The organism is Vibrio sp. OPT18, assembly GCF_015163615.1.
Lineage (GTDB): Bacteria > Pseudomonadota > Gammaproteobacteria > Enterobacterales > Vibrionaceae > Vibrio > Vibrio coralliirubri.
In genome coordinates this window covers 1-43,516 of sequence record NZ_JADDYK010000075.1, presented here as the reverse complement: position 1 = coordinate 43,516, position 43,516 = coordinate 1, and the positions used below count along the sequence as shown (strand labels likewise).

Genomic DNA, 43,516 nt, shown 5'->3' with positions numbered 1-43,516 from the left:
CCGCCGTTGGTAAATCACGTACGTGACCTACACTCGACTTAACGACAAAGTCTTTGCCAAGATATTTATTGATAGTTTTAGCCTTGGCTGGCGACTCCACTATAACGAGCGATTTACCCATATTGACTCTAACGTCCTTAATCACGATGCTTCAGCACCAACAATTTAGCTTGTGGGCTTTTACGCATGATATTCTAAATTCATTGCTTCTTTTTTTACTATTGTGCGAGATTACTAGAAGATCAACCGCTTTTTTCAAAATTGGATCTGATCGCTCGACAATTCGACGACTCATAGATAAAAGGGTCACAATATAAAGAAGCTATAAAGTACTCACTAAGAATACTTGCAAGAGCCTATTCATCAGGCATTACGTCTAAACGGGCTCATACTAAGCTTGTCCGCGAATCTAACGCGAGCCCCATTCAATTATTTTTGCCGTAAATCACAAAATAAATTGTGGATGTTTGAAAAGACTCTCTTAATCGGTTGTGAAATCATTGAATTTCTAGTTCGACACCATAAACTCAACGTTATATTCAGTTATCAGAGATAAACTCATGACAAAGAAAGTAATAGCAGAATTTGATTTACTGCTTATCGCAAACCAAATTATCCAATCACATGATGACTACATTGAAGGCATGCGCGCAAACAGCGTAGTAGAAAAAGACGATGTACTCGTCTTCAAAGGTGAATACTTCTTAGACAGCAATGGAATGCCGACCGAGAATACAACCGCGGTATTTAACATGTTTAAATACTTAGCGCACCACCTTTCGAAAGAATTTACAATTCAGCAATAATTAAAAAGCTTGCCACTTAGGCAAGCTTTTTTGTTCCTAAACCTTTACATACTAAGCATTTTTATAGACTTAGCATTTTCAGCTTGTCGAAATAATCAGGGAATGTCTTTGACGTACAACCTGGATCATTAATCGTCACAGGCGTATCGCTCAAGGCAACCAGCGAGAAACACATCGCCATACGGTGATCATCGTAAGTATCAATCGCCGCGTGAGTTAGTTCAGCCACAGGGTTAACAATGATGTAATCTTCACCCTCTTCCACTTCAGCGCCGACTTTACGTAGCTCTGTTGCCATTGCAGCCAAGCGGTCTGTCTCTTTCACACGCCAGTTGTAGACATTACGGATTGCCGTTGTGCCTTTCGCAAACAATGCGGTTGTCGCGATAGTCATCGCAGCATCTGGGATATGGTTATAGTCCATATCAATGCCTTTAAGCTCACCACAACGAGAGATAACGTAGTCGTCACCCCATTCGATTTCCGCACCCATTTTCTCAAGCGCATCAGCGAATTGGATATCACCTTGGATACTGTTTTTACCAATACCAGTGACCTTAATCTCACCACCTTTGATAGCAGCGGCTGCAAGGAAATATGACGCAGATGATGCATCACCTTCAACCAAGAAATCACCCGGTGCCGAGTAAGATTGCCCGGTAGGAATCACAAACTCTTGGTAATCGTTATTGATCACGTCCACACCAAATTGCTTCATGATGTGCAGCGTAATATCGATGTAAGGTTTAGAAACCAATTCACCATCAATTTTAATGGTCACTTCACCTTCAGCTAAAGGCGCAGCCATCAAAAATGCCGTCAAGAATTGACTAGAGATCGAACCGTCGATAGAAACCGTACCGCTCTTCAGACCGGTACCTGTGATCTTCAATGGTGGGTAGTTTTCGTTCTCTAAGTATTCAACGTCGGCACCGGCTTCTCGCAGTGCCGTTACTAAGTGACCAATTGGGCGCTCTTTCATGCGCGGCTCACCAGTAAGAACGTATTCACCGCGACCTAAACATAGTGCAGCCGCCAGCGGACGCATCGCCGTACCCGCGTTACCTAAGAAAAGCTCTAGGGCTTTGTCACTTGAGAATGCACCACCAACACCTGTCACTTCACAAACGGTTTTGTCTGCAGACAACTGATAATCAACACCTAACTGCGTCAATGCATTCAACATATGACGAATATCATCACTGTCTAGCAAGTTTGTTAGGCGAGTGGTTCCCGTAGAAAGTGCAGCCAAAAGAAGTGCACGGTTGGAAACGCTTTTTGAACCAGGTAGGTTAACTTCCCCGTTCACTTTTTGAATTGGTTGTAACGTAAGGCTTTCCATTAAATCTTATAGTCCTTGTACCACCCGAAGTCACTGGCGCGTATTTATTTTCGGGTGATGAATAATTCTTCGTACTTGCAGACTAACGAACTTTTCCAACGAACTCCAGAGCTAATCCCGCCCAAACCGGTGATTAATTAGCCAATCAATCGCATTGATATACTAGTACACGAGATCAACTCGAACACCATCTGAAAAATAGAGAATTCGTACATCATCGCCTCGGTTGAACAGCATCGAGTTATCGACATCTTGGATAATGTTGACCAACTTGTCGTCTTTGGTTTTGACCAATAACTCGACCAATTTGTACTCTACTTTATATTGTGTGTTACCTCGGTTACGAGCAATACCCGCACCCGCTACTGCACCGACGGCCGTCGCCACTTCTTTACCGGTACCGCCGCCAAACTGGTTACCAACCAAGCCACCAATCGCCGCACCTAACAAGGTTTCCCAACCATTCGCTTTCGACTCAACGATCTCTTGCTGAGTGATGTATCTGACCGTATCAATCTCACCATAAACCACCTCGTTTACTGGTCGAGCTTGGTTTCTGTTGTAAGCTGCATTTGCCAACATGGGCAAAACAAGTAAAATCCAAAGCAACTTCTTCATGGTAAAACTCCTAAAGACCTCTTGGTCAGTGATTAATCTGTAATACGGTACTTATGACTATATACCTAACCGAACTTGATACTACCAGTATAGAGTTTCCTTCGCCTTTCGACGCGCTTGATGAACCCAACGGTCTGCTCGCCTTCGGTGGTGATTTATCACCAATGCGAATTTTAAACGCTTATAGCCAAGGTATATTTCCATGGTATGGCCCAGGTGAGCCTATACTTTGGTGGAGCCCTGCACCGCGAGCGGTATTTAATCCTAAGACATTCGAACCGTCAAAAAGTCTTAAAAAGTTTCAAAGAAAGCACAATTACCGAGTCAGCATCAACCAAGCGACGGACAGAGTAATTGGTTATTGCTCTTCACTAAGACCCGAAGAAGAAACCTGGCTAAACAGCGACATGCAGTCAGCCTACCGCAAACTCGCCTCATTAGGTTTCTGCCACTCGGTTGAGGTTTGGCAAGATGATGAACTGATCGGCGGACTTTACGGCTTACAAAGAGGCCAAGTCTTTTGCGGTGAATCGATGTTCAGCCTGAAGACCAATGCCTCTAAAATCGCGCTGTGGTACTTTTGTGAACACTTTACACAATTCGGCGGACAACTGATTGATTGCCAAGTCATGAACCCTCACTTGGAATCCTTAGGCGCTATCGAGGTTGATAGGGATGAATTCCTAGGCTCTCTGCAATTACTCAAAGAGTTCTCCGTTAACGATGCATGCTTTAAAACCCAATGGCTAAAGGAAATGCCTTAATGAATCCAGATTTACAACAAATCAGAATTGGATTAACAGACAATCACGCTTGCAGCTACTTACCTCACCTCGAAGAGAGAGTGGCGGTCACGCTTGATGAACACATGCACACCTCAGATAACTATGAAGTACTGCTTGCGAATGGATTTCGCCGCAGTGGAGCGACCATTTATAAACCACATTGTGATAATTGCTCAGCATGCCAAGCAATTCGTCTTTCAATTCCTGAGGTAAAGCTTTCCAAAAGCCAACGACGGATCCTGAACAAAGGGAAATCACTGCGCTGGGAACTGAAAGATGAGATGGATGACAACTGGTTTGACTTATACAGTCGCTATATCACCGCTCGTCACCGTTCGGGAACCATGTACCCACCTAAGAAAGAAGAGTTTCTACAATTCTCTAAAAATGAGTGGCTTACTACAAAGTTCATGCACATCTATGATGAGAACAAGTTGGTTGGTATCGCCGTAACCGACATCATGGCTCACTGTACGAGTGCGTTTTATACCTTCTTCGATCCTGATATAGACATTTCGATGGGAACACTTGGCGTTCTATTTCAGATCCAACATGCCCAGAAAGAACAAAAACAATGGTTATATTTGGGTTATCAAATCGATCAATGCCCTGCGATGAACTATAAAGTACGATTTCAACGTCATCAAAGGCTAGTAAATCAGCGGTGGCAAGGGTAGAATACGCGACAACTTTACATATTTTGATTTTAACGGCACAATCAAGCCGTTGAAAACCGCCAAATTTCGAAAGAGGATTAGATGGCTAAAGAAGACGTAATCGAGATGCAAGGCACTGTCCTTGATACTCTACCAAACACAATGTTCCGTGTTGAGCTTGAAAACGGTCACGTAGTGACAGCACACATCTCTGGTAAAATGCGTAAGAACTACATCCGTATTCTTACTGGTGATAAAGTAACTGTTGAGATGACTCCATACGACCTTTCTAAAGGCCGCATCGTCTTCCGTGCTCGTTAATTTTTAATTAGCGAATACAATAAGAAGCGGAGCTTAAGGCTCCGTTTTTTATTGCCTGAGCTTTTTACTACACAAGCACATCAATCTCGCATCTCGCATCTCGCATCTCGCATCTCGCATCTCGCATCTCGCATCTCGCAAGCATAAAAAAACGCACAACCGAAGTCATGCGTATTAAATTTAAGCCCTTGAGTTATCAATCACTTCGTTAGTGCATAACCTCTTCTTTAGCACCAACATAGATGAAATCCAATTCGTCTTTTTTCAGGGATACTTTAACCGTACCGCCATCAACCAAGCTACCAAACAGTAACTCGTTAGCAAGTGGCTTCTTAAGCTTCTCTTGAATCACGCGCCCCATTGGACGTGCACCCATGGTCTTGTCATAGCCTTTATCAGCTAACCAATGACGAGCATCCTCAGAAACCTCTAAAGACACACCACGAGCGTCCAGTTGAACCTGAAGCTCGACAATGAACTTATCAACCACTTGGCTAATCACACTTGGATCAAGGCTGTTGAACCAAATGATATTATCGAGACGGTTACGGAACTCAGGAGTAAATACCTTCTTGATTTCACCCATCGCATCTGGCGCATGATCTTGTTGGATCAGGCCGATCGATTTCTTCTCGGTTTCAGCCACACCTGCGTTGGTCGTCATCACTAGAATCACATTACGGAAATCCGCTTTGCGACCATTGTTGTCAGTTAGCGTGCCGTTATCCATTACCTGCAGTAGCAGGTTAAAGATATCTGGGTGAGCTTTCTCGATTTCATCCAGTAACACAACCGAGTGCGGGTTCTTGATTACAGCATCAGTAAGCAGACCACCTTGATCGTAACCAACATAACCAGGAGGAGCACCGATCAAGCGGCTCACAGAGTGACGCTCACCGTACTCAGACATATCAAAGCGCAGAAGCTCAATACCCATCAACTTAGACAGTTGAACCGTCACCTCTGTTTTACCGACACCAGTAGGACCAGCAAACAAGAATGAACCAACAGGTTTATTGTCTGCACCCAATCCAGCACGGGTCAGCTTAATCGCTTCACTCAATACATCGATTGCAGGGTCTTGTCCGAATACCAACATTTTCATGCGGTCATCCAGTTTCTGCAGCGTATCTTTGTCTGAAGACGATACTGACTTCTCAGGAATACGCGCCATTTTCGCAACCATTGACTCAATATCAGCCACGCTTACCGTTTTCTTACGACGGCTTGCAGGTGCCAAACGGCTGCGAGCGCCCGCTTCATCGATTACGTCAATGGCCTTATCTGGAAGGTGACGTTCATTAATGTATTTAGCAGACAGTTCTACAGCGGCACGCAACGCTTTGTTGGTATAGCGCACTTCGTGGTGAGCTTCGTATTTTGGCTTCAAGCCAATCAGAATCTTGGTTGTATCGTCTAGCGATGGCTCGATAATATCGATTTTCTGGAAGCGACGAGCTAAAGCACGCTCCTTCTCAAAAATACTGCTGTACTCTTGGTACGTTGTTGAACCGATGCAACGTAATTTACCACTGCTTAGTAGTGGTTTAATTAAGTTTGCCGCATCAACCTGACCACCCGATGCAGCCCCGGCACCGATAATGGTGTGGATCTCATCGATGAACAGAATCGCGTCTTCTTCTTTCTCCAGTTGCTTAAGAATCGCTTTAAAACGTTTCTCAAAGTCACCACGATATTTCGTCCCTGCTAACAGTGAACCAATATCTAAAGAATAAATTACGCTGCTCTGAATGATTTCAGGCACTTGTCCTTCAACGATGCGCCATGCAAGACCTTCCGCGATGGCAGTTTTACCTACACCCGCTTCACCCACTAACAGAGGGTTGTTCTTACGACGACGACATAGAACTTGGATAGTACGTTCTAGCTCTTTGTCGCGACCGATTAATGGGTCAATATTGCCCTGTTTTGCGACTTCGTTAAGGTTAGTAGCAAAGTTTTCTAAACGATCTTCTGAATTAGCTTCTTCAGCATTTTCTGCACCACCAAATGAATCAGATGATGAAGGGCTGTCGCCTTCGTTGCTGGCTTTGGTAATGCCGTGTGAGATGAAGTTAACAATATCTAAGCGACTAATGTCGTTTTTCTTAAGAAGATATGCCGCGTGAGATTCTTGCTCACTAAAAATAGCCACAAGTACGTTAGCACCCGTTACTTCGCTGCGACCTGAAGATTGAACATGAAAAACAGCGCGTTGAAGTACTCGTTGAAAGCTCAACGTAGGCTGAGTTTCGCGAGTTTCGTCGCTTTCAGGGATAAGTGGGGTCGTTTGATCGATAAAAATATCGAGCTCATTGCGAAGAGCATCGAGATCAGCCTGACAAGCTTGGAGCGCTTCCTTGGCCGCATCATTTTCTAATAATGCTAGTAGGAGGTGTTCGACAGTCATGAATTCATGTCGCTTGTCTCGCGCACGAGCAAATGCGCCATTTAAACTCGTCTCTAATTCTTTATTTAGCATAAGTACCTCCTAAGGGAACAACAGTGTTGTTCGAGCAATTTATACTTGCTCCATTGTACATAGTAGCGGATGCTCATTTTCCTTTGAGTACATCGTGACCTGCGCTACTTTTGTTTCCGCTATTTCAGCACTGTATGTGCCGCATATAGCTTTACCTTCATAATGAACCTTGAGCATCACTTCCGTTGCTTTTTCGATATCTAGTGAGAAGAATCGCTCTAGGATCTCGATTACAAAGTCCATGGGCGTGTAGTCATCGTTATTCAACACAACGTTATACATCGCCGGTGGCTTTACTTTTGTTGCTTCTTTCTCCAGTAAATCTGAGCCTGGAGATGCCCATTCAAAGTTTCTGCTCATATCGCTTTGCTAAGGGTTATTTTTCGGAAGTCGTGAGTGTTTACCTAACTCAAATTTACCACATTCACGCTTTACGGTGTACTAAGAAACTGCACCGAGAAACAGTACCAAAAAATATTCCTCTATACTGAGCCTAATCCACCATTTCCATCGCTGCAAATAAAAGATCTCGATTAACAGGATTAACATATGTGATTGATTAAAAAGACGCCATAACTATTGATACTAACGATAAGATTACCGCTAAGTTACTATTTAGTTAATAGTTTGCAGTTAATCTCGAATGTGATTTGTTATTAAAATTGATCACTTTTATACCAATTTACTATTGACTGTGCTCAATCATTAGCTACATTGGAGCTAAAAGGTTTTTTAATACATTTTTGCAACATGATTTAAAATCAGTAACACGCTTCAAAAATTAACAATAAGGAATAATTACGCAGGGTAGCGTTAATTTCCGTAAGCAATGTACGAGATTCAAGCTATTAGCTGAAATTCTTTAGCTGGTAGGAATGATATCAATCGCACTTACAACAATTGATATAACAACGTTAGTAACAAAATGCATGAGGGATGTATAGCATGGCTACAGGTACAGTAAAATGGTTTAACAATGCCAAAGGGTTTGGCTTTATTTGTCCAGAAGGTGAAGACGGCGATATTTTCGCGCACTACTCCACAATACAAATGGAAGGTTATCGAACCTTAAAGGCTGGTCAGCAGGTCGACTATGAAGTAGAAAGTGGACCTAAAGGCTCGCATGCTAGCTCCGTTGTTCCTGTAGAAGGCAGCGCCGCAAAATAGGCGAATGCCAACTCATGTTAACCTCCGTCAGTCGTCATTAACGGCTGACAGGTAAACAGAATATTGAAACCGCTCATTTAATACCTGTAACACAGGCTTACGTGAGCGGTTTTTTCGTTTAGGGGCTATAAGGTTGCTCACTAGACCATTAGTTCGCGGATGTATTCTTATTAAGCTAGGTCTTGGGGATATTACAAAAGAACAAAAAAAGACGCTTTAACGTTATCGTTAAAGCGTCTTTCGTTTTGACTTTATCTATGACTTAGCTGTCAGACTAAGCAACTCGTTAGCAAATCACCTTCATGACTGATTAACGATGAGTCCAATCACTATGCATCAATAAACGCGTTTAGCGTTGAGCTTGGTCGCATTAGTGTTGAAACCAATGCATCGTCAAGTAGGTAGTAACCACCTAAGTCGCCAGCCACACCTTGAGCGTTGTTCAGCTCTGCAACAATCGCTTCTTCACTTTCAGCCAGTTGACTTGCCACACCTGCAAACTCAGCAGCAAGATCAGCGTCAACCGTTTGCTCAGCAAGCGCCTTAGCCCAGTATGCCGCTAGGTAGTAGTGGCTACCACGGTTATCAAGCTCACCCACTCGACGTGAAGGAGACTTGTTGTTATCAAGGAACTCACCCGTTGCTTTATCAAGCGCATCAGCAAGAACTTGTGCTTTAGCGTTACCTGTTACTACGCTCAGGTGCTCTAGAGATGCGGCCAATGCCAAGAATTCACCTAGGGAATCCCAACGCAGGTGGTTTTCTTTCTCTACTTGTTGAACATGCTTAGGAGCAGAACCGCCAGCACCTGTTTCAAACAGACCACCACCGTTCATTAGTGGAACAATCGATAACATCTTAGCTGATGTACCAAGCTCTAGAATCGGGAACAAGTCTGTTAGGTAATCACGTAATACGTTACCTGTAACCGAAATAGTATCTAGGCCTTCTTTAATACGAACCAGTGAGTATTGAGTCGCTTCAAGTGGAGCAAGGATCTTAATTTCAAGACCATCGGTATCGTACTCAGGAAGGTACGCTTCAACTTTCTTAATAAGCTGAGCATCATGCGCGCGTGACGCATCTAGCCAAAATACCGCTGGAACACCCGATGCACGAGCACGAGTTACCGCAAGCTTGACCCAGTCTTGGATTGGTGCATCTTTAACCTGACACATACGGAAGATATCGCCTTCCTCTACGTCTTGCTCTAGAAGCACTGCGCCTGAAGCGTCAACAACTTGAACCTGACCAGCAGCTTCAAGGATGAAAGTCTTATCGTGCGAACCGTACTCTTCCGCTTTTTGAGCCATCAAGCCAACGTTTGGTACGCTACCCATCGTTGTTGGATCGAACGCGCCGTTCTCTTTACAGAAATCAATAACCGCTTGGTAAATACTCGCGTAACTACGATCTGGGATCATTGCTTTGGTATCTTTTTGCTTACCTTCTGGATCCCACATTTGACCAGAAGAACGTAGCATTGCAGGCATAGATGCATCCACAATGATATCGCTTGGTACGTGTAGGTTAGTAATGCCACGGTCCGAATCAACCATCGCTAGTGGTGGCTGAGTCTCGTATACCGCTTGCAGGTCAGCTTCGATTGCTTCTTTTTGATCTTGAGGAAGCGCTGCTATCTTCGCGTAGACATCACCGATGCCGTTGTTAACATCAACACCTAGCTCTTCAAACAGCTGACCGTGTTTAGCGAATACGTCTTTGTAGTAAACCTTAACCGCGTGACCAAAAATTACTGGATCAGATACTTTCATCATCGTCGCTTTCATGTGAAGAGAAAGCAATACACCTTGCTCTTTAGCCGATGCGATTTCTTTTTCGAAGAACGCAACCAAAGCGGCTTTATTCATCACTGACGCATCAATGATCTCTTTATCTTGCAGTGCAAAAGCTGGCTTCAATGTTTTCTTCGCGCCATCTTTACCAACGAATTCAATGCTAACTTCTGTAGCACCTTCAATGGTTACTGACTTTTCGCTACCGAAGAAGTCTTTGTCGTCCATACTTGAAACGTGCGACTTAGAATCTGCAGACCAAGCACCCATTGAGTGTGGGTTCTTCTTCGCGTAGTTTTTAACAGAAAGTGGAGCGCGGCGATCCGAGTTACCTTCACGCAATACTGGGTTTACTGCACTACCCTTGATTTTGTCGTAAGTCGCTTTTACTGCTTTCTCTTCGTCAGTGTTTGCTTCTTCTGGGTAATTAGGAAGTGCGTAACCTTTGGACTGTAGCTCTTTGATCGTTGCTTGAAGCTGAGGTACAGATGCAGAGATGTTTGGAAGCTTGATAATGTTTGCTTCTGGTGTCTTAGCCAATTCACCTAGTTCTGCTAATGCATCACCAATACGTTGCTCTTCGTTCAAGTAGTCAGGGAAGTTGGCAATAATGCGCCCTGCAAGTGAAATGTCGCGAGTATCAACGTTAATACCAGAAGAAGCTGTAAAAGATTGAATGATTGGCAGCAGAGAGTAAGTTGCTAGCGCCGGAGCTTCGTCTGTAATGGTATAGATGATCGTTGGTTTTTCAGTAGGCATGAAATTTCCCTATAGTTCTTACAAGCTCATTTAAAGTAGTGAGCATGTTATAAATTGACCAGTAAGCCACTCTAAGAGTGAAAACTGCTTACTCGATAGTCGTACTCTATCTTATTTTTCATGCAATCTTGATGACAGCATGAACCAAATCCGTGAGTGCGTTGTTATAATAAAACACGAAGGTATAATTAAACAAATCAGGCTTAAGAGTCCATCAACTTGTTCTATTTTGTGTCTTTTAGGCGCGCAAATGATAGCTCAATTCCGTTTCAGTGAAAACTTTTCAGCACACTTCGTTTACATTTTTGCAAGGTAGTTAACATGTCTACTCGCTCACGCAGCACATCTCGTTCAGACAAACCGGCTCGTTCTGGTGCAACATTAAAACAAAGCGGTAATAGACAAAGCCGAAGCAGTGATAAGAATAACACTGGCAATTCGCACAAGAAATCTCACTCCAGTAAGCACCGATATAAAGGCAAACCTACCAATGCAAAACCTAAGGTAGCGCTCGAAGATCGCAAAGTAATTCTGTTCAACAAGCCTTTCGATACTCTTAGCCAATTTACTGATGGCGAAGGTAGAAAAACGCTAGCGGACTTTATTCCAGTGAAAGACGTTTATGCTGCAGGTCGCCTTGACCGCGACAGCGAAGGGTTATTGGTCTTGACCAACGATGGGATATTTCAAGCTAAACTAACTCAACCAGACTCAAAATCTCCAAAGACTTACTGGGTACAGGTTGAAGGCGCACCTTCTGAGGAAGATTTAGATAAATTGAGAAAAGGTGTCGAACTAAAAGACGGCATGACACTACCTGCAAAAGTAGAAGTGATGCAAGAACCTGAAGTGTGGGATAGAAATCCTCCAGTCCGCTTCAGAGCCGCGATACCGACAACATGGTTGGCTATTACAATCATTGAAGGACGTAACCGTCAGGTAAGGCGAATGACAGCTAATATCGGCTTCCCTACCCTGCGTCTTATTCGCTATTCAATGGGCAACATGAATGTAGGGCAACTTCAGCCTGGTGAGTGGAAAGAAATCTAGTCAACATAGTAGAAATGAAAAAGCGAGGTACCTGTCATATACAAGAACACCTCGCTTTAAAAAATTTTAGGTCTTACTTCTGGTCAATTAACCATTTTTGGAATGCTTTACGCTCTTCTTCATTTGCTCTTGAATACCATAGCTTAAGTTGAAGGGTATTTTCAGACTCTTGAACCGTGCTATCAGTAACAACAGTCGCACCAACCACAGCACCAGTTTGAACCGCGGCTAGTTCTTCTTTCAACGAACGAATCTTTCCTGAATCAAAAACTAAGCCTCTCTCTTGATTGTAGTCTTTTACCAACTGAGGGATATCGCTATAAGGCAGTGCGCCTTGAGCTGGAGGCAAGACTTCTTGCTCAACTTCTACATCATCACCATTTACAGCAACTTTAAAAATGGGTTGTTCTTTATCGACATTTTTTTCAACGTTACCAAACTTTCTACTCTTAAGGTCAATATCTACATCAGCCCCTTCAGGAGCATCGATAACCATGATATAAGGGACTGTGCTGATGAATTCTCTCTTACCTTTATCACTCAGATAACCGGTATAGTCCACCACAAGCTGATTTTCACCTGATGTTAACACTGCATCTTTTATGCTTTTTATCTGCTCACCATTGAGAGTGTTCAACGTAATTCCAGAACCCAGCTCGATTCCAGCCGTTGCATATGGTGCAGAGAACAGACAGATAAAACTCAAATACCACTTGTTCATGTACAATTCCTTATCGATAAATGTAAAAAAGCCAGCATAGTGCTGGCTTTTATATAGCATAGTTAACTACAAATTAGAATGTGTAGTAAACACCAGCAGTTACGCCATCAGCGTCAAGAGTTTTTGTATCTGTTTCGAAATCAGCAGTTTGGTATTCTGCGAAGAATAGGATGTTGTTACGGAATGCGTAATCAGCACCAACTACTAGGTTAGTAGAATCAACGTCAGAAATTTTAGTTACAACGCCAGTGTTGCTTACATGCTCATCAGTAGTCGCTACTGCGTAAGTAGTGTATAGACGAACTGCGTCTAGCTGGTAAGCTGCTGCAACACCCATAGTTTCACCGTTACCAAAACCAGAAGCTAGATCCCAGTAACCGTAACCAGTGTTACCTTCGTACTGAGCGTAAGTCGCAGCTAGGTATAGACCGCCGAATTCAGCAGAAGCAGAAACACCAGCAAGAGAGTAATCTACGTCTGTAGCATCGTTGTCTGATGCATCTTTCGCACGCTCACCAGTGATGTAAGAAGCACCGATAGAGAAGTTGCTGAATGCGTAGTCAGCAGAGATACCGTAAGTGTTATCAACGCCATCTGTAGACTCAGTGTTGATGTCAGCTACGATTGTGAAACCTTCAACGAATTGACCTTTGAATACAACACCGTGGCCAGTAGATTCTGCGTGGTGACCACCAGTAGAACCCATGTAGTTACCTTCGTTTGTGATATCGTCTTTCTGGATAGCGTCAGCAGATTCTGCTAGGTCGCCAGTTTCACCGAAAGCCATACCCCAAGTGTCAGTTTTGAAACCAACTAAAACGTCATCAAACTTCGCAGCGCTACCAGAAGATTCAATCTCAAAAGATGCGAACGCTGTGAATTGGTCGTTTAGCTTCTGCTCAGCATCTAGTTGGATTTTAGCCCAAGTAGAAACGTCAGCGTCGCTCTTCTCAGAACCAACACCAGAAACATTGTCAACTTCAGATTGAGTCAGGTAGATATCTACCTCGCCTTTTAAGCCAACTTTAGTATCGTCGTTAGAGTAAATTTCTGCTGCGTTTACAGAAGTTGCTGTAGCTGCGATAGCTAGCGCTAATAGAGTCTTTTTCATAATAAATCCACTGCCTTTTCTAAGAATGGGAGATCCTTGCCCGGTTCCCTTTTATTTTTATGACTGGTCATTACCACTCTTTGTTGGTTAATCACCGTCACTAAATTTCGAGGTCTAGATTGCAAAAGATTATCCTGCGTGTCAAATAAACTAAAAACAAACCTAAAAAAAACACAAATCAATCAAAATCAAACACTTACATTTTTTTTCATTGTTTTACGAGCAGCTTATCCTTAGTTTTATCAGGAAATATAATAATCCAAAAAAGAACAAAACAGCATTTAACACCACAAACAACTCACAACAACGCCACACTTCAGGATTTAACACCTACAAGCCAGTCTTTTTTAATATTTATATTTCGCAACATAAATAAAATAGTTAAGTTCCTGATGGTTCAGTTTTTTTTTGTGAACAAGATCTACCTTTGATTCAAAAGCAAGCTATTTCACCGTAAATGTACCGACTAGTGATATGTGCTACTATCCTCGCTCCGTTACGTAGGTCACAGTATGCTAACTACTAAAATTCAAAAATCTATTCGCACCAGTTATCAAAACCTCCAAGATCAGTTGGACAACTTTGTACCTCGACGTGCTCAAAATTACCTTGTTGCAGAAATAGCGAAGACACTTTGTGGTCAATACCACAAAAGTAATCGCATGATTGTTGCAGAAGCTGGGACAGGGATCGGGAAATCACTGGCTTACTTAATGGCTACTATTCCTGTCGCTGTGCTCAATAATCGAAAAATAGTCATATCGACAGCGACGGTTGCGCTACAAGAACAGCTCGTCAATAAAGACCTCCCTCTATATAGAAGACTGACTGATCGAGAGTTTTCTTTCATATTAGCGAAGGGCAGACAGCGTTATTGTTGTTCCGAAAAGCTAGCCGCTGCCTGCGGGGTTGATGGCGGACAAATGGCCATGTTCGAATCTAAGCCAGAGAAGAAGGATATCGACCAACTTCAAACCATGTACCGCAGCCTAACCCAAGGTAAATGGGATGGTGACCGTGATTCGTGGCCAAAACCAATCGACAATATGATTTGGCAGATGATTGTCAGTGATAAGCACAGCTGTAACAACAGTATGCCCACGCATAGAGACTGTCCTTTCCAGAAAGCGCGCTCAGAGTTAGATAAAGCAGACGTGATTATCGCCAATCACAGTTTAGTGATGGCTGATGCTGACTTAGGCGGCGGTGTGATACTCCCTGAACCAGAAAATAGCATCTATATATTCGATGAAGCTCACCATTTACCGCATGTAGCCAGAGATCACTCTTCTGCGGCTGCGAGCTTAAAAGGCGCGGCGTCATGGTTGGAGCGTTTAAATCAATCCATCACTAAGCTTTCAGGTCTCGCCGACGAAAAGCGTGTTCATCGATTTAGAAATGAACTGCAAGACTCAGTGCAACAGCTGATCCCGACCCTGACTCAAATGAGCAAACAGTTTGACGCTAACCACTTTGAAGACGGCTTGTATCGCTTCGAACATGGCGACTTACCAGAGTGGCTTGAGAATGAATCTAAAGATCTCAAGCAGCTCACGCAAAAGGCGAGCCAAGCCGTTGCGAAGATTGCAGACCTAATTGCAGAACGAGTTAAAGACGGTGAGCTTTCAGCAAAACTTGCAGAGCCTGCACTTGCAGAAATTGGCTTCTATATACAAAGAACAGAGAACCTTGCTCAAGTTTGGCGCTTAATGGCTGAACCGAAGAGAGAAAAAGGCGCCCCTTTGGCTCGTTGGCTCGAACTGAATAAAGAAAGTGAAGGCGACTTCGTTGTTAATGTTTCGCCACTGGAGGTGGGTTGGCAACTGGACCAGCAGATCTGGAGCCGCTGTGTGGGTGCCGTATTAGTATCTGCGACCATGAGGGCGCTCAACTCTTTCAGCTTTTTCTGTCATCAAGCAGGTATCAGCCAAAAAGCAGAAGATGGCGTACAGTTTTTGGCTTTGGCTTCACCGTTTGATTACCAGAATCAAGCTGAGTTGATCGTTCCGGCAATGAAGTACGAACCACAAGCACCTCAGTTTACCGAATATCTTATTGAAATTTTGCCTAAGGTAATAGAAGACAAAAAAGCCAATCTCGTTCTATTCTCTTCTTACTGGCAAATGAACAAAGTTGCAGAGGCTTTAGCAACAGATTTCGTTAAAAAGTCGTGGGCATTGCAGGTTCAAGGTGATACTTCACGAACTGAAATCCTAAAAAAACATAAAAAGCTAATAGACCAAGGTAAAACTAGCGTTCTTTTTGGAACTGGAAGCTTTTCTGAGGGTCTTGATCTACCGGGTGAGCTTCTTGAAAACCTCGTGATTACCAAGATTCCTTTTGGTGTTCCTACCTCTCCTGTAGAGCAAGCACATTCAGAATATATTGAATCACGCGGTGGTAACCCTTTTATGCAGATTACTGTTCCAGATGCGAGTAAAAAGCTTATCCAATCTGTGGGTAGACTACTGCGTAAGGAAAGAGATTCTGGTAAAGTCACGATCCTTGATAGACGCATAGTAACGAAGCGATACGGAAAGTCCCTACTCGATTCACTACCGCCTTTTAAAAGAACAATAAAATACTAATATCCCCTGCCCTCGAGGTAGTTATGGGCCTTCATCGCTAGGCCCTTGCATTCACAACCCAACATGACTAATCCATCGATTTTTCATGTGGCTGCCCTATCAGCCGATAACGAGAACACTAGCTACTTATGGAAATGATTGAGCCAACCATGTTGGTCATACTTGCTCTGGTTGCATTTGCAGCAGGCTTTATTGATGCTGTCGCAGGTGGCGGAGGGATGTTAACCGTTCCAGCTTTACTGTCACTTGGTTTACCGCCACACATCGCATTGGGAACTAACAAGCTTGCAGCAACCTTCGCTTCATCTACAGCTGCATTCACTTACTACCGTAAAAAGCTGTTCAAGCCTGAGTGTTGGGTCAATGCATTCATATCTACTTTAATCGGTGCGACAATCGGCACACTCACTGTTGATGCTATTAGCACAGAGTGGTTAGAGAAGGTATTGCCGTTAGTCATTCTTGCCGCTGCGGTCTATACCATTTTTCATAAGACTCCAGATGTGAGCCATAATGTGTCTCCTAAGCCTTGCCCTGTGCTTAAGAGAAAACAAAAGTACCAAGGATTCATTCTTGGCTTTTATGATGGGGTTGCTGGCCCAGGAACTGGCGCGTTTTGGACGGTAAGCTCTATGGCGCTTTATCGCTTAAACATCTTACTTGCCTCTGGTCTATCCAAAGCCATGAACTTTACCAGTAACTTTACCTCTTTGGTGACCTTCGCGATTCTTGGTCATATTGATTGGGTTCTAGGTTTAACCATGGGTCTTTGTTTAATGGCCGGAGCGTTTGTTGGTGCTCACTCTGCTATTCGTTTCGGTGCTACATTTATACGACCTGTGTTTGTTACCGTAGTAAGCGTACTTGCAATTAAACTGGCATATGAAGCTTGGTTTGTGAACTTATAGGCAGTAGCCACCGGGAAGTGAAATGAATCAATTTTCAAAGCTAAAAAGTGTCATTGATACCTTGATTGGCCATTGCTCGCAGGTTGATAAATCTCGAGGGGCTTATCATCAAGCCTTGTTTGACCGAGCCTTATTTAAATGTGGCGCCTCTGTTTTGCTTCCCTATGCACTTGAAACTCAGGCAACGTACCGCACCATTGTACGTGAACAAACCACAAATCAACTGACCGCATCCAGAGCCAACTACCTGACAGAAAAGCTGACCAATCAGATTGCAGCAATCCAAAGAGAGTTAGCCAACCACGATTTACGCTTGGACCGAAAAAGTAAGTCAGGGAAAACCCTTAACGACCTATACAACGAACTCGCTCAGCACCAAGACTGGCAAAAGCGATTGGTCGATTTAGTACGAGTACGAAAGTTAGCGTTTGATTCTGCGCCTCGCCACAGTAAGAAAAAAGCGGAAGAGGCTTGGCAGTTAGCAAAAGAGCGATTAGAACGCTGTGAAGACTCAATGAAAAATATTGAGAGACTAATTAACTTAGAGAACCCTAAGCGAAATGAACACTGATAACACACCATCACCACTGGATAACGCACCAGAAGAAGTTAAGTTAGCTGTCGACCTGATCTATCTGCTCGAAAGCAACGAAATCGATCCAAAAGTCGCGTTAGAAGCAATCAAAATTGTCCAGCAAGATTTACAAGCCAAACTAGCATCTAGCATCTAGCATCTAGCATCTAGCATCTAGCATCTAGCATAAAAATATACAGGATTCACATGTACCAACTTAGCTTTTCTATGCCCGAGTTTCTTGAAAACTACTGGCATAAAAAACCAACCATCTTAAAGGGTGGCTTCCAAAACTTCGTCGACCCAATTTCGCCGGAAGAACTTGCTGGTTTATCGATGGAAGAAGAAGTGGATTCTCGCTTTGTCTCTAACCTCGACAATCAGTGGACTGCAGAACACGGTCCATTCTCTGAAGAAAAATTTGGCGAATTAACCGAAACTCATTGGCAGTTAATCGTTCAAGCAGCGAACCACTGGCACCAAGGCGCAAATCATCTGACTGAGGCGTTCCAAGCGTTACCAAACTGGTTATTCGACGATCTCATGATCTGCTACTCAGCACCAGAAGGCGGCGTAGGCCCACATATTGATCAATACGATGTCTTCATCATTCAAGGTCAAGGCAAACGTCAATGGAAGGTTGGCGCTAAAGATGTTGGCCAATACAAAGAGACTGTTCAAGCTTCTGCACTTCGTCAAATTGAAGGTTTTGACCCAATCATTGATGAAACTTTAGAGACGGGCGATATCCTTTATATCCCACCGGGTTTCCCACATGAAGGGAACACGTTAGAACCGTCAATGAGCTACTCTATTGGCTACCGCTCCCCTAAAGAACAAGAGCTGATCAGCAACTTTGCCGATTTTGTGCTTGCTCATGATATGGGTGACGTACACCTGCACGATCCAGAATTCAAAACGCAAGAAGGCTACGGAAAAATTCGTTCATCGGATTTAAGCAATCTCACAGACATGTTGAAATCTGCACTAGAGCAACCTGAAACCATCAGTGAATTCATGGGTTGTCTGCTAAGCCAATCACGCCACCAGCTTGATATCGTTGCTCCAGAGCCACTCTGGACTCAAGAAGAGATCGCTCAACACTTAGAGTCTGAAGGTGAGATTCACCGAGTATCAGGCTTAAAAGCGCTCTACCACGAAAATGAAAGCAACACGGCTTACATCAATGGCGAAGTGGTTAAGGTTGATGAAGCGGATTCTTCGTTACTCAACATACTTTGCGATGAGACCATGATTACCTCGGCTACTGCCCTATCTCCTTCGGGCATAACTGTCGTGACTGAATTGGTCAACAAAGGCTACTGGTTTATCGAAGAGTAAGCAGCGTCAGCCGCTGGTTATTGACCAGCTTCTAGAGAAACAATTAAAAAAGGGACAAATGAAATCTTCATTTGTCCCTTTTTCTATTCAAGAATTGGTTAAGGATTAATGCTTATACCTTGAACAACTATACCTTGAACTGATTGACCAATTTCTGTTGTTGTTGAGACAGCTGGTCAATTTCATTACCCACTTGCTCAGAAGCCGCTGCTTGCTCCAAGATCTTCGCACTCAAATCGCGAATATTAACCACGCTTTGATTTACTTCACCGGAGACCGACTGTTGCTCTTCGGCTGCTCGAACGATCTGACTGTTCATATCACTGATCGCCTCAATAGAAGTAAAGATCGAACCCAGATCTTCAACTGCTTTCTGAACGTGTAGTGCTGTGTCGTTTGCAAGTATATTACCTTCTTGTATCGCTTCAACGACATCTTGAGTTCCAGCATGAACCTTATCGATCACCGCTCTGATCTCACCAACCGATGACTGTGTGCGACTTGCGAGGTTTCTTACCTCATCGGCAACAACAGCAAAGCCACGACCTTGTTCGCCAGCACGAGCCGCTTCAATCGCCGCGTTCAATGCCAGTAAGTTAGTTTGCTCAGAGATCCCTTCAATAACACTTAAGATCTCGGTGATGTTTCCGTTATTTTTTGCCAATTCTTCAACAATAGGAACAGCGCTCGACATACGTTCCACCAGCTTTCTCATTTCACCGGCTGAAAGCTCGATAACTTGTTGACCTTGTTGAGCAGAGCTATTCGCTTCACAAGCAGCATCAACCGCCACTTCTGCATTTTGTACCACTAAGCCCGCTGTTTGAGTCATCTCTTCGGCCGCTGTCGCCACAAGATCCACTTCTTTAAATTGAGATTCACTGCTTTCTCGAGTGCTTGATGCCGATGCTTTAGCCTGGCTTGTCGTACTCGCCACTTGCTCGGTGGTGTGAATCACTTCTTTGATCGTGTGTTGTAGCTTGTCTAAGAATAAGTTGAATCCTTTAGACAACTGACCTATTTCGTCTTGAGATTTCACTTCTAAACGCTGCGTCAAATCACCTTCACCAGAAGCAATATCATTAAGTCGCTCGACCACTTGTCGAATAGGCTTAACAATTGAAAGTGAAGCAAATGCGATAATGGCTAAACCGAACAAAATGAATACGGTACCTACAATTACTTCCGTCTTGATGCCTTCACTTAGCTTAGTACTAATGATGGAATCCAATTTGTTGGCATCAGCGACAACGCTCTCTCTTGGGATCTCAAACAACACACCCCAAGTTTGGTTAGCCGCAACAACAGGCGCAAAGGCAAGTAACCACTCACCGTTCTCGCTCCATTGCGTTGTCACTTCACCACCAAAGATAAAGTCGGTCATTAAATCACTGTTTGTATTGCCACTTTGGAAGGTTGAACCGACTGCAATACTTGAATCATCAGAAGCGATGACCGAACCATCGAGACTAACCACATAAGCTTTACCCGCACCGTTAAACAAGCTCTGGTCAGATTGCGTAATCACACTGGTTAAACCATCAAGTCTTAAATCTATACCAAGAAAACCAATCGCGACATCGTCGACTAAGATGGGTACCGAAATAGAGGACGTAAGTAGTGCTACACCACCGCTGTTAACCACTCTAGGCGTACTAATACACGTTTGCCCTGTAGACAAAGGACAGTAAAAACGTTCGCTATTGCTGTCATCATTCAAGATAGATTCTGAAAGAACGTTCGCTAGAACATTTTCACCGTTATCTGCCACCTTCCAGTAAGGAGCAAAACGACCTTTTTCGTTAGAACCAACATAATCAGCATCGACATAATTCGCATCTTCACTATCGAGCAAGTCAGGCTTGAAAACTAGATACGCTCCTTGAATAGAGTCGAAGTTTAAAACCGAGCGACGAACCATTTCATCCAAGGCGGTACGAAGCTCTTCACTTGGCGTAAAGTTTTCGTCTGCATTGTTCTTTAGAAACTGAGCACTGGCCGCAAGCATCTCTGCGCGGTAAATAGCTTCGTCTACATAACGTTGAGTTTCTTGAGCATTAAGCTGAGAAACAGACGCCAACAACTGCTGAGTTTTATTGATAACTGATTCTGAACTTTGAGATTTGATGACTTGTTGATTGCTCGTTGCGTTGTAGATCGAGAAACCAATAAGAGACAGTGACGTAATGATTAAACAACAACCTGCTAAGAGGGTTATTTTCCACTGTACCGATAGAGAGCGCATTTAATATCCTTATTTAAGCCAAAAGACTTCCATAACCATAACTATCACATCGACAACGAATTGCTGTACACAATGTAAATGAGTTAGACGAATAGCTTAGCGGATAATTACAGCACAAATTGCTTACATATAAAACGAAAGTTTACACAAATGTTAATAGAGCGTGTTTTCTTCCTTTTTTCTGTGATTTCAAATGATGTACTCATATAATCATTGGCTATGTTGCTTAGGTTTTAGCGCTGTGGATATAGCCAAAACATCGATATTTAAAGGAAGCCCACTCCACCCTCTCCCTCTTTAAAATACCGCGATTTCGGATTAGTTTTTATAATCCAAGTTATAGATTTTTATCTTGCTCAACTTCACACTTTTTGATTGCTAAGCCTGCAATCAAGCTCTAATATCTCGCGCCTAGATTCCCTGATCACTTTATTCATTTGGCTCTCCTTAATGGAGCGCTAAGGCTTTTTACGTCTTAATTTTTGGAGAGATACGCAAATGTCCGCCTCGTTTCCATTAGCGAAACTTACCTTTTTAATCGCTATTCTGACTGCCGTAGGTCAAATGACTCAAACGATGTACGTGCCTTCTATCGGTCATATGGCAGGTGAGTTCTTAGTTTCGGCATCTTCACTGCAAGCGGTGATGGCGTGTTACTTGATCCCTTATGGTCTTTCGCAATTTGTCTACGGTCCACTTTCTGATCGCCTAGGTCGTAAACCGATCATCGTGATTGGTTTGATCATCTACATCATCGGTACTTTGGTAGCATTGTTCGCTCACGAATATGAATGGTTCTTAGCGGGTAGCTTTATCCAAGGTTTGGGCATCGGTTGTGGTGGTGCGATGTCTCGTACATTGACTCGCGACTGTTTTGAAGGCGCAGAACTGCACCGTGCAAACAGCTTGATTAGCATGTGTGTGATTTTCTCACCATTGATGGCTCCTGTACTGGGTGGTTACCTAACCGAAGTTTTCGGTTGGCGTTCTAGCTACTTATTCCTTGCGCTGTTTGGTATTGCTGTTGTGATCACTATGATGACGAGCATGATGGAAACACTGCCGAAAGAACGACGCAAGCATGAATCGGTTGCCAACAGCTACAAGTTCGTTCTGTCTGATAAACGTTTCCAAGGTTTCTTATTGGTATTGGTCGCAACATTTGCTGGCGTAGCCGTATTTGAAGCAGCGGCAGGTGTGTTGCTTGGTGGCGTGCTTGGCTTACCGGCAACGACAGTAAGCTTGTTGTTTGTCTTGCCTATTCCGGGTTACTTAGTCGGTGCTGGCTTATCTAGTTACATCGCACAACGTCGCTCTGAGCGCCGCGCACTGAATGTTGGTCTAATAGCTATCTTGGTAGGCTCAACAGTGGTATTGATACCGGGTCTGTTTGGTCAAACAACAGCATTAACCTTAATTGGCGGTGCAACCATTTACTTCTTGGGCGCTGGCATATTATTCCCAGCAGCAACAACAGGGGCGCTTTCGCCATTCCCGTACCACGCAGGTACTGGAGGTGCGATTTTAGGCGGTATGCAGAACCTAGGTGCTGGCATCGCAACACTATTGGCATCGTTCTTCCCAGCTCAAGACCAACTGCCACTAGGTTGCTTGATGATTGCAATGTCATTCATCGCTATGCTTGGTTTACGTTGGGTTAATCGTAAACCAGACCACTCAAACGAAATGCCATTGGCTATTTAACGTAAAGCTCGAATCCTGCTCAATAATGAAAAGGGACATACTGAAAAGTGTGTCCCTTTTTTGTTGCACATTATTCCTTACACTCTCACGTATCAGTAATTTCATTTAACATTGCTTTGATTTTTTGAAAACAATAACAGACACTTACGATGAAGGTGCATATCCAGAATCCAATTATAAATAATATCACTGGAAGAACACCAACGTACCTGAACTCTCACAACCAAGGATGCTGGCATTAAAACGAGTAAGGTACAGACTAAGGATATAAAGATGCGTATCGCTTTAACCACATTAGCCGTATCAATAGCGCTTGTCGCCGGATGCAGCAATCAAGGAATCTCAACCATGAACCACTACTCTCAATCACAACTCGTCGCTCAGCAAACCCAAGCACCCGTTGCTAAGAAAGTCCCTCACGCAATGACGATTCATGGTGACACCCGAATCGATGATTACTATTGGATGCACGATGATGCACGCCAAGATCCAGAGATCTTGCAACAACTTGAGCAAGAGAATCAGTACGCAGATACAGTGCTGAAACATACAGAAGCAGCACAAAAACAATTATTTGAAGAGATCAAAGGCCGGATCGCCAAAGACGACAATTCGGTACCGGTTCGCAAAGGCAGTTACTACTACTCGAATAAGGTCACAGGTGACAACGAATACCCAGTTCACCTGCGTGAAAAAAACTTTTTAGGCACAGACAAGCAAGTCATCTTAGATGTTAACGAGCTAGCAAAAGAGCATGAATTCTTCAGTATTGGTGGCTTAACGATCAGCCCAGACGAAAATTTGTTGGCCTATGGCGAAGATACGCTAAGCCGCCGAATTTACACCATCAAGATCAAAGACCTCACAACAGGTGAATACCTAAAAGATGAAATTGAAGGCGCTTCAAGTGCAATCGCGTGGCAAAACGACAACCAAGCCTTCTACTACATCAAGAAAGATCCACAAACATTGCTGGGTTATCAAGTTTATCGCCACGTTTTAGGCACCGCTCAGGCAAGCGATGAGTTAATCTACGAAGAAACCGATAGCGCTTACTACACCTCTTTGAGTAAAAGCAAAGATGGTGAACAGGTCTACATTTGGCACTCGAGCACAGAAACCAGCGGTGTTTCAGTCATAGATGCCAACAACCCAAAGGCTACAGCTGAGGCTTTCTACCCAAAAGAGACAGGCATAGAGTACAGCATCGCTAAGCTAGGTGATTGGTATTACATCTACACCAACTACCAAGCGGTCAACTTCCGTTTAATGAAAGTCACCGCCGAAGAGATGCATGACCGCTCAAAATGGGTCGATGTCATCCCAGCGGACGATAATACTCAGCTTGTTGATTTCGAGTTGTTTGATGACCATCTTGTCTACGAGCAACGCGCGGATGGCTTGTCTACAGTGAAAGTTCGCCAACTTTCAACAGGCAACGAGTTCCCACTTGAATTTAACGACACCGCATTTGCCGCTTACCTAACGAGTAACTATGAATTAGATAACTCAAAAGTTCGTATCTATTACAGCAGCTTAACCACGCCAGGTACTTACTATGATTTTGACCTAAGTACAGGTGAATCCGAGCTCATGAAGCAAACACCCGTATTAGGTGATTTCGAAGCGGATAACTACCAATCAGAGCGAATCATGGTTACGGCCCGCGATGGTAAGCAAGTTCCTGTGTCTTTGGTTTATCGTAAAGACTTATTTAAGAAAGACGGCACTAACCCAATCTACCAATACGGCTATGGGTCTTACGGCTCTACCATCGAACCGACCTTCAGCTCAACTCGCCTAAGCCTACTAGATAGAGGTTTTGTTTATGCCATCGCACATGTCCGCGGTTCAGAAATGCTTGGTCGCCCTTGGTATGAAGATGGCAAGAAACTGACCAAACAAAACACGTTCAACGACTTTATTGATGTAACCAAAGAGCTTGTTGAAGAAGGCTATGGCGCTAAGGATAAAGTGTTCGCCGTTGGTGGCTCTGCTGGCGGTCTATTAATGGGAGCAATCATCAACCAAGCACCAGAACTGTACCGTGGCATTGGTGCACATGTTCCGTTTGTAGACATTGTGACAACCATGCTCGATGAATCGATTCCTCTAACCACCAACGAGTATGACGAATGGGGCAACCCAAACGATAAAACCTACTACGATTACATGCTGGGGTACTCACCATACGACAACATTAAGGTTCAAAACTACCCGAACATGTTGGTAACGACGGGCCTGCATGACTCACAGGTGCAATACTTTGAGCCAATGAAATGGGTCGCAAAGTTACGGGAGATGAAAACAGACAACAACGTGTTGCTATTCAAAACAGATATGGAAGCTGGTCACGGTGGCGCTTCTGGTCGATTTAAACGACTAAAAGAAGACGCACTCGAATACGCATTCTTTTTGGATTTACTAAAGACTCAATAGATTCTGCGTAACTGTAAGTATTCACATCATTTAATGTCGCCATTTTGTCTCTACAAAGTGGCGACAGAAATTATTAAGCATGGTTAAATACGATGAACCATGAAATCCACCAAATCAAAAACCTTTAAAGACAAGCAGTGACAAAGGTTTACGAGAGGTATAAAAACAAATGAAAGTAATTAGCTTCAACATCAACGGCCTTAGAGCCCGCCTTCACCAACTGCAAGCTATTATCGACAAACACCAACCCGACGTGATTGGTCTGCAAGAGATAAAAGTGCACGATGAAGCCTTCCCAATTGCTGATGTTGAAGCAATGGGCTACAAGGTTTACTTTCACGGCCAAAAAGCACACTACGGTGTGGCGATGTTGTGTAAGCAAGAGCCTATCTCTGTGCAGAAGGGTTTCCCAACAGATAATGAAGATCATCAAAAACGCATGATCATGGCGACGTTTGAAGATGAAAATGGTGAAAAGGTTACCGTGTTAAATGGCTACTTCCCTCAAGGGGATAACATCAAGCATGAAACAAAATACCCGTACAAACGCCAGTTCTACAAAGACTTAATGACTTACCTAAACGACTATCACAACAAAGATGAGCAAGTGATTGTGATGGGCGACATTAATATCAGCCCTATCGACGCAGACATCGGCATTGGTGAACCTAATGCGAAACGTTGGTTAAAAACTGGTAAATGTTCTTTCCAACCAGAAGAGCGCGAATGGTTGAAAACATTGATGGACTGGGGCTTTGTAGACAGCTTCCGCTTGCTGCACCCTGAAGTGAATGATCAATACTCGTGGTTCGATTACCGCTCAAAAGGCTTCGTAGACAACCGTGGCCTGCGTATTGATGTAGTCCTAGCAACTCAGAAACTTGCTGATAAGTGTACTGAAGCTGGCATCGACTACGAGCTACGCGGCATTGAAAAACCGTCAGACCACGCTCCAATTTGGTCGACGTTTAAATAGAAAACAGGGAGCTCATGCTCCCTATTTATTTTTAGATTAGTTGGTTGGCCAAGGGGTTGTCCCGTCAACACTAATAGGTGCTGTGGCAAACTCATCGACACAATAACCTTGGTTTGAGCTCGCGAAGTACGTTAGTGGCATTGGTGGCAAATTCAGTGTCACGACTTGTTGTTTGGCTTTGTCCGTAAAACTAAAGCCCCACATATCTAAATAATTCCGCATATCGCGCTCGTTGACATAACTCAGCGCAACCAACAGCCAATCGTCGTTCGTGATCTGATTTGCATCATCTCTTGTATAGCTGTCAAAGCCAATGGTTTGCCTATGTGCGGCCCACAAGTCATCACTCGACTTCAAACGATTAAACTCACGTTCAATCAAGTGTAATCGTCCTAACATATGCCAGCCATAATCTAATACGCCTTGCTCTTGAGCTAACATCATCATTTGAATGTAGATGCGTGCTCCCCAACTCCAACCCGTTTGATTCTGAGCTGCCATAAAAGCATTTGGGTCAGGTTGAGTTCGGCTCTGCTGCAAAACTTCATACTGCCCTTTAAAATCTAAGCCTTGGCAAGACGATATTTTTCCTGTGTCTTTATAATATTTTGATTTACTAAAATACGAATAGTAGTTCGTTGTAGAGTGCCCATCCCAACCGCTAAACCTAAATCGACCACGCTCTAAGCCATGCCCTAATTCGTGAAGATCACCATGCCCTAATGGGTGAAAAGACCAGTAAGCATCGTAAGGATTTCCTGAACAGCCGTAACCACAGTTCGCTTGATCGGCATTCATGTGCTTCACGATATCAATGGTCGCAATTTCCCAGCCCTTTGCCTCACCGTATTGATGTACTTCAGTAATTTCATCAATCCCAGGACCTCTAAAACCTGCAAGCGCATGAGGAAAGTTATGTACATAACGCTCAGTGGCGAGTGCGATATCATGCGGCTGCGCCCAATCTGAGGCATTGATAGACTCTTTCATCTTGTCTAGTTTAGAATGGACTTCGAACCCAGGTGTAACCAACTCGGCCCAATCAAACTTTCCTTCTTCAAGCTGGGCAACAAAACTGTCGTTGTCGGCTTCACTTCGCCAAACAGGGTGTTGAGCAACATTCTCAAAACGCAGTTCAACATCAATATCATTGGTATCAAAATGAACCTGTAATGTTCCGCCATAAGCAGAAGTCAGATAAATCGTCTCTCCTGTTTTCACTGGATAGGTTACTGAGGTCAAAAACTTCGGCCTAGCATAGCCATCATCGCCCGAAAATTCGTGAGTCGCGCCACTACGTAGGGTATTAAATGCTATCGATGTCGCCACCTCATTACTGTCCAAACGAGTCACCTTAATCGTCTCACCTGGCAATGCGTACACTCCAGCTGATCGAAAGTGTCTCTTGGACTCAAAGGCAATTGTTTTGGTGACGAGCGGTACGTTTTCAAAACTCTTGGTACTAAAGTTACCTAGACTTGGTTGCGCCGCGTTATACACGCGACTGTTGTAGGTCGCGTAATCACTGTAATAAGAACGAAGAAAATCAATTCTCTCTGTCACGCCCTTACCCATTGGGTACTGAACGTCTTGACGATAATGATCAGCAAGTAGCAGCAACAGCTTTTCATATTCATAATCATCGGTTGCAAACAGATCAATTTTTTTGCTATCAAGAGTCGTTAGGTGTGAACGAATACTGTTCGCAGCGGCATAGAACTCTTCATTCATGTTGGAATCGTCAGGACAAGATTTATCCTCACACGAATTCAGATCGACGGTAAAACTGTTGTCTTTCAGTCGCTGAAAAAGAGCTTGTTGTTGAACAATATTATCCGGCATTCGATCTATCAGCTGTGTAGAATCCCAGTTCGATAAACCGAGCTTACGCCAATAGTTGTCGCCAACGTAAGTCATGTGCATTTCTGAAAATAGCGCGTTACCTAAGTCCGTCATGCCGCCATCAAGGTGTAGATATAACACTGGTATATTTTTATTGAACGCCAAGCGTAAACCCGTAATCACATCTTCAATGTCATCACCATCATTCAGCTTTTGAGACAAAACCAGTAAATCAGGGTTATTGTTTTCAATGCATTGACTCAACTTACCGCCATCACAAGTATTGTCGGCATTAATAACCATTGAAGGATTGATATTGCTAGTCAACCAGTTGCGCGTAGCTTGGTCGTCAGGAAAATAATGCGATTGATCGAGCTGAGCTAATACGACATTTTGTGGTGAATCATTATCAGCAGCCCACTTAACCAAGTTTTCTAGCCAAATATACATCTCTTCGTTGACAGAATCTGGAAAGCGTTGCTTAGTTCGAAACGGGTTACTTGCCAATGCTGCATAGCGACTGTTATCTGACGTATAACCCGCGATACCAATAACAAGCTCTTGGTCGGAATACCCATCTTGCATCGCTTTATTGGTTTGCAAGATGACATCGTTAAAACCATAAGTTGGTAAGATAATTGCCGTATCGTGTGTTGGATCCCAATGAAGATTGCGTAAAGGCTCACCATCAGAGTTTTGTGATAGAGCTTGCTTAATGTGGTTGTAGTTCGAGTTGTATTCAGTAACTAACGCTTGGCTTGCATCAATGAATTCATTGGAGTCTGCTACATAAGAAGCGTCACCTGTGGACAACGCCTTTTGAACAGCAGTTTGTGGAACCGGAGTGATACCAGGCTCGCCACTTCCGCCGCCTTCATTACCTTCCCCTCCAGAACCTCCAGAACCTCCAGAACCTCCAGAACCTCCAGAACCTCCAGAACCTCCAGAACCTCCAGAACCTCCAGAACCTCCAGAACCAGTTTGGGCACTTTCACCGCCACTACCACCTCCACATCCTAAAAGTGATAACGCGATAACACAAACAACCAAATTCGACAGTAAGTAACTCTTTTTCATCATTATTCCATACAACAACAAAATTTCGATGAGTCTATCTATCGCCAAACCTAAAGCAATCAATCTCATGAATGCGTGAGTTTAATTTGAAGCAAGATAACTATTTCGTTGGGATGTAGCTTCTCGAAAGTTCGTGGAATTCAAAAGCACACGACTTATTTAATGCTATTAAAAACGGCGCTATAGAAGCGCCGTTTTTTTAACTATGATTTGTAACGTATGATTAGCTAAGTGGTCTTAAGTAAGCTAAGAAACGTTTCTCTGCGAATTTGAAAATCGCAATGATGATAAACGTTAATCCCATGTAGAACAGGCCTGCTGTTAGGAACGATTCAAATGGTGCGTAGTAACGTGAGTTAACCAAACGGGCAGCACCCGTTAGATCCATAATGGTTACGATACCAGCTACCGCAGAGCCGTGAAGCATGAAGATAACTTCGTTACTGTAAGCCGGCAGTGCACGACGTAGAGCACTTGGCAAAATGATGCGGCGGTAAGTCTTTGGTGTGCTCATGCCGTACGCTTTTGCTGCTTCAACTTCACCTTTAGGTAAGCCGTTAATGGCACCGCGAATGATCTCTGCTGTATATGCTGATGTGTTAAGAATGAATGCTACTAGAGCACAGAACCAAGCGTTTTCCCAAAGCGTGTCTTTTACTGGGAAGAACTGGTCCATACCGTAGTAAATCAGATACAACTGCACCAATAACGGCGTACCACGGAAGAAATAGATGAATGACCAAGCCGGAGCGTTAATCAGCATATTGGGGCTATTACGAGCGATCGCTAATGGTATGGCGACGAATAAGCCAATAATCAAAGCGACACAAACCATCCAAGCCGTTGTCCATAAACCACCAAGGTAAATCGGTAGGCTTTCAATTATCAATGAAAAGTCCATAACTACCTCGCGTGGATACTGAATTTACGTTCAACCAGCTTAAGTAAGCCCGTCGAAACACTGGTGAAGAATAAGAAGATAATCGCCACTGTCATATAGAAGGTAAATGGCATTTTGGTTGAACCCGCCGCCAGTGCGCTAACACGTACCATATCTTCTAAGCCAATAATGGAAACCAACGCGGTAGTTTTAAGTAAAACCAACCAGTTGTTACCAAAACCCGGTAGTGCGTGACGAATCATTTGCGGTAATAGAATACGACGGAACGCTAGAACAGGTCCCATGCCATAGGCCTTTGCTGCTTCCATTTCACCGCTATCAACCGCCATGATCGCACCACGGAAGGTTTCAGCCATGTAAGCGCCAAAGATGAATCCAATGGTTAAGACACCAGCAACAAATGGACTGACATCAATATAATCTGGTAAGTAAGCGGTCCATTCGTGGTTAGGATCACTTGATGTGAACCACTCATTGAGCCACTCATTGATGGAATACAAACTGTTGTTTAAAAGGATTTGTCCACCAAAGAAAATCAGCATCATCAAGACGAGATCAGGAATGCCTCGAATAACGGTTGTGTAGAGGGTTGCGATAGCACGAGCCCAGCGATAAGGCGCTAGTTTTGCTAAGGCACCTAGCATACCAAGAACCATAGCTAAAATTAGCGACAGCAAGGCAACTTCGATTGTGAGCACCGCCCCTTTCAGGATCGACGCTTCATATCCTTGTAAATCAAACATAATGAATTCCAACAGAACTGCGAAAAAGTTGGTAAGACAGGGAAAGGAGAACCTCTCCCTTAAGAAGTGATGCTAGAGATTACTCGCCGTATACGTCGTAGTTGAAGTATTTAGCAGCGATCTCTTGGTAGATGCCTTTTTCACGTAGTGAAAGGATTGCAGCATCTAATTGCTTAGTCAGATCTTTGTCTTGCTTACGTAGAGCAATACCAAAACCTTCACCGAACCACTTAGGATCTGTTAGTGATGGACCAACAAACTCGTAGTCTTCACCACCAGCTTTGTTCAGCACGCCTTCTTCTAGAGCAGATGCATCGCCCAGTACAGCAGCAACACGACCGTTAGCTAGATCAAGGTAAGCTTCATCGAATGAACCGTAACGAACGATTTCTACTGTGTCACCGTAGTTGTCTGTTAGGTACTTATCGTGCGTTGTTGCACGTTGAACGGCAATCTTTTTACCACTTAGATCATCAAAGTTAAGGCCTGCACCTTTCTTAGCGATGAAATTGTTTGGGATAAGTGCGTATTTACCAGTGAAGTCGATCTTTTTCTTACGCTCTTCCGTGATAGACATTGCCGCGATGATCGCATCATATTTACGAGCAAGTAGAGAAGGAATAATACCATCCCAATCTTGTGCAACGATCTTACACTGCACCTGCATTTCAGTACAAAGCGCGTTAGCCATATCGACATCGAAGCCTTTCAGTGAACCGTCAGCTTCTGTCCAGCTAAATGGAGGGTAAGCACCTTCAATACCGAAACGTACTGTTTTCCATTCTTTTGCTTGAGCTACGCCCGTTGCAGCAGTTGCAGCAAGTGCCGCGACTAATAACCACTTTTTCATATCCCTACTCCTGTGATTTAGGTTTTTATGTTTTGCTAGTTTTAATATTGTGTTTGTTGTTACTGATTAACTTACTTGTTGTGTTTTATTGTTCACACCGTCGCTGTTTACCTTGGCAACGGCATTTCAATTCTGATTAGTAAATAGATGAGATAAATTGTTGTAAACGCTCAGATTCAGGTTCCGTAAACAGTTTAGCTGGATCGCCCTGTTCTTCCACTAGACCCTGATGCAAGAACATCACATGGTTAGATACGTCGCGTGCGAAAGCCATTTCGTGCGTTACCACGAGCATGGTTCTGCCCTCTTCTGCTAGATCGCGCATTACACCAAGCACTTCGCCGACTAACTCAGGGTCTAATGCCGATGTTGGTTCATCAAACAGCATAACTTCAGGGTCAACCGCTAGCGCTCGCGCAATTGCCGCACGTTGTTGTTGGCCGCCAGACAAATGACCCGGATAGTAATCTTTACGCTCATACAGGCCGACTTTCTTCAGTAGTAGCTCTGCATTTTCAATCGCTTGTGCTTTAGGTACGCCTAAGACATGAACAGGCGCTTCGATAACATTTTCGAGAACGGTCAGGTGAGACCACAGATTGAAACCCTGAAAAACCATTGCCAGACGAGAACGGATTCGCTGTACTTGTTTTTCATTGGCAGGAACAGAAACACCTTGGCGGTTGTTTTTCATTTGAATTAATTCGCCATTAACCCAAATCTCGCCTGCGGTAGGTGTCTCTAAAAGGTTGATACATCTAAGAAAAGTACTTTTACCCGACCCTGAAGATCCGATAATCGATACTACATCGCCTTTATGCGCAGAAAGTGAAATTCCCTTTAAAACTTCATTTTGACCAAACGTTTTGTGTAGATCCTTTATGTCCAGCGCTGGTACATCTTTCATGCGCTTTCTCTCCCAAGTTTGTGAAAATGCAAGGTACTCCGACCTTTTCATGCGATACAAACTAGCACCCAACGGAGCAACATGCAACAAATTATTAACCTGTCATTTGAGAATAAATAGCGATTCAGTCTGACTTATTATGCAAAAGGTAGCGTTTTCCTCTCAATTGCATGAATAGGGACTATAAAAAAACCCCGATTGACGGGGCTTTTATGTTTTATTTTTGTTAACTAAGTATCATCGATTACCTTGTCACCGACATATACTCTGAAACTGTTACATTATAAGTGTGCTTCGTTCTATCTGCTGGTGCTATTACCGAAGCTACAGTATCAACATCTTCATATTGACTAACTAAACTTTGAACTACTGAATCCTCAAGGATACCCGTCTCAAATACGGTTACTGATAATGAATCCGGAGACTGAGGAGCTAAATCAGCTAAGCCAAGTTCAGGAATTATAATTCGCCCATTGTTCAACTCAGAAACTACAATGTGTTCTAGTGTCTTTATTGGACTTGTTGAACTTTGCGTATATTTCCCTCTGGCAACTAGTCTCTCTGCTGAGCTCACACCTGTAATTTCAATGATATCTGTTGTTCCCGATTGAGACACATTTGGAGATACATCTAAGATAGTCAAACTATCTGATGTATTCACATCCAAAGTATCCGAAAAAGTTCCTGAAATGTGGAATTCCCAATTCAAAGACAACGTGCCCGTTGCAATGAATGAACGTTGCGAAATAAGAGATGATATTTCGAATGCTTCGACAGATGCTGTGTCTGGCTTAAACCACTCATAGTTATAACCATCTTGATCTACGTTGATAGTTAATGAAGATAACTGAGTCGATAACTGGTTTGACCAATTAAATGATGTATCTAAGCCTTCTAACTCAGCAATAGATGATGAAGCGCCTATCGAATCGACAAAACTGTACCCATTTAAACCACCCGAGAAGTAACCTTTAACTAAAACTGGCTCATTATCATAAGCGGTGACGGTTACCGAATTTGACGGAGTGATTGAGTCATCTCCTAAAGTCGAGAGATATTGGTAACTATCTGCCTGCGCATTTATAGTAGACACGATTACATCGCCGCTAACCGTATTTCTGGCTTGACTACCCGTATAACAACTTACATTACCTTGGTTTCTTCCCACTTTAATCAGTTGACTTTCCAAAGCTTCTTTTTGAATGGATAGTGCTTTGTAAAAGTAATCAGTTTCGCCAGGTGAATCTAAAACTGTAACAAAACCTTCGTCATCCATCGTGTTTTTGTTGATGGTGAGTTTGCCCGATGAATTAGGACTCAAAGTATCTGTTACGCTTCCTTCAGCGTCATGGATATATACCACTAAGTCTTGAGCAACTTTGGCATACGTGTACTGTGTAGGACTATTAATGTCATCAACTTTGAATAAAGTACAACTACTTTGTACTGACGGAGATGTGTACATCTGTATGAACTCTAGCGTTACATTGTCTGCGGGAGCTCCTCCACCACCGCCGCCGCTTCCGCCGCCACAACCAACCAGTAGTCCTGAGATCATTGCCGCTAGTGGCAACATTTGTGTTTTTTTCATCGATTTCCGTCCTGTTTGTGGCAACAGCTCGCCAAAAATTAAATATCTGACGAAAATAAAGCAAGAAATAAGCCAATCGTTAACACCCGTAGTTATAAAGGGTGAAAATTGCGACAAAACGACATTTAGGTCGACTTGTGAAAATAAATTACACTATTTATCAATGGGAAGTTAATGAACCGCTGCGTTTTGTAGCTTTCTTTCACATAAACTCATAAAGTGATCAAGATCAATCACCCTAAAGGGTAAGCTTGTTAGACTCCTCAGCAAAGAATAAGGCATTAAAAATGCCAAACATTTCTTTTAACTTAGCTGCATAAAGCACATCAAATTCGTGCAACATAATGTTAATGAGTTATAACTAAGAAATAACGCAATTACGCGAACTTATAGAATTCAATTTTAGAATTACTAACATAAAATATGAGGAATCTATGTCAGACGTTGTGAACAATGCGAACTCTGAAGTAGAAGAGAAAAGCTATAAAGAGCTACACCGCCCTGCTTCTGAATTTGAGAGCCGCTCAGATTATCTAGATCACGAGCTGCAAATCATGAAGCCTCGCCGCTTCGGTCTAAACCTTCCAGGTCGTGACTTCCGCTTTGAACTTGAAGACCTTGTTCCTGCACTTGCTGGTACCATTGGTATCATCGCGATGTACTCTGCAGTAATGATGTCTTGGGCTGATGGCCTAACTCAAGCTTGGGATCACGTAAACCTTGGTAAAGAGTTTGCGATTGAAGTCGCTCGTGTAGAAATGCTTATCCCTGCACTGCTGTTCTGTATCCTTGCTTCTGGTTTCTTTAACCCTAAAGCAAACCTTGCCGGTAACCACGGCCCAATGATTCCTCTTATTGGTACCATCGCTCTCGCTGGTGCTCACCCTCTTGCATTGGCAATCCTTATCGGTGTCTTCGGTCTAATCCTAAGTTTCCTAAAAGGCGGCTCCAAGCTGGTTAACCTTACTTCGGAAGGTACTGCGGGTGGCTTGCTTATCTTCTTAGGCCTAACGGGTACCATGAGCCAAATCAACTCGATTCAAGAATGGGCGGTTGGTCTTCAATCTTCTACTGTTGAAGCGGGCAGCATGGGTTACGTTGGTTTAATCGTTCTTGCTATTACTATTGCTATCTACGCTTTCCTAGCAAAAGTGAACAAGCGTTGGTTAGCTATCCCGGTGTGTGCATTCACAGGCCTTGCTATTGCGTTAGTATTAGGTGCTGGCTTCGACATCGTATTCGAAACTGAAATGGGCATTCCAAACCTAAACCCAGTTTACTGGTGGGGTTCTACTTCTGAAGGTTGGATGCTTGGCTTGCCAAACGTTGAACACTTCATTGCATCTCTACCATTTGCAATCCTTGCTGTAGCAATGTGGTCACCTGACTTCCTAGGTCACCGTATCTTCCAAGAACTTAACTACCCTAAACGTTCTGAAAAAGTACTAATGGACGTAGATGACACAATGACTATGTGTTCTGTTCGTCAGATGGTGGGTACAGCGGTTGGTGGTGGTAACATCACATCTTCTTGGGGTACGTACATGATCCCAGCAGCAATCGCGAAACGTCCAATTCCTGGCGGCGCAATCTTGCTTGGTTCTCTATGTATTATTGTTGCGATTCTTGGTTTCCCAATGGACGTAGCAGTATGGCCACCAGTGATGCGTGTTGCGCTACTTGTAGGTGTATCTCTGCCTCTACTTGAAGCGGGTATGCAAATGGTTAAGGATTCTAAAGATTCTCAAGCGGCTGGTATCTGTATCTTCGGTTCAGCGGTTGTTAACCCAGTATTAGCATGGGCACTGACTATGCTTCTAGATAATAACGGTCTAATTGGTGATAAAGAGCGTGCGAAGCGTCTATCATTTGTAGATAAGATTGTTATCCCAGTTGGCGTTTTAGTTATCTGTCTAGTAGCAATGCTTGCAGTTGGTATGCTAGAAAGTCAATATGGCCTAAAAGCTTGGCTATAATGGTCCTTACTACACAAAAGTAGTATTAGGATTAAAAAAAAGTTTGGGTGGCAACCCCTGTCACTCAAATTTTTTCAACTTTTTTTGGCATTTATTGATTTAGTTTAAGGTTTGCAGAAATTTTTTAGCGTAGTCTTGAATACATAGAGTAAAGACAACATATAAAAGGTAGTGACAATATATATAACCATATGACGCTTATGTGCTCATATATATTGTTATTAATAAGAGTGTACTACCCTTACGAGGGGCGCTGGCTCAACAGTGTTAATGTACGTATTTTTTCTACTAAAAAGGTAGGTATGTCATGGCAGAGCAATTTGCTAAAGCTTGGGAAGATTTTGCTGCAGGTGAGTGGCAAAGCGAAGTAAACGTTCGTGATTTCATTCAAAAGAACTACACGCCGTATGAAGGCGACGAGTCTTTCCTAGTTTCTGAGGGTACTGAAGCAACTAACAAGCTTTGGTCTTCGGTAATGGAAGGTATCAAACAGGAAAACGCAACTAAAGCACCTGTAGATTTCGATACTTCTGTTATCTCTACCATTACTGCTCACGATGCAGGTTACATTGAGAAAGATCTTGAGACTATCGTTGGTCTACAAACTGAGAAGCCACTAAAACGTGCAATCATCCCTAACGGTGGTGTACGTATGGTTGAAGGTTCTTGTAAAGCATACGGTGAAACTCTTGACCCAATGGTTTCAAAAATCTACTCAGAATACCGCAAAACACACAATGCTGGCGTTTTCGATATCTACACTCCTGATATCCTAAAATGTCGTAAGTCTGGTGTTCTGACTGGTCTTCCTGATGCTTACGGCCGTGGTCGTATCATTGGTGACTACCGTCGTGTTGCACTTTACGGTATTGATTTCCTAATGAAAGATAAAGCTGCTCAATTCGCTTCTCTACAAGAGCGTTTCGAGAACGGCGAAGATCTTTCTGCAACAATGCAATTGCGTGAAGAGATCTCTGAGCAACATCGTGCTCTAGGTCAAATCAAGCAAATGGCTGAGAAATACGGTTTCGATATCTCTGAGCCAGCTCAAACAGCTCAAGAAGCTATCCAGTGGACTTACTTCGGCTACCTAGCTGCTGTTAAATCTCAAAACGGTGCTGCAATGTCTCTAGGTCGTACTTCGACTTTCCTAGACATCTACATCGAGCGTGATATCGCTGCTGGCAAAATCACAGAAGACCAAGCACAAGAAATGATCGACCACTTCGTAATGAAGCTGCGTATGGTTCGTTTCCTACGTACTCCTGAGTACGATGAGCTATTCTCTGGCGACCCAATCTGGGCAACAGAGTCTATGGGTGGTATGGGTATCGACGGTCGTACGCTAGTAACGCGTTCGAACTTCCGTTTCCTAAACTCTCTATACACTATGGGTCCTTCTCCAGAGCCAAACATCACTGTTCTTTGGTCTGAGCAACTACCTGACGGCTTCAAACGTTTCTGTGCGAAGGTATCTATCGATACTTCTTCTATCCAGTACGAAAATGATGACCTAATGCGTCCTGACCTTGAGTCTGATGATTACGCTATCGCTTGTTGTGTATCTCCAATGATCGTTGGTAAGCAAATGCAGTTCTTCGGTGCTCGTGCTAACCTTGCGAAAACAATGCTTTACGCAATCAACGGCGGTGTGGACGAAAAACTTAAGATGCAAGTTGGTCCTAAAGAAGTGCCAATGACTGACGCTGTTCTTGATTACGATAAAGTAATGGACCGTCTAGATCACTTCATGGACTGGCTAGCTAAGCAATACGTGACTGCACTAAACAGCATTCACTACATGCACGACAAGTACAGCTACGAAGCGTCTCTAATGGCTCTTCATGACCGTGACGTTCGTCGTACTATGGCTTGTGGTATTGCTGGTCTATCTGTTGCAGCTGACTCACTATCTGCAATCAAGTTCGCGACTGTTAAACCAATCCGCGACGAAGATGGCATCGCAACTGACTTCGAAATCGAAGGCGATTACCCTAAATACGGTAACAACGACTCTCGTGTAGATGATATTGCTTGTGAACTAGTTTCTACGTTCATGAACAAGATCCGTAAGCTTAAGACTTACCGTAACTCTATCCCTACACAGTCAGTTCTTACTATCACGTCTAACGTGGTTTACGGTAAGAAAACAGGTAACACTCCAGACGGTCGTCGTGCTGGCGCTCCTTTCGCTCCTGGTGCAAACCCAATGCACGGTCGTGATGAGAAAGGCGCTGTAGCTTCACTAACGTCTGTAGGTAAACTACCGTTTGCTGACGCACAAGATGGTATCTCTTACACGTTCTCTATCGTGCCAAACGCACTAGGTAAAGAACAAGACAGTCAACGTGCTAACCTTGCAGGCCTAATGGATGGTTACTTCCACCACGAAGCTGGCATTGAAGGTGGTCAACACCTTAACGTTAACGTTCTTAACCGCGAAACTCTTGAAGACGCAGTTAAGCACCCTGAGAAATACCCTCAGCTAACAATCCGTGTATCTGGTTACGCTGTTCGCTTTAACTCTCTAACTGCAGAGCAACAAGCTGACGTAATCGCACGTACATTTACTGAGTCTCTATAAGCTCACGCTCAATAGACAGTAAATAACATTAGCCTCGCCAATGTGCGGGGCTTTTTTATATCTGAAATAAATCGCACTACACTCACCTATCCCGCGAAATGTTAGGTTGAGCAAAAAAGCACCCTGCCATTCACTTTTTTTCCACAAATTCTGTCAAATTACGGTAATATCGCGGTTCATAATTTAAGAGTAACTGCTCCATGAAATACCTGCGTTGTTTACCCCTGATTCTTCTCTCTTTCTCATCTTTAGCCTCTGAGCGTTCTACGCTGACTTTTGCTTTAGATAATGATGGTATTTTTGGTGTCGACCAAGACTATACCAACGGCTTATTTCTGGGTTACACATCATCAAGTATTACGCCATATAACTGGGTAAAACCACTGAGCCTTTCTTACTGGGGCGCAAGCTCTCTAGATAAGTGGGAAATCACCATTGGCCACAAGATGTATACGCCTTCTGACATTGAGTTAGAAACGCCATCGGCTAATGATCGCCCATACGCAGGCTACCTACACACTGAATTCAATTACATCAGCTTAAACCCACAGCAAGCCCAGCGTTTTAATATCACGTTTGGTACCACGGGCGAACGCGCACTTTCAGAAGACGCTCAAAAGCTAGTTCACTCGATCACTAAATCGGATGAGCCTATGGGTTGGGAATACCAAGTCGATGATGAGTGGGCGGGAAGCGTTGGTTACCTAAGCCATTTCAACTTAATGCGTAATCAAGCTATTGCGAATACTGACTACGAAATCTCTAACGTTTCAGAAATCAACGTCGGTAACTTTAGAAGTGATATCTCGACTGGTTTTATGTTCCGTTGGGGTACGGATTTGGGCGGTAACTTTGGTGCAGCTAACATCACCACAGAAAACCCATTCAAACCTGGCATGATCGGTGCGTCAAACGCTGGTTGGTTTACCTATGCAGGCCTTGAAGGTCGTTACCGATTCAACGACCTAACTATCGAAGGCGATCGTTCTGAAATCGAAGATAATTGGCCGAATCCAGAACAATACGATGTCACTTTAGAGAACATTCAAGCAACAGCTGTATTGGGTGTCGCTTGGTATAACCAATACGTTGGTGCCTCTTTTGCGCTAACAGCAAAAACACCGGATTACGAAGAAGCGAAAGAGGCAGTGTACACCACTGGCGGTATCACAATGTTTGCTTTCTTCTAGCCACTAGTAAGGGCTTTCGTCCTTTACTTTTCAAGTTTAATAAAGGCAATCATCTTCACAGGTGATTGCCTTTATTTTTAAAGGTCTCGTTACCATTTGACCCTATTTTATGTACCGTTTTTGTAATAAAATAAACGGTATAAATTCCTCTACGAGAATAGCTCATGTCTACAACTGGTCGCATTCACTCATTCGAATCTTGTGGTACTGTCGATGGCCCTGGTATCCGCTTTATTGTGTTTCTTCAAGGCTGCTTAATGCGTTGTATGTACTGTCATAACCGTGATACATGGGATCTTCATGACGGAAAGGAAGTAACGGTCGAAGAGATCATCAACGAAGCAAAATCATACCGTCATTTCATGAAAGCATCAGGCGGTGGTATCACTTGTTCTGGTGGTGAAGCGATGCTACAACCTGAGTTTGTTCGTGACTTTTTCCGCGCAGCTCAAGCTGAAGGCATCCACACTTGTCTTGATACTAATGGCTACATTCGTAAGCACACTGAAGTGGTTGACGAAGTACTAGAAGCCTCTGATCTAGTGATGCTCGATCTTAAGCACATGCGAGATGAGATTCACCACGATTTCATTGGTGTATCAAACAGACGCACTCTGGATTTTGCGCGCTACTTGCACAAAATTGGTAAGAAAACCTGGATTCGTTATGTGATTGTCCCTGGCTACACGGACACGCCTGAAGATGCTCATCTGCTAGGTGAATTCATCAAAGACATGGATAACATCGAGAAAGTAGAACTGCTTCCATACCATAAACTTGGTGCACATAAGTGGGAAGCGCTTGGTTTTGATTACCCTCTTGAAGGTACAAACCCGCCAAGCAAAGAGAAAATGGACGAGATTGTTGCTGTTCTAAGCCAGTACCATTCAAACGTAAAATACTAATCTAGACTTACGTTCATAGTGTTTTCAAACGCCTCAATTTCGATTGGGGCGTTTTCTTTTCGAGCCAAACAATCCTTTCACTTTTCTTTACAACTTTTGTTTATCAATTCAAAAAATCATATTAAATCCGTGTTGAGATCATGTTTCCACTCGTAGGAATGCTGTTACTCTTACTGCAACAAAAGAATACAACATTTAGTTTTTTAGTGAGGCTCCTCCCATGGAAATGACCAATGCTCAGCGTCTAATTCTATCAAATCAATACTACCTAATGTCTCAAATGGATCCTGAGAACTCCGCTAAATACCAACGTCTACAAACGATTGTAGAACGTGGTTACGAACTCCAAATGCGTGAGCTTAACAAAGAGTTTGGTTGTTTGACTGAAGCAGAATGTCGCGAAATTATCGACATCATGGAGATGTACCATGCAATGCAAGAATCGAACAAAATGCTTGCAGAACAAGAACGTGCTGAAGTAGACCAACGTCGCCTGCAGTTCTTAGGTTTTGATATCGCTTCTGAAGCGCAGATCGTACATTACGTGCGTTTCCTTGTTGATTCTGAAGGTCTTTACCCTCAATTCGACAAAGCAGATCACCACTTCAATAGCCAAATGCCAATGCTAGAGAAGTACCGTCGCATGCTAACAACATGGCGCAACTGTCCTCGTCAGTACCACCTATGTGCGACAGAGCTATCTCAAATCTTTAGCGCTTAATACGTTAATAGATCAGCGATAACTTTTTTAAAAGTTTCAAGAAAAAGGGTTACTCATGATGAGTAACCCTTTTTTTAATGTTCACACACAAACAGAAAACGGGGCTTATGAAGCGATGTGGATAAAAAGTGTACTTCAGATACAGAAAACGCGAATGAATCATAAAGATAAGATATTAAATATTGAACCATTTCCAATTAATCTCTCTGATATCGCCCATTAACCAACGAACACAAACCTAGTATTTACAAGCAATTAGGTCATTCATCTTTGTTAATTCCACTTCGAAACCTTTAATACAAATTAAAAACCACCGCTCGATTTTGAACGGTGTTTTTTATTTTAAATAAGATAGCTAGAATTCTCCCCGAAATTTATTAACCAGAGCGATAAACAAAATGAGAAAATTCATCCTTGCATCACTAGCTATCATGTCTACTTCAGCTTTCGCAGCTAACGAAATGTACGTACTTGGCGGCGTTGGCATTAACGAAGACGACACAGGCGCACAATTCACTGTTGGTTCACAAATTCTTGATACAAACTTTTATCTAGAATCAACGATGAATTACATCGACTCAGACAGCAGCGATGTTATTTCAGACGTAAACGGCGACCTAACTAAGTACAAGGGCGATTACCAACACTTCAAAATGTCTCTAGCGCCAATGTATAAATATAGCTTCGATGACTCTTTTGCTATCTACGGTAAGGTTGGTCTTGCTTACTCAAACTTTAATTCTAAATCAACATGGGCTAATGCAGACGAATCAGACACTCACAAGTATTCAGATAGCAAGTGGGGCGCAATTTACGGCATCGGTGCTGAATTTAAGTCAGCGCAACCAATGTTTGGTAACTCGAAATTTATGGCGCGTGTCGGTTTCGATTGGTACGACTTCAGCTCAGGCAGCATGAACCTAGGCAGTGATGCCACTCTAGGTCTACAAGCTGGTTTCACTTTCTAAGATATGAAGCAGAAAGGTTTTTAAACCACTAGGTGAAGAGCTTGGTGGTGAATGGATTAAGCTGATGAGTGCTAAATCTAACCATCCAATGCCTCTCCTTGCGTTGATTATTATAATAATCGGCCTGTACTTCGCATAAATAAAAAGGGTTTCTCATCATGAGTAACCCTTTTTTTAATGTTCGCACACAAAGAGAAAAACCGAAGCAACTAGAAAACGTAAGCCACACCGACGTTCGCGGCCATGTTGATACCACTTTCAAGTATTGGGCTATTCTCTATATCACCTTCAAGGTTGGTATAACGAACGCCACCGGTCACTCGAACATTCGGGGTTACATGTAAATAGCCACCTAAACCAATAAAGTACTGACCATCCCAGTCTGCATCGAATTCATCTAAGTTAGTTCTTGCCGCTTCAGCTGAACTCACACCATATAAATGATTGTTCAAACGCTCGCTGTTGTAGGCGTAACCAATAGATGGGGTAATCGCCCAGCTATTACGACGAATAGGTAAACGCCATGCCGCTTCCGCATAAATACCGTTGTGCTTAAAGCCTAAATCCGAACCCGCAGTCGCTTCAAACATGCCAACCAGAGTGATCACTTGGTAGCTGATACCGCCCAATTGAGAGTATTAATTAAATAATGTACTTATATTCAGATTAATGAGCAAAAAGAAGTGTACTCTAAAAATATGCTAACTTATTGATAGCAAACATGATTGCACTTCTTTTTTGATCGCTAATGCCTAACTCAATTTATGCCTTCTAATGGCGTTGTTGCCTAAATCAGTTGAACCTTTTCCAAGTCCCGTGATCTGAACCTTTGTGATAGTTAGAACGGTGGTGACATGGGTAAAGCGAAAAAG

The 43,516-nt window shown here is 43.3% G+C and carries 35 protein-coding genes and 1 pseudogene; 20 read left to right on the top strand and 16 right to left on the bottom strand.

Annotated elements, in window-relative coordinates; translation table 11 throughout:
• Positions 1-121: toprim domain-containing protein (locus IQQ51_RS27415; RefSeq protein WP_265584329.1), on the bottom strand; the 121-nt coding region annotated here is incomplete at its 3' end.
• Positions 122-560: 439 nt separating this feature from the next.
• On the opposite strand from IQQ51_RS27415, the gene IQQ51_RS19685 reads away from it, so the two are divergent.
• Positions 561-806, top strand: coding sequence for a YciN family protein (locus IQQ51_RS19685; RefSeq protein WP_017062104.1), 246 nt, complete (start codon positions 561-563; stop codon positions 804-806).
• Between the two features lie 61 nt (positions 807-867).
• On the opposite strand, the gene aroA is transcribed toward IQQ51_RS19685, so the two are convergent.
• Positions 868-2,148: a 3-phosphoshikimate 1-carboxyvinyltransferase gene (aroA, locus tag IQQ51_RS19680; protein ID WP_017062105.1), complete on the bottom strand. Its 1,281-nt coding sequence runs from the start codon at positions 2,146-2,148 to the stop codon at positions 868-870.
• 162 nt (positions 2,149-2,310) lie between these two features.
• Positions 2,311-2,766: a glycine zipper 2TM domain-containing protein gene (locus IQQ51_RS19675; protein ID WP_193841894.1), complete on the bottom strand. Its 456-nt coding sequence runs from the start codon at positions 2,764-2,766 to the stop codon at positions 2,311-2,313.
• 53 nt (positions 2,767-2,819) lie between these two features.
• Between IQQ51_RS19675 and aat the strand changes: the two genes are divergently transcribed.
• The 3 genes from aat to infA all read left to right on the top strand — a co-directional run bounded on the left by aat (position 2,820) and on the right by infA (position 4,528).
• On the top strand, positions 2,820-3,530 hold the full coding sequence (aat, locus tag IQQ51_RS19670; protein WP_048607327.1) for a leucyl/phenylalanyl-tRNA--protein transferase: 711 nt from the start codon (positions 2,820-2,822) through the stop codon (positions 3,528-3,530).
• Positions 3,530-4,228, top strand: coding sequence for an arginyltransferase (locus tag IQQ51_RS19665; protein WP_193841893.1), 699 nt, complete (start codon positions 3,530-3,532; stop codon positions 4,226-4,228). The genes aat and IQQ51_RS19665 overlap by 1 nt, the downstream gene beginning before the upstream one ends.
• Positions 4,229-4,309: 81 nt before the next feature.
• Positions 4,310-4,528 carry a translation initiation factor IF-1 gene (gene infA / locus IQQ51_RS19660; protein ID WP_001040192.1) on the top strand — a complete coding sequence of 73 codons (219 nt, stop codon included), beginning with the start codon at positions 4,310-4,312 and terminating at the stop codon, positions 4,526-4,528.
• A gap of 208 nt (positions 4,529-4,736) precedes the next feature.
• Here the strand turns inward: infA and clpA are convergent, their stop codons facing one another.
• Both clpA and clpS read right to left on the bottom strand, forming a co-directional pair.
• On the bottom strand, positions 4,737-7,010 hold the full coding sequence (gene clpA / locus IQQ51_RS19655) for an ATP-dependent Clp protease ATP-binding subunit ClpA (RefSeq protein WP_048607331.1): 2,274 nt from the start codon (positions 7,008-7,010) through the stop codon (positions 4,737-4,739).
• A 39-nt stretch (positions 7,011-7,049) separates the two neighbouring features.
• On the bottom strand, positions 7,050-7,370 hold the full coding sequence (gene clpS, locus IQQ51_RS19650; RefSeq protein ID WP_004737430.1) for an ATP-dependent Clp protease adapter ClpS: 321 nt from the start codon (positions 7,368-7,370) through the stop codon (positions 7,050-7,052).
• Between the two features lie 585 nt (positions 7,371-7,955).
• Between clpS and cspD the strand changes: the two genes are divergently transcribed.
• A complete protein-coding gene (gene cspD / locus IQQ51_RS19645) occupies positions 7,956-8,177 on the top strand; it encodes a cold shock domain-containing protein CspD (protein ID WP_004736548.1) in 222 nt (73 codons plus the stop codon).
• 329 nt (positions 8,178-8,506) lie between these two features.
• On the opposite strand, the gene IQQ51_RS19640 is transcribed toward cspD, so the two are convergent.
• Positions 8,507-10,732, bottom strand: a complete 2,226-nt coding sequence (locus IQQ51_RS19640) for an NADP-dependent isocitrate dehydrogenase (RefSeq protein WP_193841892.1) — start codon at positions 10,730-10,732, stop codon at positions 8,507-8,509.
• 321 nt (positions 10,733-11,053) lie between these two features.
• Here IQQ51_RS19640 and IQQ51_RS19635 point away from each other — a divergent pair, with 321 nt between their 5' ends.
• Positions 11,054-11,782, top strand: coding sequence for a pseudouridine synthase (locus IQQ51_RS19635; protein ID WP_193841891.1), 729 nt, complete (start codon positions 11,054-11,056; stop codon positions 11,780-11,782).
• Between the two features lie 73 nt (positions 11,783-11,855).
• Here IQQ51_RS19635 and IQQ51_RS19630 read toward each other — a convergent pair whose 3' ends face one another.
• Positions 11,856-12,503 (bottom strand): DUF2057 family protein, encoded by a 648-nt coding sequence (locus IQQ51_RS19630; RefSeq protein ID WP_193841890.1) that lies wholly within the window; start codon positions 12,501-12,503, stop codon positions 11,856-11,858.
• 73 nt (positions 12,504-12,576) lie between these two features.
• Entirely contained in the window at positions 12,577-13,614 is a 1,038-nt protein-coding gene (locus tag IQQ51_RS19625) for a porin (protein ID WP_193841889.1), read from the bottom strand.
• A gap of 512 nt (positions 13,615-14,126) precedes the next feature.
• Between IQQ51_RS19625 and dinG the strand changes: the two genes are divergently transcribed.
• From dinG to IQQ51_RS19600, 5 genes are all read left to right on the top strand, one after another.
• Positions 14,127-16,202 (top strand): ATP-dependent DNA helicase DinG, encoded by a 2,076-nt coding sequence (dinG, locus tag IQQ51_RS19620; protein ID WP_193841888.1) that lies wholly within the window; start codon positions 14,127-14,129, stop codon positions 16,200-16,202.
• Between the two features lie 128 nt (positions 16,203-16,330).
• Positions 16,331-17,110 carry a sulfite exporter TauE/SafE family protein gene (locus IQQ51_RS19615; RefSeq protein ID WP_017062114.1) on the top strand — a complete coding sequence of 260 codons (780 nt, stop codon included), beginning with the start codon at positions 16,331-16,333 and terminating at the stop codon, positions 17,108-17,110.
• 22 nt (positions 17,111-17,132) lie between these two features.
• Positions 17,133-17,681: a primosomal replication protein gene (locus IQQ51_RS19610; protein ID WP_048612727.1), complete on the top strand. Its 549-nt coding sequence runs from the start codon at positions 17,133-17,135 to the stop codon at positions 17,679-17,681.
• The gene (gene rsmS, locus IQQ51_RS19605) at positions 17,671-17,841 is read left to right on the top strand and encodes a pleiotropic regulatory protein RsmS (RefSeq protein WP_017055021.1); all 171 of its coding nucleotides are present in this window, start codon (positions 17,671-17,673) and stop codon (positions 17,839-17,841) included. Before IQQ51_RS19610 ends, rsmS begins: the two co-directional genes overlap by 11 nt.
• A gap of 50 nt (positions 17,842-17,891) precedes the next feature.
• Positions 17,892-19,025, top strand: a complete 1,134-nt coding sequence (locus tag IQQ51_RS19600; RefSeq protein WP_193841887.1) for a cupin domain-containing protein — start codon at positions 17,892-17,894, stop codon at positions 19,023-19,025.
• A 127-nt stretch (positions 19,026-19,152) separates the two neighbouring features.
• Here the strand turns inward: IQQ51_RS19600 and IQQ51_RS19595 are convergent, their stop codons facing one another.
• Positions 19,153-21,270 carry a methyl-accepting chemotaxis protein gene (locus IQQ51_RS19595; protein ID WP_193841886.1) on the bottom strand — a complete coding sequence of 706 codons (2,118 nt, stop codon included), beginning with the start codon at positions 21,268-21,270 and terminating at the stop codon, positions 19,153-19,155.
• 498 nt (positions 21,271-21,768) lie between these two features.
• Here IQQ51_RS19595 and emrD point away from each other — a divergent pair, with 498 nt between their 5' ends.
• From emrD to xthA, 3 genes are all read left to right on the top strand, one after another.
• Positions 21,769-22,974 (top strand): multidrug efflux MFS transporter EmrD, encoded by a 1,206-nt coding sequence (gene emrD / locus IQQ51_RS19590; RefSeq protein ID WP_050634852.1) that lies wholly within the window; start codon positions 21,769-21,771, stop codon positions 22,972-22,974.
• A 348-nt stretch (positions 22,975-23,322) separates the two neighbouring features.
• Positions 23,323-25,413 carry a S9 family peptidase gene (locus tag IQQ51_RS19585; RefSeq protein WP_193841994.1) on the top strand — a complete coding sequence of 697 codons (2,091 nt, stop codon included), beginning with the start codon at positions 23,323-23,325 and terminating at the stop codon, positions 25,411-25,413.
• A 169-nt stretch (positions 25,414-25,582) separates the two neighbouring features.
• Complete coding sequence (gene xthA, locus IQQ51_RS19580) at positions 25,583-26,389, top strand: exodeoxyribonuclease III (RefSeq protein WP_010437369.1); 807 nt, start codon at positions 25,583-25,585, stop codon at positions 26,387-26,389.
• Positions 26,390-26,425: 36 nt separating this feature from the next.
• On the opposite strand, the gene IQQ51_RS19575 is transcribed toward xthA, so the two are convergent.
• The 6 genes from IQQ51_RS19575 to IQQ51_RS19550 all read right to left on the bottom strand — a co-directional run bounded on the left by IQQ51_RS19575 (position 26,426) and on the right by IQQ51_RS19550 (position 34,300).
• Complete coding sequence (locus tag IQQ51_RS19575) at positions 26,426-29,308, bottom strand: ImpA family metalloprotease (protein WP_193841885.1); 2,883 nt, start codon at positions 29,306-29,308, stop codon at positions 26,426-26,428.
• A gap of 223 nt (positions 29,309-29,531) precedes the next feature.
• Complete coding sequence (locus IQQ51_RS19570; RefSeq protein ID WP_017063494.1) at positions 29,532-30,209, bottom strand: ABC transporter permease; 678 nt, start codon at positions 30,207-30,209, stop codon at positions 29,532-29,534.
• A gap of 2 nt (positions 30,210-30,211) precedes the next feature.
• On the bottom strand, positions 30,212-30,952 hold the full coding sequence (locus IQQ51_RS19565; protein WP_017066929.1) for an ABC transporter permease: 741 nt from the start codon (positions 30,950-30,952) through the stop codon (positions 30,212-30,214).
• A 79-nt stretch (positions 30,953-31,031) separates the two neighbouring features.
• Complete coding sequence (locus IQQ51_RS19560; protein ID WP_193841884.1) at positions 31,032-31,802, bottom strand: ABC transporter substrate-binding protein; 771 nt, start codon at positions 31,800-31,802, stop codon at positions 31,032-31,034.
• Positions 31,803-31,938: 136 nt separating this feature from the next.
• Positions 31,939-32,709: an ABC transporter ATP-binding protein gene (locus tag IQQ51_RS19555; RefSeq protein WP_004736532.1), complete on the bottom strand. Its 771-nt coding sequence runs from the start codon at positions 32,707-32,709 to the stop codon at positions 31,939-31,941.
• A 244-nt stretch (positions 32,710-32,953) separates the two neighbouring features.
• Positions 32,954-34,300: a flagellar sheath protein A gene (locus IQQ51_RS19550; RefSeq protein WP_193841883.1), complete on the bottom strand. Its 1,347-nt coding sequence runs from the start codon at positions 34,298-34,300 to the stop codon at positions 32,954-32,956.
• Between the two features lie 434 nt (positions 34,301-34,734).
• On the opposite strand from IQQ51_RS19550, the gene IQQ51_RS19545 reads away from it, so the two are divergent.
• The 6 genes from IQQ51_RS19545 to IQQ51_RS19520 all read left to right on the top strand — a co-directional run bounded on the left by IQQ51_RS19545 (position 34,735) and on the right by IQQ51_RS19520 (position 42,644).
• The gene (locus tag IQQ51_RS19545; RefSeq protein ID WP_019820901.1) at positions 34,735-36,276 is read left to right on the top strand and encodes a DUF3360 family protein; all 1,542 of its coding nucleotides are present in this window, start codon (positions 34,735-34,737) and stop codon (positions 36,274-36,276) included.
• A 307-nt stretch (positions 36,277-36,583) separates the two neighbouring features.
• Positions 36,584-38,860 carry a formate C-acetyltransferase gene (gene pflB, locus IQQ51_RS19540; RefSeq protein ID WP_193841882.1) on the top strand — a complete coding sequence of 759 codons (2,277 nt, stop codon included), beginning with the start codon at positions 36,584-36,586 and terminating at the stop codon, positions 38,858-38,860.
• 200 nt (positions 38,861-39,060) lie between these two features.
• Entirely contained in the window at positions 39,061-40,050 is a 990-nt protein-coding gene (locus IQQ51_RS19535; protein WP_193841881.1) for a lipid A deacylase LpxR family protein, read from the top strand.
• 164 nt (positions 40,051-40,214) lie between these two features.
• Positions 40,215-40,955 carry a pyruvate formate lyase 1-activating protein gene (pflA, locus tag IQQ51_RS19530; RefSeq protein ID WP_010437353.1) on the top strand — a complete coding sequence of 247 codons (741 nt, stop codon included), beginning with the start codon at positions 40,215-40,217 and terminating at the stop codon, positions 40,953-40,955.
• A gap of 220 nt (positions 40,956-41,175) precedes the next feature.
• Entirely contained in the window at positions 41,176-41,676 is a 501-nt protein-coding gene (locus tag IQQ51_RS19525) for a YfbU family protein (protein ID WP_017066932.1), read from the top strand.
• Between the two features lie 398 nt (positions 41,677-42,074).
• Positions 42,075-42,644 carry an outer membrane beta-barrel protein gene (locus IQQ51_RS19520; protein WP_193841880.1) on the top strand — a complete coding sequence of 190 codons (570 nt, stop codon included), beginning with the start codon at positions 42,075-42,077 and terminating at the stop codon, positions 42,642-42,644.
• A gap of 209 nt (positions 42,645-42,853) precedes the next feature.
• Here the strand turns inward: IQQ51_RS19520 and IQQ51_RS19515 are convergent.
• Positions 42,854-43,279: pseudogene (locus IQQ51_RS19515) on the bottom strand (MipA/OmpV family protein); the annotation flags it as partial.
• Positions 43,280-43,516: the final 237 nt, after the last annotated feature.

Bases quoted from the DNA above. Each gene is read 5' to 3' on its own strand.
- IQQ51_RS19560 (WP_193841884.1), bottom strand. From the start codon at position 31,802: ATGAAAAAGTGGTTATTAGTCGCGGCACTTGCTGCAACTGCTGCAACG.
- rsmS (WP_017055021.1), top strand. From the start codon at position 17,671: ATGAACACTGATAACACACCATCACCACTGGATAACGCACCAGAAGAA.
- IQQ51_RS19555 (WP_004736532.1), bottom strand. From the start codon at position 32,709: ATGAAAGATGTACCAGCGCTGGACATAAAGGATCTACACAAAACGTTT.
- IQQ51_RS19665 (WP_193841893.1), top strand. From the start codon at position 3,530: ATGAATCCAGATTTACAACAAATCAGAATTGGATTAACAGACAATCAC.
- IQQ51_RS19630 (WP_193841890.1), bottom strand. From the start codon at position 12,503: ATGAACAAGTGGTATTTGAGTTTTATCTGTCTGTTCTCTGCACCATAT.
- IQQ51_RS19640 (WP_193841892.1), bottom strand. From the start codon at position 10,732: ATGCCTACTGAAAAACCAACGATCATCTATACCATTACAGACGAAGCT.
- cspD (WP_004736548.1), top strand. From the start codon at position 7,956: ATGGCTACAGGTACAGTAAAATGGTTTAACAATGCCAAAGGGTTTGGC.
- emrD (WP_050634852.1), top strand. From the start codon at position 21,769: ATGTCCGCCTCGTTTCCATTAGCGAAACTTACCTTTTTAATCGCTATT.
- IQQ51_RS19545 (WP_019820901.1), top strand. From the start codon at position 34,735: ATGTCAGACGTTGTGAACAATGCGAACTCTGAAGTAGAAGAGAAAAGC.
- IQQ51_RS19625 (WP_193841889.1), bottom strand. From the start codon at position 13,614: ATGAAAAAGACTCTATTAGCGCTAGCTATCGCAGCTACAGCAACTTCT.
- IQQ51_RS19685 (WP_017062104.1), top strand. From the start codon at position 561: ATGACAAAGAAAGTAATAGCAGAATTTGATTTACTGCTTATCGCAAAC.
- IQQ51_RS19615 (WP_017062114.1), top strand. From the start codon at position 16,331: ATGGAAATGATTGAGCCAACCATGTTGGTCATACTTGCTCTGGTTGCA.
- IQQ51_RS19675 (WP_193841894.1), bottom strand. From the start codon at position 2,766: ATGAAGAAGTTGCTTTGGATTTTACTTGTTTTGCCCATGTTGGCAAAT.
- IQQ51_RS19550 (WP_193841883.1), bottom strand. From the start codon at position 34,300: ATGAAAAAAACACAAATGTTGCCACTAGCGGCAATGATCTCAGGACTA.
- IQQ51_RS19575 (WP_193841885.1), bottom strand. From the start codon at position 29,308: ATGAAAAAGAGTTACTTACTGTCGAATTTGGTTGTTTGTGTTATCGCG.
- IQQ51_RS19570 (WP_017063494.1), bottom strand. From the start codon at position 30,209: ATGGACTTTTCATTGATAATTGAAAGCCTACCGATTTACCTTGGTGGT.
- IQQ51_RS19610 (WP_048612727.1), top strand. From the start codon at position 17,133: ATGAATCAATTTTCAAAGCTAAAAAGTGTCATTGATACCTTGATTGGC.
- IQQ51_RS19520 (WP_193841880.1), top strand. From the start codon at position 42,075: ATGAGAAAATTCATCCTTGCATCACTAGCTATCATGTCTACTTCAGCT.
- IQQ51_RS19595 (WP_193841886.1), bottom strand. From the start codon at position 21,270: ATGCGCTCTCTATCGGTACAGTGGAAAATAACCCTCTTAGCAGGTTGT.
- IQQ51_RS19635 (WP_193841891.1), top strand. From the start codon at position 11,054: ATGTCTACTCGCTCACGCAGCACATCTCGTTCAGACAAACCGGCTCGT.
- clpS (WP_004737430.1), bottom strand. From the start codon at position 7,370: ATGAGCAGAAACTTTGAATGGGCATCTCCAGGCTCAGATTTACTGGAG.
- IQQ51_RS19535 (WP_193841881.1), top strand. From the start codon at position 39,061: ATGAAATACCTGCGTTGTTTACCCCTGATTCTTCTCTCTTTCTCATCT.
- IQQ51_RS19585 (WP_193841994.1), top strand. From the start codon at position 23,323: ATGAACCACTACTCTCAATCACAACTCGTCGCTCAGCAAACCCAAGCA.
- IQQ51_RS19565 (WP_017066929.1), bottom strand. From the start codon at position 30,952: ATGTTTGATTTACAAGGATATGAAGCGTCGATCCTGAAAGGGGCGGTG.
- dinG (WP_193841888.1), top strand. From the start codon at position 14,127: ATGCTAACTACTAAAATTCAAAAATCTATTCGCACCAGTTATCAAAAC.
- IQQ51_RS19525 (WP_017066932.1), top strand. From the start codon at position 41,176: ATGGAAATGACCAATGCTCAGCGTCTAATTCTATCAAATCAATACTAC.
- IQQ51_RS19600 (WP_193841887.1), top strand. From the start codon at position 17,892: ATGTACCAACTTAGCTTTTCTATGCCCGAGTTTCTTGAAAACTACTGG.
- infA (WP_001040192.1), top strand. From the start codon at position 4,310: ATGGCTAAAGAAGACGTAATCGAGATGCAAGGCACTGTCCTTGATACT.
- clpA (WP_048607331.1), bottom strand. From the start codon at position 7,010: ATGCTAAATAAAGAATTAGAGACGAGTTTAAATGGCGCATTTGCTCGT.
- aroA (WP_017062105.1), bottom strand. From the start codon at position 2,148: ATGGAAAGCCTTACGTTACAACCAATTCAAAAAGTGAACGGGGAAGTT.
- xthA (WP_010437369.1), top strand. From the start codon at position 25,583: ATGAAAGTAATTAGCTTCAACATCAACGGCCTTAGAGCCCGCCTTCAC.
- pflB (WP_193841882.1), top strand. From the start codon at position 36,584: ATGGCAGAGCAATTTGCTAAAGCTTGGGAAGATTTTGCTGCAGGTGAG.
- aat (WP_048607327.1), top strand. From the start codon at position 2,820: ATGACTATATACCTAACCGAACTTGATACTACCAGTATAGAGTTTCCT.
- pflA (WP_010437353.1), top strand. From the start codon at position 40,215: ATGTCTACAACTGGTCGCATTCACTCATTCGAATCTTGTGGTACTGTC.